We start from the raw sequence: 55,705 nt of genomic DNA, 5'->3' as shown, positions 1-55,705 counted from the left end.
GTCTTGCTGAGGATGGCGCTGATGTAGCCCTTGACGGTCGGGACGGTGAGGTGGAGGTCGGCGGCGATCTGGGCGTTCGACTTGCCATCGGCGACCGCGGAGGCGACCTGCATCTCGCGGGCGCTCAGCTGCTGCAGACGTTTCTGTGCCGCCTGTCGGTCGGTGCCGTGACCGGCGTCGGCCGCAAGCATGGTGATGACACTGCGAGCGACCTCGGGCGACAGCATGCTGCCTCCGTCACGGACCGACCGGACGGCCCGGACGATGTCTTCCGGTGGGGCGTGCTTGAGCAGATAGCCGACCGCGCCGGCCCGGACGGCCCTGGCGACCAGATCGTGGTCGTCGAACGTGGTGAGGACGACCACCGCGGGGCTGCTGCCGCGTTCCCGCAGGCGCTGTGTGGCGGTGATGCCGTCGATCGTCTTCATCCGCAGGTCCATCAGCACGACATGGGGACGATGCAGGTCGACCATGCCGGGCACATCGGAGCCGTCGGCCGCCTCGGCCACCACGCGGATGCCGTGGACGCCATCCAGCATGGCCCGCAGCCCCATCCGCACCAACGGGTCGTCGTCCACCAGCGCGACGCGGGTCGTCTCCGGCAGCTCTTCCATGCCTAGATCTCCCACGGGAGTCGCGCGTTGACGACGAACCGGTTGCCGGCTCGTCCTGACCTGAAGCTCCCGCCCAGGAGCGAGACCCGTTCGCGGAGCCCGATCAGCCCGGTCCCCGTGCCGGGGATGCTCGCCGCCGTTGGCCTGCCGCCGAGCGGAGTGCTGACGGTAACGACGATTTCCCCCGGCGCGCCCGCTTCGACCGTGATGTGGACCGGCGACGCGGGCGCGTGCTTGCGGGCGTTCGTCAGGCCCTCCTGGACGATCCGGTACGCGGTCGCGGCGGCGTTCGGGGAGGTTGCGAGGTCCGCCTGGTCGATACGCTGGTCGAGGTGGATCTCCGTACCGCTGAGCCGGGACTCCTGCACGAGCGTGGCCAGGTCGTCCAGCGTGACCTGGGGCTGCAGCGCGTTCGCCTCGCCGGCCTGCCCGTCGCGGAGGATCCCGATCACCTTGTGGAGGTCGCCGAGCGCGTCGTGGCTGGCCTGCCGGACGATGGTGGCCATGGAGCGCGTCTGCTCCGGTGACAGGTCGCACCGGAAGGCGAGCGCCCCGGCGTGAACGCTGAGCAGCGACAGACGGTGGGCGAGAGTGTCGTGCATCTCCCGCGCGATCCGGCGCCGCTCCTGGTCGCGGATGGTCGCCGCGAGCAGTGCCTGCCCGACCTCCAGATCGTGGGCGCGCTCCAGGACGGCGCGCAGATAGCCGCGTTGGGCGCGGATCATCAGGCCCCAGCCCACGACGGCCAGGTTCATCAGCCCGCCCATGATGATCTGGGTCTGGTAGCTGTAGCCGGCGGCTTGGGGATACAGCAGCGGAAAGCAGAACGTGGCGGCCAGTTGCGCCGCGGTCAGCGCCGCGACGACCTTCGGGCGTACGCGAATGGCTGCGGTGAGCAGCGCGACCATGGCGGCGCCGGCGGCGGATGCGGACACGGCCGACGCGGCGATGGTCAACCCCCCGACCGCCGCCGGGCACCGTCGCCGCCACGCCAGCGAACCGCAGGCGACGGCGCCGAGTACCAGGTCGGTGACCAGGCCGGCACGGGTGTGGGCGCCGATGGTCGGGATCAGGATGAAGCCACCGAACCCGATCGCGGCGAGGAGAAGGACGGCGTCGACCAGAAGCTGGCGGCGGATCAGACCGAGACGATCGCCTGAGCCGGCGACGGTGGAGTAGACGAGCATGTGCCACCGGCCGCGGGGCGGGGTCGGCGGCGCAGCCGGCGGACTTGTCACGTTGTCCGAGGTTAGCCAGCCTGCCGCGGCGCACCAACCTACTTCGGTAGGGTGCTGGACCCTTCGCTGGTCGTACCGATTCGCCCTGCTCGAGGCGGTGTGGGAACCGGGCCGGGGCTTCCAGACTCGAGCTGATCTTCGACCACGGACCGATCGGATGGCAAGCTTGATCAGCTCGAATCTCCCACGTGACGCCGCACAGGACCCGTTGCGGGTCGTCGGGCTCACGAAGTCCTACGGGCCCGCCGGCCAGGTGGTTGCCCTGGCCGGCGTCACGGCGTCCTTCGCGGCCGCGACGTTCACCGCGGTGATGGGGCCGTCCGGCTCCGGCAAGACCACGTTCCTGCAGTGCGCCTCCGGGCTCGACCGGCCCACGGCGGGGACCGTCTTCGTCGACGGCCGCGAGTTCCCGTACGGCAGCGAGGCGGCCGCCACCCGCTTCCGGCGCACCCGCATCGGGTTCGTCTTCCAGCAGTACAACCTGCTGCCGACGCTCACCGCCCTGCAGAACGTGGTGCTGCCGATGCGACTGGCCGGAAGACCGGTCCAGCGCAGGCAGTGCCTGGCCCTGCTCGACCAGGTCGGTCTGGGCGGCCACGCCGACCGCAGGCCGACCGAGCTGTCCGGCGGCCAACAGCAACGGGTGGCGATCGCCCGCGCGCTGGCGTCCAGGCCGTCGATCGTGTTCGCCGACGAGCCGACCGGCGCGCTCGACAGCGCCAGCGCGTCGGCGGTGCTCGCGCTGCTGCGCCGGGCGGTGGACGACTACGGCCAGACGGTCGTCATGGTGACGCACGATCCCATCGCGGCCGGGTTCGCCGACTCGGTGGTCTTCCTCGCCGACGGACGGATCGTCGGCACGCTGCAGGCGCCCACGGCGGCCGCGGTATCGGCGCAGATGGTCCGGCTCGACGCCGGCCGGCGCAGCGGCGGTCCGCGATGACGTTGCTCAGGCTCGCGTTCGGCTCGCTACGCTTCCGCCGAGGCGCCTTCATCGCGACATTCATCAACGTGTTCGCCGGCGCGACCGTACTCATGGCGTTCGCCTCGCTGCTCGACACCGCCCGGGGGGACGGTGTCTCCGCGGCCGACGCGTCATCGCTACGGACGATCGCCGGTGCGGTCGGTGGATGGGGCCTGGTCATCGTGGGGTTCGGCGTCGCCTCGACGACCAACCTGGCGGTTCGGCAACGGCAGGCCGAACTCGCACTGCTCAAAGCCGTCGGTGCCACACCGGGCCAGATCGGCCGCCTGATCATCGGCGAAGGGGTGGTCGTCGCGGTCGTGGCCGCCGCGCTCGGCGTCGTCCCCGCCTTTCTGATCGGCCGCGCGGTGCTGGTGGCGCTCAGCCGCACTGACCAGATCGCCCACGGCGTCGCCCATCAGATCGGACCCCTCGCCCTCGTGGCGGGGCTGTCGACGACGCTGCTCGCCTCGGTGGGCGCCACCGCGGTCATCGCCCGCTCGGCCGGGCGGGTCAGTGCCCGGGAGGCGTTGAGCCACGCCGCCGTCGAGAGCCGAGCGGTCGGTAGGGGTCGGGTGATCGCAGGTGGTGTCCTGCTCGCCGCAGGGGTGGGCTGCGCCCTGGCGATCGCGACCGCGCTCGAGGACGAAGGCTTCACGACGCTGAGCGTCGCCGGCCAGGCCTGTATCGCCTCGGCGATCGGGCTCGCGCTGCTCTCGCCGATCGTGCTGCGGGCGGTGGCCCTGCCGATCGAACTGGCGACGCGGCGGTCGGCCGCGGCGTCGGCGTACCTGGCGGTTGCGGCCGTGCGCGAGCGCACGAGACAGATCGCAGCCGTCACCATGCCGGTGATCGTCCTGACCGGCTTGGCCGTGGGAACCCTCTACATCCAGATGATCCAGAACGACGCGAACGCTGCCGAGGGCATCGCGGTCACCGTCGAGGACAGGGGAGTCCGGACACTGAACCTGATCATCATCGGCATGATCAGCCTGTTCGCGGCGGTCGTGCTCATCAACAACTGCGTCGCGAGCCTGCTGGCGCGACGGCAGGAGTTCGGCCTGGCCCGCAGGATCGGGGCCACGCCTGGACAACTCCTGCGGGCGGTCGCCTGGGAAACGACCATCGCCGCTACGTGCGGGCTGGTCCTCGGCACCCTCTCGGCCGCGATCGGCATCGCCGGGTTCGCGTACGGGCGTACCGGCGCGGTGAGTCCCGACCTCGACAGCACCCCGTACCTGGCCGTCGTCGCCCTCGTCATCGGGCTTACCTGCATCGCCAGCCTCCCGGCCGCCCGTCGGTCGCTGGCCGTACCCATGATCGACGCCGCCGGGCCGGCCCGCCGCTGACGGCGACCAGCACGGCACCCTCCGACATCCACACCTGCTGTTTAGGAGTCAAGGAATGACCAGGCACTCTCGGCGGGACATTCTGCGTTCGGCGGCGGCCATGACGGGCGGCGCCATCGCCGCCGGGGCCGGCGCCCTGCCGCTGATCGGCAGCACCGCCGCGGCGCAGACCGCCTCGCCGCACGCCACCCCACCCGTCCGCCGCTCGGGTCGGTACCCGTTCCTCGAGGGCGCGTTCGCACCGGTCCAGGAGGAGGTCACGGCCTTCGACCTGCCCGTCACTGGCCGGATTCCCCGTGAGCTGAACGGGCGCTACCTGCGCATCGGCCCCAACGTCCTCGGGCTGGAGGACCCCAGGGCGCACCACTGGATGCTCGGCGAGGGCATGGTCCACGGCGTGCGGCTGCGCGACGGCCGCGCCGAGTGGTACCGGAACCGGTGGGTCCGCTCCGCCGCCGTCGCCGCGAAGCTCGGCGAGCCGTACCCGTGGCCGGTGCCGGAACAGGACTACGCCTGCAACACGCACGTCATTGCGCACAACGGCCGGATCCTAACCCTGTTGGAGAGCGGTCCCCTGCCGTACGAGCTCGACGGGGAGCTGAACACCCTCGGCCCCTACGACTTCGGCGGGACCCTGAGCGGCGCGTTCACCGCGCACACCAAACTCGACGCACACGCGGGCGAACTGCACGCGATCACCTACAGCCCGATGTGGGACCACGTACGTCACCTCGTCGTGGACCCGGCCGGTCGCGTCGCCCGCAGCACCACGATCCCGGTGGCCGGCAGCCCCATGATGCACGACTTCGCGCTCACCCAACGGCACGTGGTCCTGTTCGACGTGCCCGTCACGTTCGATCCGGAGGCGGCCGCGGCGGGCCACCCCGTGCCCTACATCTGGAACGACCGGCATCCCGCCCGGGTCGGCGTGCTGCCTCGGGGCGGCGGCGACGTTCGCTGGTTCGACGCGCCGGCGGTGGTCGTGTACTCGCACACCCTCAACGCCTACGACCAGGGGACGTCGATCGTGGTGGACCTGACCACGTTCCCGGCGCCCTTCTACGCTGCCGGCCGGGGCTCCGGCGGCCCGGGGGCCACCGGCACGCCGTCGCTGGACCGATGGACGATCGACCTCGCCCGTGGCCGGGTCCGGATGAGCAGGATCGACGACCGGCCGCAGGAGTACCCACGGATCAACGATGCCCTGGTCTCCCGCCGCCACCGCTTCGGCTACTCGGCCGCGGCGGCCGAGATGTTCCAGGCGTACCTGGCCGTCGACGGCACGCCGCCGGACCGCGCGTTCCACAACGCGCTGATCAAGCACGACCTGCTGCGCGGCACCTCCGAGGTGCACCGCTTCCCCAAGGGGGCGGCAGCCAGCGAGCCGGTCTTCGTCCCGGCCCGCCACCCCGGCCCCGCAGCCGGGGAGCACCGGGCGGCCGAGGACGACGGGTACGCCCTGGCCTACGTGCACAACCCGGACCGCAACGCGTCGGACCTGGTGATCCTGGCGGCCCAGGACTTCACCGGCAAGCCGGTCGCCCGGGTCCAGCTTCCGGCCCGGGTGCCCCTCGGCTTCCACGGCAACTGGGTCCCCGACGCGTAACGGAACCACCCCTTCCCGACCGCCTCCGGCTCCACACCATCGGCCCCCGCCCGCGGACGATGGTGCGGAGCCGGCGCGGCCACCGCGGATCAGCCTCCGCGAACACCGGCGCCCGGTCGATGCCCGGTCGGGTCGGGCGGGCGGTGCAGATGTCTCTTCCTTCGTCACAATCCGGAGGTACCCGGTGAGTCTTGCCGGTCTCGGTGTCACCGCCGAGCAGGAACGTGTCTACCGATACTTCCTGCGCCGCCCACACGCGGACCTCGCGACGGCGGCCGCAGAGCTCGACATTCCTGGCCTGAGTGCGACAGTCGCCGAGCTGCGCACGCTCGGACTGATATCCGGCAGCCTGGTCGCGACCAAACCCGCGGTCGCGGTCGATCTGCTGGTACGCCGCCGCGTGGAACAGACGCAACGGCAACTGACCGAGCTGACCACCGCGTGGGACGTGCTCACCGAACTCGCTGAGGAGCACCGCAGCGGCAAGGCGGTCCACCTGGTTGAGCACATCCCCGACGGCCCCGGCGTCACCCAGCGCATGAACGCGGTGATGGCCGGCGCCCCGGAGGACTTCATGTACATGAAGCCGCTCGCGACGTACAGCAGCTCCCCCGGACCGCTGCACACCTTGCTCGCCGCCGGGTTACGCTGCCGCACGTTGTTTTCGGCGCAGGCCCTGCGCGATCCACGGCAGGCCCGTCACGCGAGGCTCTGGCATGCTCGCGGAGACCTCCACCGGGTCACCTCCGAGCCGGTGCGGCACCTGGCCATCGTCAACCGCAGCGTGGCGTTCGTCCAGGCCGATCCGGCCGGGCCGGAGGCCGGCGCGCTGCAGATTCGCCAACCCGGGCTCGTAGCCGTGCTCGTCGACGTGTACGAGGGCATGTGGAGCCGCGCCCGGGACGTCGACGACCGGCCCCTGTCCCCCGTCGAGCACCAGGTCCTGGATGCGCTGACCCGGTACGACACCGACGACGCCGCCGCACGGGCCCTGAACATCTCGGTTCGCAAGTTCCGGGCCCACGTCGCCGACCTGATGGCCCGCCTGGGCGCCAGGACCCGGTTCCAAGCCGCTCTGTACGCCAGAGACCGAGGCTGGCTGTAGCGGCGAGCCGGGTGGGCCACCGCGGCGACCGCGCCCTGCGCCGGGTCCTCGTGCCGGTCGGCGCCGGCGCTGTCGTGCCCCAGCTCGATCGAGGGCGGGTGACACGGGGAACGGTAGCGAGGTGGGACCGGTTCCGGTCCCGGCCCGACACCCGTCCGGCGCCCGGAGGCGAGACCGCGGCCCGGCCCGACGAGGAGATGCAGGATCCTGCAAATGATCTGCAGCCACTTCACCTGCCATGATCGCCTGTCGAGCTGCGACGCTCGACGCATGGATCGTCTAGATGTCATTGACACCTGCACCCGGCTGGTCTGGCACACCGACCGGCGAGAATGGGACCGCCTCACCGAAGTCCTCGCCGATCAGGTGACGCTGGACTACACCAGCCTGAACGGCGGGGAACCGGTCACGCTGACCCCGGCCGACATCGTGAACGCCTGGCGGAACACGCTCGGCGGTCTCGATGCCACCCAGCACCTGCTGGCCAACCATCTGGTCACGGTCGAGGGCGACGACGCCGTCTGCACGGCGGCATTTCAGGCCACCCACCGGAAGGCCAGCCCTCACGGGGCAGCACTGTGGACGCTGGGCGGCACCTACTCGTTCAACCTGACCCGCGACACGGACGGCTGGCGGATCACCGGGGTGGTCATGACGGCGCTGTGGGGCGACGGCAACCGGGGGTTGCTGCCATGAGAGCGCGCACGATTATCGCGGTGACAGCGGCCGTCGTCCTCGCGGGAGCCGCGATCGCAGTGATGAGCAGCGACCACATGCGGGCGGTCGCCGAAGACGCTGTCACGCCGCTGCCGGTCCCGACCGGATCGCAGGGACCTCTCGAGCCGGCCGCGCAACGCTACTTCGACGCGGTCTCCGCCAAGGACCCGGACGCCGTCGCGGCCGCGTTCGCGGCCGACGCGGTCGTCGTCGACGTCGGTCGCGAGATCCGTGGTCGCGACGCCATCCGCCGCTGGGCCGAGCGCGAGGTCGTCGGCGGCGTCTACACGCTGCTCGGCCACACCCCGCACCCGGACGGCGTCACCGTGCTGGTCCGCTTCCAGCCCGGCGGCGTCGGCGGCTTCCGCGCCAACTACCGCCTCACCGTGACCGACGGCCTGATCAGCCGGGCCGACCTTGAGTACGCCTGACGACCCCACGAGATCCAGGAGCAACACCATGAAGCACGAACGCGTAACCTTCGACAGCGACGGAGCCACTCTCGTCGGCAATCTCTACCTGCCCGACACGACCGCCGGGCCGGTGCCCGGCGTGGTGGTGGCCGGCACCTGGACCAGCGTCAAGGAGCTGATGGCCGACCGGTACGCCCAACGCCTGGCCGGCTACGGCTACGCGGCGCTGTCGTTCGACTTCACCGGCTTCGGCGAGTCCGAAGGCGAGCCCCGCGATGTGGAGAACCCCGCGCGGAAGGTCGCCGACATCCACCACGCGCTCACCTTCCTGGCCGCACATCCGGCCGTCGACCGCGACCGGCTCGCCGAACTCGGCATCTGCGCCGCGGCCATGTACATGGCCGACAACGCCGCCCACGACCCGCGGGTCAAGGCCCTCGCCCTGGTCGCCCCATGGCTCCATGACGCGACGATCTGCGAAGCCACCTACGGCGGAGCTGACGCCGTCGCCGCCAGGATCACGACGGGCCGTGAGGCCCGCGCCCGATACGACGAAACCGGCGAGGTCGACTACGTCCCGGTCGTCAGCACCACCGACCCGCGGGCGGCGATGCCCTACGACATCGACTTCTACCTCAATCCGGCCCGCGGTGGCGTCCCGGCCTGGCCCAACCGATTCGCCGTCATGGCCTGGCCGGACTGGCTCACCTACGACGCCATCAGCCTCGCGCCGCAGATCACCCAACCGACCGTTATCGTCCACAGCACGGATGCCGCCATCCCGGAGGGCGCCAGCCGGTTCCACGCCAGCCTCGCCGGCCCCAAGGACATCCTCTGGAGCCAGGGCACCCAGTTCGACTTCTACGACCAGGAGCCACAGGTGACCACCGCCACCGACACCGTCGCCGCTCACCTGCGCCGGCACCTGCACCACTAGACCCTCACGTGCGGCCCCGGGAACCACACCCGGGGCCCCCTACCGTCCAGGAGCAACCGCTGACCACCAGACGAGCACTGTCCATCGGGCCCCCGACATCCGCACCGCACGCCGAACGCGGCCGCCTGGACGTGCGGTCCGTCAGTCGGGGCCGTCGTGGAGCGTCCCGCGGCGCACAGGGTGCGCCTGCGACGCGCGCCGACGAGCCGCCCATCCCCCTCAGCTGCCACGTCAACGCGGCTGTCCGACCGCCCGGGACAGCGTGGGCCGCGCATCCGCGGGCAGCGGGTCGGCGCGCACGTCCACGAGTTCCACCGACCGACAAGACCGCGATGTTCCGACGAGCTGGCTGTCGACACGGCGCCGGGCACAGCTGGGGGGAAGAATGACCGACGAGGCCAATGGCGCGGCCAACGAGGCGGCGTTCATGTCCGCGCTGGTCACCGAGCACTTCGTGTTGCAGTCCGCGGCCAGCACCACGGTCAGCGAAGCCGCCGGCCGCGCCTCGCTGTTCACCGTCACCCTTTCCAGCTCCCTGGTCGCGCTGGGTTTCGTCGCCCAGTCCGGGACGCTGCTGGTGCCGTTCGTGGCCACGACCATTCCCGTCATCGTCATGCTCGGCGTCTTCACCGTCGTACGGTTGGTGGACACCGGCGTGCAGAACGTGCAACTGCTGGCGAAGATCGCGAACATCCGGGCGTACTACCGGACACTCAGCCCCCAGGCCCCGGCGTTCTTCGCGCCGTGGGGCGCCACCGGCGCGGACGGCGCCACCGAGGCCCTCGCCACGCTCGGGGTACGACGAAGCTGGCGGACGGGCTTGTTCACCATGGCCAGCATGGTTGCCGCTGTCAACAGCTTCGTTGCCGGCGTCGGCGTGGCCCTGGCCTGGGTGTGGATCACCGATAGGGCACAGACGTTGGTTGCGCTTCCGCTGGGGCTGCTGGCGGCGATCGCAGGCATGAGCGGGTTCCTGCTGTATCAGGACCGCCGCTACAAGGCGTTGGAAGCCGGGCTGTCATGAGCCATCGGACCGAGAGAGGAACCATGCGCGCCGTCGTGATCCAGCGGTTGGGTCCGCCCGAGTTGCTACAGGTACGTGACCTGCCGACTCCCACACCTGGCGAAGGTGAGGTCCTGGTCCGGGTGCACGCTGCCGGCATCAACGCCATCGACTGGCTCACTCGCGCCGGCCAGGGCGTCGCCGTGTCGCGGTTCCCGGCCGTACTGGGCTGGGACGTCTCCGGCGTGGTCACCGCCGCCGGAGCGGGGGTCACCGGACTGCCGGTGGGCAGCGAGGTCTTCGGTATGGGCGGCTTTCCCCGCCTGATCGGCGGGTACGCGCAGTACGCCGTCGTGGCCGCGGACGCACTGGCCCGCAAGCCGGAAGGCACCGACCACGCCACCGCGGCTGCCACCCCGATGCCGGCGCTGACCGCCTGGCAGAGCATCGTCACCCACGCCCGGGTCACCGCCGGCCAGCGCGTGCTGGTCCACGGCGCCGCCGGCGGGGTCGGCCACCTGGCCGTGCAACTCGCCGCGGCAGCAGGCGCCCACGTCATCGGCACCGCCTCCGCCCGCAACCATGACCTGGTCAGCGCACTGGGCGCCAGCGAGGTCGTCGACTACACCCGTCAACCGGTGGAGACGGTCGTTCGGGACGCCGATGTGGTGGTCGACCCGATCGGCGGCGACGTCGCGGTCGGGCTGCTGGCCACGCTGCGTCCCGGCGGTCTCCTGGTCACCCTCAAGGGCCGAAGTCCTCGGCTGGAATCCGCGGCCGCCCAGCGTGGCGTCCGGCTGGCCCACACCTACGTGACCCCCGACGGCGCCGCGATGGCCCAGGTGGCGCAACTGCTGGGCGACGGACGATTGCGGATCGAGGTGCAGCAGGTGTTCCCCCTCGAGCAGGCGGCCACCGCACACGCCGTCGGCGAGCGCGGCCATGTCCGCGGCCGGCTCGTCCTGGACACCCTGGACGCCTGACGACGCACCGATCTCGGCGACGGCCCGCGCCTGGTGGTCCAGTGCCGGTGCGTCGGTCTACCAGGGCACGGGTCGCTGATCCCGGTAGAAGCCGCCGGTCGGTCCGCTGTCGGGCAGGGTGGCGGCCCACACGATGCCGGCCGCCCCGTCGGTCACCGGGCGGCCGCCCGGGCCACCCATGTCGGTGGCGACCCAGCCGGGACAGACAGCGTTCACCAGGATGCCGTCGCCGCGCAGTTCGGCGGCGAGCATCCGGGTGAGCGCGTTCAGCCCCGCCTTGGACAGCTTGTACGCGGGGGTGCCACCCCCCATGCTCGCCAGGGAGCCGGCCTCGCTCGAAACGTTGACGACACGGCCGTGACCGCTGGCGCGCAGCATCGGAAGCAGCGCCTGGGTGAGCGACCAGGCGCCGAACAGGTTGGTCTCCAGGGCGACGCGGACCGCGTCGAGATCGGCACTACTCGCGTCGGCCCAGGTGTCGTACGAGATGGCAGCGTTGTTGACCAGCACGTCGAGCCGTCCGTACCGGTCCCCGATGACGGCGGCGAGGGCGGTCGCGGCGGCGGGATCGGTCACGTCCAGCCGGTACGGGACGACTGTGCCGCCCGTGGCGGCCAGTTCGTCGGCGGCCGCAGCGGCCTTGTTCGCGTCCCGGGCGGTGAGCAGGACGGTGTCGCCCCGGGCGGCGAGCTGGCGGGCCACCTCCTTGCCGATGCCCCGGTTGGCGCCGGTGACCACGGCAACCCGCTCGGACACGGCGTTCCTCCTCATCCTCCGGTTCCCCTCCGGCCATGATCGTCCGGATTCGCGATCCACTCAAGATCCGCCACCCGGATCACCCGCTCAGGGCTGCCTGACGAGACACTGGGCGCACCGGCTCGCTCGCCTACACGTACGCGATGAGCCGTCCACAGGCCACGACGGCGGTCCAGGCCGCGAGGGAGATCCCGGCGGCGGCGCGGGCCGCTGTCGGGCTGCCGCCGGTCTCCCAGCGCCGCACGCTCCGGTAGATCCCCAGGTTGAACACGAGGACGTTCACACCGGCCACCGCCAGCAGGACGATCTTCAGCTGGAAGGCCGGGTTGCCGGCGAACTCGTTCGCGCCCGTGACGAACATCAGCGCGCCCGACAGAGCAGCGACGCTGAAACCGATCCGGGCCAGCGGCAGCAGGCGCGCGGCCGCCTGCCGCACGGGAAGCGCACGGCCCGCGCCGAGCAGCCGCAGGTCGAACAGTACGGCTGGGCCAACCAGCAGGGCCAACCCCAGCAGGTGGACGATCTCCAGGGCCGGGTAGGCCCACATGCTGCTCCGGATCGCCTCGGTCAGCGCGGTACGCTCCAGCCAGCCCAGCACGGCGGATCTCCTCCTGGTCAGCGTGGGCGGGGCTGGTGCCCCGTGCCCCGCGGTCCGTCACCGGTTTCGCGCCGCGTGGCGCCGCCGCCCCAGCAGATGCACTCCGATGGCGGCCGGAATGATGCCGACGATCAACGCCAACAACGGCCATCCTGCGGGGACGTCGCCCGGGGCGCCGTTGCCGGCGGTGTCGGCACCGTCCGGGCTGCCGCCCGCGCCGTCGGCGTCGGAACCGCCGGCCGTGTCCGCGGCGGGCAGCGGTACAGACCGTTGCCGGATCGCCCGTCCGTCCTCCCGGATCAACAGCTCGGGCCGGAACTCCGCGCCACCGTCGCGGGCGAGGTATCCCACCGCCTGCAGATGCTCGCCGACGCGGGTACGGTCGGCCATGCCCCACGCCTCGAGGCGGGACGGCGGTGCGAGCACCAGGGTGACCCGCCGGCCGCCCTCCAGCGCACGGGTCCGGCGCAGGACATCGCGGCCGCCGAGCTCCTCCAGCTCGGAGGGAATGGCCCGGCCTGCCAGGTCGGCGGGGAGATCGATGGTGGCGGGAAGGTCCAGCCGGACCTCGGGGTGTGGGTTGCCCCACCGGACGTCCGTCACCGTTCCGTTCAGATAGAACGGCCGGCCGGTCTCGAACTCCTGCCAGCCGTGATGGGCGTGTGCGGGGCCGACCGGCCCGACCGCGAGGGCCAGACAGCCCAGTAGCGCGGCGAGGATCGCCCGAACCAGCACCGCTGCCCGGCTCCCGGGGCGTGTCCGACCGGTGGGTCCGGGGCGTCGACGGGTCGACATGCCTTTCCTTTCGTGGTGGGGAGGGGACCGTGGACGGGAGGGCTAGGCGGTTGAGCGGTGCATCGGAACTCCTCTCGCCAGGGCTGAATCGCCCTGCGGCACCGATGCTGCCCGGTGGCGGCAGGATCAAGACGTTCGATAGCGGCGACCGGAGCCATTGATATTCTCTGGATATCGGCGCGTCACAGCATCAGGTCGCGGCCGTTCGGAAGGTGGTGACAGGGGTGGAGCTGCGGCATCTGCGTTACTTCCTCGCAGTGGCGGAACACCTGCACTTCGGCAGGGCGGCCGAGGCCCTGGGCATCCGGCAGCCGCCGTTGAGCCAGCAGATCCGGGCCCTGGAGGAGGAGTTGGGCGTGCCGCTGTTCGAGCGCAGCAGCCGGCACGTGGCACTCACCGCGGCGGGCGAGGCGTTCCGGGACGACGCGCGGCTGTCGCTCGCCCACGCCGAGGCCGCGCGGCTGGCAGCCCGACGTGTCGGGCGCGGAGACACGGGCGAGGTCGCCCTCGGGTACGTCGGCTCGGCGACCCTGACCCTGCTGCCGCAGATCCTGCGCCGGTTTCGTGACCGGTATCCCGACGTCGCCCTCGCTCTGCGGGAGCTGACCACCACCGAACAGGCGCGGGCGCTGCGGGCCGGGAACCTGGACGTCGGGCTGCTCCGGCCGCCACTTGCCGACGCGGACGCCGAGGCGCTGCGTGTCGAACCAGTCGGCGCGGAACGCCTGATCGCGGCCCTGCCCGCCGGGCACCCGCTGGCCCACAGGCGCACCCTGAACGTCCGCGACCTCGCCGGCCAGCCCTTCGTGCTGTCACCCAGGGAACTGGGGCCGGGGCTGCACGACCAGATCCTCGACTACTGTCGGCGGGCCGGCTTCACCCCACGCGTGACCCAGGAGGCGGTACAGATGCAGAGCATCGTCGCGCTGGTCGGCGGCGGACTCGGCGTGTCCCTGGTGCCCGCCTCGGTGAGCCGCCTCCGTCGCGCCGATGTCGTCTACCGCCCGCTGCAACCCGCCACCCGGGTCGTACACCTCGCCGCGGCTCGCAGGCACAGCGATGGCAGACCCACCACAATCAACCTGATGGCGCTCACGCGCGACCTGGCGAACGCGCGACTCCCCGCCGCCTGATCCCGGCCAACCACCGCCGGAGCCGAACAACCAGAATCAGCATCGTCGAGCATCGGCCAGCACACCTGCGGCACCACCAGCGCAGATCATCTCAAACTCGCGCTCTGGGTCGAACAGTTCGGACCGAACCGGCAGTGGGCCGCCGATGACTGCCGGCGCCTGTCCCGCCGGATCGCAATCCGACCCACCCTCTCATTTATCCGCGAGGGATCGCCGCCTGATCAGCTGGCCGATCAAGCACTGCCTTCTCGCCGGCCCGGACGGCGAACGGCAGCACGTTCCCCGGGGGCGGCAGCGGGCAGATGAAGGCCTCGGAGAACGCGCACGGAGGCAGGGTGACGCGGTTGAAGTCCAGCGTCACCGGGCCCGCCGTCGCCGGCAGGGGCAGAAACAGAAAACGGGCCGCGCCGTAGCTCTCCTGTCCGCTGGTGGCGTCCCGGAACGTGATGTGCGCTTCGCCCTCATGTCCGGTGTACAGCGCGAGCAACTCGGCGTGTTGGCCGTCGACGGTGAAGGTGAACGTGCCGACGACCGGGTAGTCCACCAGCCGGTCGGAGCGGCTGTGCGCGGTGCGCACCGCCTGATCGGCGTCGGCCGGGGTGAATTCGGCGGTCACCACCCAGGCGGGGTCGGGGACGTAGGCGTCGATGCCGGCGAAACGACGCACCGCCGGCGCGTGCGGGTCGTACGTCCGTACCGCCAGGTCGCCGCCGCGTCGAACGATCTTCAGCTCGACGTCGCCCACCATGAGCCGCTGGTCGGGGCGCAGCACGCCCTCAGCGGTCGGCACACCACCGACGAGCAGTCCTTCGGCGCCGGACACCCGTACGTCGGTTCCCTCGGCACGCCAGGTGCCGGGTATCCCGTCGATCTGGGTGTCCCCCACCAGCCAGTGAGTGCCGGTCAGCGTGAGGTCCCCGCCCGGCGCCGCCACGGCCGCCTCACGTTCGGCGTGCCAGGTCCGCCACTGATCGACAAAGGTCACGGTTCCTCCAGCAGGTCGAGCGGCAGCTGCGGGATGGCCGCCAGCAGGGCACGGGTGTACTCGTCGGCGGGGTTGGTCAGCACGTCCGCGGTCAGGCCGCGCTCGACGACGCGGCCATGGCGCATGACGAGCACCTCCTGGCACAGCTGGCTGACGATCGCCAGGTCATGCGAGACCAGCACGAGCGTGAGCCCGAGCCGGTCAACGAGATCCTTGAGCAGGTCGATGATCTGCAGCCGGACCGAGACGTCGAGGGCGCTGACGGGCTCGTCGGCGAGCAGGATCCGCGGGGCCGGTGCGAGTGCCCGCGCGATGGCGATGCGCTGGCGCTGGCCGCCGGAGAACTCGTGCGGGTAGCGCCGTCCGTCCTCCGGGCGCAGCCCCACCGCGGTGAGCACCTCGGCGACGCGCTCGGCGCGGGCCGCCCGGTCCGTACCGATGCGCAGCGAGCGCAGCGGCTCCGCGACGATCGACGCGACCGACATGCGGGGGTTCAGCGACGACCGGGGGTCCTGGAAGACGATCTGGACCTGCCGACGGAACGCGCGGTGGCGAACCCGGTCGAGGGGCTGGCCAGCGAAGCGGATCTCGCCCGAGGTGGGGCGGTCCACGCCGAGCAACTGCCGCAGCAGGGTCGACTTCCCGGCGCCCGACTCGCCGACGATCCCGAGGCTGGTCCCCGGCCGCACGGTGACGTCCACCCCATCGAGCGCCGGGTGGGTTCGGCCCGGGAACCATCGGGTGAGCTGATGCCCGCTGAGAATCGGATCGCTCATCGGTCCTCCCTGCGCACGCTTGGGCCGGCCAGCCGGGTCACCCTGGCGGCGCTCGCGACGAGCTGCCGGGCGTAGCCGGAGCGGGGCCGGCGCAGCACGTCGTCGACCGGGCCGGATTCGACCAAGCGGCCCGTGCGCATGACCAGGAGATGGCGGGCCAGTCCGGCGACGACCGGCAGGTCGTGGCTGATGAACAGCAGCCCCACCCCGGTCTCCTCGATCAGCTCGTCGAGCAGGGTGAGGATCTGCGCCTGTACGGTCACGTCCAGCGCGGTCGTCGGCTCGTCGGCAATGAGCACCCGGGGCTGGCAGGCGAGGGCCATCGCCAGGGCCACCCGCTGTCGTTGGCCGCCGGAGAGTTCGTGCGGCAGGGCCCGTACCAGCCGGGCCGCGTCAGGCAGGTGCACCCGGCCGCACCACTCGATCGCGCGGCGCTCGGCGTCGCTGCGGTTGAGGCCCTGGTGCAGCCGCAGCGGACCGGCGATCTGGCGGCCGACCGACATCAGCGGGTCCAGGGCGGTCAGGGGCTCCTGGAACACGATGCTGACGGTGCGGCCGCGGACCCGGCGCCACTGCCGGTCCGGCGCGCCGAGGTGGTCCTCGCCGTCGATGAGGATGCGCCCGCTCGTGCGCATGCCCGGCGGTAGCAGTCCCAGCAGCGCCAGCGCGGTCAGCGATTTTCCTGAGCCGGATTCGCCGATGAGGCCGACCCGGTCGCGGGCGGCGAGGCCGAACGAGACGTCGCGAACGAGCGGCTGCCCGTCGAGCGTGATGGTCAGCCCGGTGGTCTCCAGGACGGTCATCGGTCCGCTGCCTGCCTTTCCTGCCGTAGCTGCGGGTCGAGGACCTCCCGCAGGCCGTCACCGAGCAGGTTGACCCCGACGACCGTGACGGCGACCGCGAGGCCGGGCAGCAGGACGTTCCACGGGGCCACGCTCACCGTCGACTGCGCCTCCTGGAGCATGCGGCCCCACGACGGCGCGGGCGGCGGGGTGCCGAGCCCCAGGTACGACAGCGAGGCCTCGGCGATGACCGCGACGCCGAAGGCGAGGGTGGCCTGCACCAGCAGGGTGTGCCAGATGTTGGGCAGGACGTGCCGGACCAGGACCATCAGTGGCCCGGTGCCACAGGTACGCGCCGCGAGGACGTAGTCCTGGGTGAGCACCCGGCTCGCCGAGATCCGGGTCAGCCGGGCCACCTCGGCGGAGACGCCGATCCCGATCGCGCTGATCGCGACTCCCGCCGACGCGCCGTACACGGTGACCAGCAGCATCGCCAACAGCAGGGTCGGGAAGGCGATCACGATGTCGATCACTCCGATGACGGCGTTCTCCACGAACCGGCCGGCGGACGCCGCGAGCAGGCCCAACGGGATGCCGATGACGAACGCCACCGCGACCGAGGCCAGCCCGATCCACACCGCGGTACGCGCGCCGAGCATCAGCTGGGTGAACTGGTCACGACCCAGGCGGTCGGTGCCCGCCCAGTGCTGTGCGGACGGGTCCGCCAGCCGGGCCGCCGGGTCGGTGTGGTCCGGCCCGTACGGGGACCAGGCCAGCGACACCAGCGCCAGGGCGAGAACCGCCAGCAGCAGCGCCGCGCCGACCACGAACGACGGCGAGCGCCGGCCTCGGCGTGGCCGGGCGGGGGTGTCGAGCGCATCGATCGTTTCGACCGCTTCGACCAGAGGTGTGCTCATGTCCGTGCTCTCAGTCTCGGATCGACCAGCCGCTGCACGACGTCGACGACGAGCCCCATCACCAGCACGGTCGCCGTCATGAGGAAGACCGTGCCCTGCACGATCGGCAGATCGCGGGCCTTCACGCTGGTCAACAGCAACGAGCCCAGGCCGGGCAGGGCGAAGACGCTCTCGATGACCACGGTGCCCAGCAGTGAGCTGGCCAGCAGGATGCCCAGGATCTGGACCACGGTCGCGGCGCCGTTGCGTGGTCCGTGCCGCCACAGTGCCCGCGGCAGGCTGTATCCGAGGGAGCGGGCGGTGCGCACGTACTCCTGGCTCAGCACGTCAAGCGTCGCGGAGCGTACGTAGCGCACCAACACCGACCCCTGCGCGATCGTCAGCGCCGCCACCGGCAGGACCAGTGACTGGACTGCGGCTTGCGGATCCTGCCAGCCGGCACGGGGAAACCCGCCCGGTGGCAGCGCCCGCCACTGCACCGCCACCAGCCAGACCACCAGGATCCCTACCCAGAAGATGGGCAGCGCGATCCCCAACTGCGCCAGCGTCGACACCACCACCCCGAGCAGGCCCCGCCGCCGTACCGCCGCGAACACCCCGATCGGTACGGCCACGATGATCGACAGGACGAACGCGCTCAGCGCCAGCGGTACGGTGACCGGGAGCCGGTCGGCGATCTGATCGAGCACCGGCATCTGGGTGAACAGGCTGTCCCCGAGGTTGCCGGTCAGCAGGCCGCCCAACCAGTGGCCGTACTGCGCCAGCACTGGCCGGTCGGTGCCGAGCTGGTGCCGGATCGCATCGATCTGGTCCGGGGAGGACCCGACCGCCAGCAGCGTGACGGCCGGGTCGCCCGGTAGGACTCGGAGCAGGAAGAACACCGCCGAACCCGCGACGAAGAGCGAACCGATCAGCCAGGCGACCCGACGGATGAGGTAGCTGAGCATCGCCTATCGCCTAGCGTTTGGTGATCGGCGCGACATAGAAGCTGTCCGTGGTGTTGTTCTTCTGGTAGCCGCTGACCGAGGTGCTGGCGACTTTGATGGCGGGGTCGAGGAACAGCCAGGCGCTCGCCGCGTCCTCGGAGATCTGCCGCGCCACCTTCTTCAGCAGGGCGGTCTGCTCGTCGGGCGTCGCGGCGGTCTCGGAGTCCTTGACCCACTGCTGCACCTGCGGGTTGTCGTACTGCCAGTAGAAGGTCGGGTCGCCGTACCAGACCAGGTCGCGCTGGTTGACGTGGGTCATGATGGTGGCCTGGAAGTTGTGGTTCTTGTAGACCTTGTCGGTCCAGGTCGCGTCGTCAACGGGGTTCAGCGTGATGGTGATACCGGCCTGGGCGAGCTGGCTCTTCAGCCCCTGCGCGATGATGTTGACCGCGTCCGACGGTACGTAGTCGACGGTGAAGGACAGACCGTTTGCGTACCCGGCCTTGGCCAGCAACTGCTTGGCGCCGGCCACGTTGTGGTCGTCGATGCTGGTCAGGTCCTCGTACCAGGGGTCCGTGGGCGGCACCATCGAGCCGATGACCTGGCCCCGGTCGGCCCACACCGCCGTCAGCAGAGCCCTGCGGTCGATGGCCTGCCGGATGGCGCGCCGTACGTCGGGGTTGTTGAACGGGGCGATGGCGTCGTTGAAGTTGAACAGCTCCTTCGTCGTCGACGTGCCTTCCACGATGGAGAACTGCGGCTGGTTCTCGAACTGGGGGAGCACATCCGGCGAGGACACCTGGGTCACCAGGTCGAGTTGGCCGGCGAGCAGCGCGTTGTTCTCGGCGGTGGCGTCCTTGAAGAAGCGGTACACCACCTGCTTGTTGCTGGCCTTCGTGCCCCAGTACTCGTCGTTGCGGGTCAGGGTGATGGAATCGCCCTGCTTCCACGAGGTCAGGGTGTACGGGCCGGTGCCGATCACCGTCGTCTCCGGGTTGCCGGTGCCGGGCTTGGTGACAGCCGCGCCGGTGCTGGTGAGGTAGAACAGGAACGATTGCGACCGCGTCGACAGGGTGACCTTGACGGTATCGTCGTCCGGCGCCTCGATCGTCTTCATGATCGAGAGGTTCTTCTTACGGGCGCTGGTCGACTCATCCGATGTCACCCGCTTGAGCGCGACCACCACGTCGCTGGCCTTCAGCGGGGTGCCGTCGGAGAACGTCACGCCGGGCTGTAGATGGAACGTGTATGCCGTGCCGTCCGGCGAGACGTCCCACGACTTGGCCAGCAGCGGCTCGACCTTGCCCTCGTCGGTGAGCACCGTGAGCCCCTCGACGACGTTGCGCAGCAGCACCTGGGCGTGACCGGTGTTGCCGCCCTTGATCGTGTTGAGCGTCGTCGGCTCGGTCAGCGAACCGACCGTGATCGTCGCGTCGGGATCGGCGGCGCCCGTCGACCCGGGGTTCGTCGACGAGCCGCAGGCGGTGAGCAGCACCGCGAGGGTGGCGGTGACCGCGAGCGCGCCGAGCGGGCGCAAGCGGTGTGTGAAGGGCAGGCCGAACGAGGGCCTACGGTCAGTGGTCATGTCCGTACTCCAGGCAAGCGGAAACCTACGTCACGCGAGCGCGGGACGCGGCGATTGAAATTCGCAAAATGAGAAAGGTCGGACGTCGATGACGGCGCGCGGGCAGCGTGGCGCGGCAGCCACGGGCGCGGGCCGGGGTGTCAGACCGTCAACAACAGCAGATACGGCGCGCGGCGACGACACGGACCGCAAGCGGGGTCCGGTCCAACGACGGCGCAGTGTTCACGCAGGTCACAGTACATGATCACTTGGTTGGGGCAGCAAGCCGACGATCGTGTCCTCTGCCACAGACCCGAGTCCCGTTCGCAGTCCCTCGATGTACGTGCTTGGAGAGGCCCGGAAGGCGGCTGCCAGTCCGGGCCTCACCGTTGCGGGATCAACTCATCGCGTCGGTGTCGTCCCGGCCGTACGCACCACAAGACGACGGTGAGGTTCCGGTTGACGTCATGACCGGCCGCGTTCGCCCGGGTGCCGGCGATCCGACCGTCCGGGTTGGATTGCTGCCACCCACTCCAGGTCGCCCACCGCCCGGCTGCCCCCCACGCTCTCGATCGGCTCGTCCTCGTTTGTCGTGGCGGTCGGCGACGGCGGGTCCGACATTCGACTGGGACCGGGGCGAAGGCCACCTCGCCCGCCTCGTCACGCGCCGCCAGCGTGCCGTCCGGTCGCTCGGACACCGTCAGGCCCCGCGCCGACCGCTCGGAGTCGATCTCCGCGACGCGGGGGTTGTCGGCCTCCGCGGGGTCCTGACCACGAGCGCCGGCGCGAAGCCCTTCGCGTGCGCGGTGAGCTGAAGGTCCACTCCGGGCAGCGCCTCGGAGTAGGTAGTGGCCTCCCCGGACAGCCGCGGCGGCGGTAGCGGGTCCGGCCACTTAATCTCGATCCGTTCGTCGCGTTCCTCACCTTCCACGTCGAGATCCGCAAGGTCATCTGCAGATCCTCCGCTGCGCCGGGGCGCGTGCGACTCGCGGTTCGCGGAGAACACCGCGGCGACGGGCGTAGGCGATGGTGACAGCGATGACGACGTCGACCAGCTCCGAGAGTGGAATTCGGGCGGTATCGCGGCCATCCTCGACGCCCGCGTCACCTCAGACGAGATTGCCAAGGTCGTCGCCCTGATCCGCGGCTGACCGCCAACCTGGACGGCGTCAACCCACCCGCCGGGCGGTTCGGCCCACATCCTTCGGCGGCAGATCCGACCCGAGCCATCGGGGGCTCACTTCTCGGACGGGCTTCGAGACTCGCCGTCCTGCGCCAGGCTGTTTGCCGGGGTCATGCCCCCAGATCCTCCGTCACGGGCAGGCACTCGGCGAGCAGGTCGACGACGTCGCGCCAGGCTCGCTGCGCGTGCAGTGGGTGGAAGCCGACGCCGGGGACCGCGGGGTGGTCGACCGGCGGGTGATGGAAGGCGTGCAAGGCGCCGCCGTAGACAGTGAGGCGCCAGTCGACGCCCGCGGCCTGCATCTCGGCGGCGAACGCGTCCCGTTGCGCGGGCGGCATGATCGGGTCTTCCGACCCGACCCCGGCCCAGACCGGGCAGCGAATGCGCGCTGCCTCGCCCGGTCGGCCCGTGGTGGTTGCGTTGACTGTTCCGATCGCGCGCAGGTTGACTCCGGCTCGCCCGAGTTCCAGCGCGATGGCGCCCCCGGTGCCGTAGCCGATGGCGGCGATCCGGTCGGGGTCGGTCCGCGGTTCGGTGCGCAACACGTCGAGCGCCGCATGGCCGATGCCCCGCATTCGGTCGGGATCAGCGAGCAGTGGTAAGCAACGGGCCAGCATCTCCTCGGGGTCGCTCAAGTAGCGTCCGCCGTGAAGGTCGAAGGCCAGCGCTACATATCCCAGCTCGGCGAGGGCATCGGCGCGGCGGTGCTCGACGTCGCTGGGCCCCATGCCCTCGGGTCCGAGCAGCACCGCGGGCCGGCGGTCGACGCCGGTCGGGAGCGCGAGGTGACCGATCATCGTCAAACCGTCCGCCCGGTACTCGACCGTGCGCGTCGTAATCGTCGTCATGAGACCGACTGTAGTGATCTTCGAGCCCGGTTCGGCCGTTGTTCTGCCGCTGGCAGAACAACCCGCGCGTCCCTCTGGAATGCGGGGGCCGAGGCTCAGGGTTTCAAGATCATCTTGCTGCCCCTTCGGCGAAGACTCGGTCACGATCCGTAGGGGACACGGGAGCCGAAAGGCCGTCAGGCTCAGGAACACCGGCTACTCGATCAGCGACTCCTACCAATCTCACGGGGCCGGCGACGGTGTCGCCGGAGGGAGTGGTCGGGGTCGTGTTGCAGCACGACCCCGACCGCGCAGGAGCACTCAGCGGATAAGGCGACTTATCCGCTCAGCGACGCACCGGGTCTTCTGTCCAGTCCCACCGGCGGCGAGATCGTGGCAGTGATCGCACGCAGCGGCGTCGTCCTCACAGACGCCCGCCATCTCGGGGACCTCGTTGCGGCGACCATCGCCGACCCCGCTGCCGCCCACCTCCGTGACGGGCGGGTGGCAGTTCGTCGACACCGGCGCGATCTGGGACGAGCCTCAGCAGACGGACCTGGTCGACGCGGCACTGGCCGAACAAGGGCCGAAGGCCGCGATCCCCGCGAGCTCTGACTCCGTCAGGAACTCCTCGATTCTGCTGTGAGCCCGGTCAGGCCACGACGGCCGGATAGGGACTCCTCATCTCGCCGAAGTAGGCCTCGGGCGCTCCTTCGATGTGCTCGGGTAGTTCGTCCATGAAGGCGCGCAGCAGTGGGGTCGCGTTGTGCCGGTCGAGGTCTTCCCGCGAACGCCAGACCTCATAGAGGAAGAATCGGCCGTCCTCCTGCTCGTGGAGGTGGTACTCAAGGCTGCCCTCGTGCCCTCGAGACGGCTCGACGAGATCCATCAGGAGGTTCCTGAGCTCGTCGGCGTGTCCTGGCTTGGGGGTCAGGAATCCGTAGAGCGACACGGGCGCTGGCGTAGTCGAAGTCGTCGTCATGTGCTCAACGGTAGAATGTGACATGGATGTCAGATTCAAGCTGCTGTCTCATGAGGTGGGTCACATGAAGATCGGGGAACTGTCTCGCGAAACAGGCGTGGCCGTACGTCTTCTCCGCTACTACGAGGCCCAAGGGCTGCTCACCTCCGACCGCAGCGAAGGCGGCCACCGCCATTACGCTCCCGAGGCATCCGCCACGGTCGCCCGCATCCGCGCCCTGCTCGCCGCCGGGCTCCCTACCAAGGTCATCCGCGAGCTCATGCCCTGCTTCGTCGGCGACGGCATCGAGATCCAGGCCTGCGTTCTCGACCACCTCAGGACCCAGTACGCCGAGTTGGACTCCCGCATAGCCGACCTGACCCGAGCCCGCACCGCTCTGGGCGAGATCCTCGAAGCCTCCACCCGAGCACTCATCCGCGTCTGAACCGGCCGTAACGCGTCGGGTAGCCGTGACCGAGCCTGCGCCGAACACCGTGGTCAACCTACAGAGCAGGTGATGGGTGTCCGTGAAGCGGCGGTAGACGGGGCTGCCCTACATGACCTCTGGAAATGATCGGCGCTCACGGCTCTGCCGGGAATTCGCGAAACGCGGAAACATCGGCTGGCGTACGGTCACCAGATGTGCAGTGCGATGTCTGTTCGACGAGGTGCCGTGGTGAATCGTGTGACTGCTGACCGGCTGATGCTCGTCAACGTGGTGAATCACCGGCTCTACCCGCAAGAGCCGCATCTGCCGCGATCCGGACGCGTACCTCCACTCTGCCGTAATTTAACGTCGTGAGTTCAGCCGGCGGTCCTGGCGGGGGGTGACAGCCCTCAGGGCGCGGACGTCGATACATCGGCGTTTATCTCATCATGTACCTGGCACTGCACTCCAAGCCGTACCCCGACAGGACCAGGCGCGCTCACCAGAGAGGCCCCCGCCTATTCGTCGTCGTGGTCGGCGTGATCGGAGTCGCGCAGCGGACGCAGGCACCGCCGAGGTCCGGCAGCCGGAACGGGTGGTTGCCGTGGACGTCGATGTGCTGACGCGGGTACGCCGGCAGACGGGCGACGTCGACGTCGAGCACCGGGCACTCTGCGCGCAGTTCGGTCAGCGTCCGGTCCAGAGACACGATGCTCCAGAGCACCCACGTGTTGAGCACGAACCCGAGCGCGCCGAGCTGTTCCTCCTACCCGTCACGGTATGCCCGATACAGTTCGCCCTTGCGGCCGTGGAAGATGTGGCGGCCGGGACCGGGTTCTGGCCAGGCTGCGCACCGAGGGCCAGGGCCGATCTGCACCAGCTGCGCCGGGTTCTCCTCATCGCATGCCTGCGTGGAGTGCGGGCAGGAGGGCAAGCTGCACGCCGGACGCCGCTGCCGGCGACGGTGCCGCCCAAGACGCCGCCCGCACCACCGATCTTCCGGCGTTCGCCACTCCGTTCGACAACTTCGTCAAACCTCATGATCGATACCGCGGCGAGGGGTGACGAGGCGGACGGCTCGCCCAAGGCGCAGCCGAGAGGTTGCTGACGGCCGGCGCTTGTCCCACACTTTGCTGCGGCTGTGTTCAAGACAGGGTTGCTGTCGGAACGTGACGACCGGGGCAGTGGCTCCTGGGCAAGACGCGGTGGTGATGTCTACCGCTTCGCCTGTGTGAAGGGTGCGTTCCTGCGGGGTGGTGTAGGTGATGACCGCTGCGGCGTCCCTCGGGCATACAGGTGGGTCGTCGCGTGAGTCTCGGGTGGTAGGGCCTGCCCTACCACGAAGCATGGCCCGCCGTGTGTTGCCGACGCTGGTGATCCAGAACGCTGATGACCATGCACAACACGCTGGTCGTCGAACTGCTCGACGTGACGAAGACGTATCCGGGCGCCGGGGCGCGCGCCCTCGACGGGGTGTCGGTGGCGTTCGGCGCCGGCACGTTCAACGCGGTGATGGGGCCGTCCGGATCCGGCAAGTCCACCCTGTTGCAGTGCGCCGCCGGCCTGGACCGGCCGGACAGCGGTCAGATCCGACTGGCCGGCCAGGAGATCGGCCGGCTGCGCGAGCCGAAGCTGACCGAAGTCCGCCGCCGGGCGGTCGGTTTCGTGTTCCAGTCGTACAACCTGCTGGACTCGCTGTCGTTGTGGCACAACGTGCTGCTGCCGCAGCAGTTGGCCGGGGTGCGGCCGGACCGGGCGTGGTCGCGTGAGGTCATGCGCCGGGTCGGGCTCGCCGGGCGGGAGAACGACCGGCCGGCGCAGCTGTCCGGTGGGCAGCGGCAGCGGGTCGCGCTGGCCCGGGCGCTCGCCGCTCGACCTGAGGTGATCTTCGCGGACGAACCGACCGGCGCGCTGGACCTGGCGACCGGCCGTGAGGTGCTCGGTCTGCTGCGAGAGGCGGTCGACGACCTCGGGACCACGATCGTCATGGTCACGCACGACCCGGCGGCCGCGGCGTGGGGCGACCGGGTGGTGTTCCTCGCGGACGGTCGCATCGTCACCGAGTTGGCCAGCCCGTCGGCCGAGAAGGTCGCGGCGCAGATGACGGCGGTGAGCGCCCGATGATGCGACTGGCGATCGGCAGCCTGCGCCGCCACCTCGGCGCCTACGTCGGTACGTTCGTCGCGGCGTTCCTCGCCGTGGCCCTGCTGGCCGGGGGCGGGCTGCTGCTGTTCTCGGTGCTCACCGCGAAGCCTCCGGCCGACCGGTTCGCCGCCACCACGCTCGTGGTCTCCGGCGAGCGCGAGATCAGCCTGGAGACCGCGACGGTCAAGAAGAAGAAGGAGGGCAAGTCCAAGACCAAGCGCAAGGTCAAGAGCGAGCGGCTGACCGGGGCCGGCACGGTGCCGGTCGACCTGACCGGCAAGATCGCGTCCGTGCCGGGAGTGGCCCGGGTGGTCGCGGATACCGCCTTCCCGGTGCAGGTCGCCGGTCGCGACGGCCGGCCGCTGCGGGGAACCGATGACGCGCCGGTGATCGGGCACGGTTGGGCGTCGGCGGTGCTCACCCCGTACGCGTTGAAGAGCGGCCGGGTACCCGGCCGGGGCGAGGTGGTCATCGATGCCGACCTGGCCGCAACCGATGGGTTGACGGTCGGCGGCGAGCTGCGGCTCACCACCCGGACCGGCGCCCGGACGGTACGGGTCAGCGGCATCGCCGCACCGGAAGGCCGCGACGGCCTGCCCGCTCAGGGTGCGCTGTTCCTGCACGACTCCGACGTCGCCGCCGTCTCCGGGCTGGCCGGGCCGACCGCCATCGGGGTTTTCGCGGCGCCGGGCACGGACCTGGCCGCGCTGCGACGACAGGTGCGGGCCGCCGCCGGTGACGCCGACGTGTACACGGGCGCCGATCGTGTTCGCGCGGACCTGCCCGGAGCGTTGCCGGACTACATCGGCCCGATCTCCATCTTCGGATTCGTCATCGGCATCACCGCCTTCGCCGCGGTGTTCGTGCTCACCGGCACGGTCACCCTCAGCGTCCGTCAGCGTCTGCGTGAGCTGGCGTTGCTGCGCACGGTCGGTGCGACGCCGAAACAGCTGCGCCGGATGCTGGGCCTGGAGAGCGTCGTTCTCGCCGCGGTCGCGGCGGTGCCGGGCGCACCGCTGGGTGTGCTGTTCGCCCAGGCCGTCGCCGCCCGGTTCCAGACGCTCGGCGCGGTGCCCGCACAGTTCACCGTACGGATCAACGTGCCGGTGCTGTTACTGGCGGCCCTGGCCGGTGTGCTGGTCACGTTCGTCGGTGCCCGCACCGCCGCGCGTCGGGCGGTGCGCATCGCCCCGACCCAGGCCCTCACAGAGACCGCCACCGCACCGACCGGGGGCGTCGTGATCCGTACGCTCGCCGCGCTGATCGCGGCCGCCGGCGCCGTCGCGGTGCTCACCTTCGTGCCGCTGGACGGCCCGCTCGGCATGGGCATGAGCTTCGTGTCGTCGGCCTTGTTGCTGTGCGCGGTCGCCGCGCTCGGTCCGATCCTGGTGCGCCTGGTCACGATGGTCGTGTCCCGCCTGTTCGGGTTGGCCGGGCTGATCGCCCGGGTCGAGCACCGGCGGGTGGCCGCGGTCGCCGTGCCGCTCGTGCTCATGTTCGCGATCAACGCCACGATGCTGCTCAACAGCGACCTGCTGGGCCGGCTGACCGCGCAGGAGCAGGTGGCCCGCAACGCGCCGGCGACGGCGCAGCTCACCGTGGCCGGTGGCCTGCCACTGGCGACGGCGCAGCGGCTGGCGACGGTGCCGGGCGTGACCGGTGCGGCGGCGGTGCTGCCGACACGGGTCATCGTCGAGCAGGGCGGCAAACCGGAGGACTATGCGGCGCAGGGTCTGCTGGTCACCGGCAGCGACCCGGCTCTGGACCTGGACGTACGCGCCGGTGCGCCGGCTGCCGACGGGCTCGCCGCCAGCGAACTGCTGGCCCGGCAGTACGGCTGGCGGGTCGGGGACATCGTCCCCCTGTGGTTGCCGGACGGTCACCGGACCGAGCTGCGCCTGTCCATGGTGTACGCGAGGGCGCGCGGCTTCGGCGACCTGGTGCTTCCGGCCGGCCTGGTGGCGGCCCACGATCCGCGGGGCCTGGTGAGCTCGATCGGCATGCGCTATTCCGCCGGCACCGATGAGCGGCTCCGCGCCGAGGTGTCGGGCCTGCGGATCACCCCGACCGCCGAGGCGACGGCGCCCGGTGATGCCGCCGACCAGCAGGGCGCCTGGGAACTCATGGTGCTCATCTCGCTCGGTTTCACCGCGATCGCCGTGATCAACACGTTCGCGATCGCCGCCACCGCACGCCGCCGCGAGTACGCCGACCTGCGTCTGGTCGGCGCGACGGCGCGGCAGCTGCACCGCCTCGCCACCGCGGAGGCAGCGTTGACCGTGCTCGTGGGGCTGCTCCTCGGCGCCGCGGTGACCGGCATCGTCGTCGGCGCGTTCAGCACCGCCCAGGACGGCGTGCTGCGGTTGATCGTCGACCCGGGGACGTACGCGGCGATGGCCGGCGGTGTCGCGCTGCTCGGCCTACTCGCCGGTGCCCTGCCGACCCGGCTGATGGTGCGCCGCCGTGGCCTGGCGCTGGACATCTGAAATGCCGGCGTGCGGATACGATCAGCGGCGATGCGAAAGTCGATCATGAGTACCGGAACAGCGCTGGGCTATCTCGTCACTGGGCCGTTCGCCGGCGTACTGGGCTTCGCGTGGACCCTCGCCGCCGCGATCGTCGTCACGCTGGTGTCGATCACGCACCTCGGCGGCCCCGCTTTCCTCGGGGCCGCCCGGGTGACCCGGATCCTCGCCGGGTTCGAGCGGCGGCGCGCCGGCTGGGTGCTCGGCGCACCGGTCACGACGCCGTACGTCCCGGCCGCCGGGGACACCGTGGGCCGAAAGGTCGGCGCGGTCGCCGCGCAGCCGGCCAGCTGGTGCGATCTGGCCTGGCTGACCCTGCTGCTGCCGATCGGCCTCGCCACCGGGATCGCCGGGCTGGTCGTGGCGGTCGTCGATCTTGCCGCGGTCGTCGCGCCGGCATGGGCCTGGGCGGTGCCGAACCCGCGCGCCCCGTTCCCGATGAAGTGGCTCATGACGACCACCCCGGGCCGGTTCACGCTCACCGTGGCCGGGCTGGCGCTGATGCCCGTCGCCGTCTGGCTGATCCGCGTCCTCGCGGCCGGCCCGGCCCGGCTGGCCGGCATGCTGCTCGCCCCGGGCGAATACCGCCGCCTGGTCGAGCAGACGCAGCACCTGGCCCAGACGCGGCAGCGCGTCGTCGACGCCCAAGCTGCCGAGCTGCGCCGCATCGAGCGGGACCTGCACGACGGCGCTCAGGCCCGCATGGTGGCGGCCGGCATTACCCTGGCCCTGGCCGCCCGGAAGCTGCGCACCAACGGCGATGCCGGAGCGGACGTCGATCTCGCCCGCCGACAGCTCGACGACGCGCTGACCGAGCTGCGCCGCCTGGTCCGCGGCATCCATCCCCCCATCCTCACCGACCGCGGCCTGCACGCGGCGCTCGCCGCGCTCGCCGGGGACAGCCCGTTCGTCGTGGAACTGCACGGCGACCCAGACCAGCGGTATCCGGCGGCGGTCGAGTCGGCCGCGTACTTCGTCGTCGCCGAGGGGCTGACCAACGCCGCCAAACACGCCGAGGCCACCGCCGGCGTCATCGACATCGTCCGCCGCGGCCACACCGTCCACGTCACCGTGACCGACAACGGCCGCGGCGGCGCCGACCCGGCCGGTGCCGGGATCGACGGCCTGCGCCGCCGGGTCGAGGCACTCGACGGCACCCTCACCCTGGGCAGCCCGCCCGGCGGGCCGACCGTACTGCACGCGGAGCTGCCATGCGCATCGTGATCGCCGAAGACCTGCTGCTGTTGCGCGAAGGCATGATCCGGCTGTTGACCGACACCGGCCACACCGTCGTAGCCGCGGTCGACACCGCCGACGCCCTCCTGCACGCGGTGGAGGAGCACCGGCCGGACCTCTCCATCGTCGACGTGCGGCTGCCGCCCGGGTTCCGCGACGAGGGCATCAAGGCCGCCCTGCGACTGCGCGCCGCCGACCCGCAGGCCAGAATCCTCATCGTCTCGCAGTACGTGGAACGCGCCTACGCCGCAGACCTGCTCGCCGACGGCCGCGGCGGCGTCGGATACCTGCTCAAGGACCGCGTCACCGCGCTCGACGACTTCCTCGGCGCAGTCGAGCGCGTCGCCGCCGGCGGCACTGCCATGGACCCCGAGGTCGTCCGGCAGCTGTTCACCCGCAGCAACCGCCACCACGGCCTCGACGCGCTCACCGCACGCGAGCGGGAGGTCCTCGGCCTCATGGCGCAGGGCCTGTCCAACTCCGCCATCTGCGCGACGCTCGTGCTGGCGGCGGTGTCGGTCGAGAAGCACATCACCAACATCCTCGCCAAACTCGACCTGCCGCCGGCCGACGACGCCCACCGCCGCGTCCGAGCGGTCCTGGCGTACCTCAACAGCTGAGCCTGCGTACGCTGATCCAGCCCACACCCCTGTCACGCCCAGCAGGTCGTCGAGGAGAAGACGGATGCGGTCGGACGCCCTTAGCGGCCCTTGGCTGAGCCTTCCGGCAAGACGTACCGTCGGGCACGGCTCGCTTGCCGTGCTGCTCGCATGCCGGCCCGATGTCGCCGACTGTGCTCGCCTCTTTCCTTCCTGCCCTGTCAGTCCCGTCAACGGGTCCGACAGGTTTCCGTGCCTCCCGGACGCCCCGGCGGGCCCGCACGGAGGCCCGGGCAAACGACTACGCGACCGGTGGGAACCGTCACCCCAGGGGTGCCCGCAACACGCCTGTGCCGGGCTCCCCCCAGCGGTCCCCGCCCGAGAAAGGACTCATATGCCGCACTCCGAAGGTCCCGCCGCGCGTCAGCAGCGGGCGGACGCCCTGATGGACGAACACCTCGTGCCGGACCCCGACAGCTTGACGGTGAGCAGTACGACCGCGAGGAGCGGGCCGCGCTGCGCCGGGTCGCCGGACTGTCCACCGAACTCGCCGACGTCACCGAGGTCGAATACCGCAAACTGCGCCTGGAGCGTGTCGTACTCGTCGGAGTCTGGACGTCCGGCAGCGTCGACGACGCCGAGGCCTCACTCGCCGAACTGGCCGCGCTGGCGGAGACGGCGGGCGCTCTGGTGTGCGACGGGGTCATCCAGAGACGGCAGAAGCCCGACCCGGCGGCCTACATCGGATCGGGCAAGGCCAAGGAGCTGCGGGAGATCGTCGAGGATGCCGGCGCCGACACGGTCGTCTGCGACGGCGAACTGAGCCCGAGCCAGCTGGTCCACCTGGAGGACGTCGTACGCGTCAAGGTCGTGGACCGCACCGCGCTGATCCTGGACATCTTCGCGCAGCACGCGAAATCCCGCGAGGGCAAAGCCCAGGTGGCGCTCGCCCAGATGCAGTACATGCTGCCCAGGCTGCGCGGCTGGGGCCAGTCGATGTCCCGGCAGATGGGCGGCGGCGGTGGGGGCGGCATGGCGACCCGCGGACCCGGCGAGACGAAGATCGAGACCGACCGGCGGCAGATCCACGAACGGATGGCCAAACTCCGCCGCGAGATCGCCCAGTTGAAGATTGGACGGGATGTCAAGCGCGAGGAACGGCGGCGCAACAGGGTGCTGTCGGTCGCGCTCGCGGGATACACCAACGCCGGCAAGCCCTCCCTGTTGAACCGGCTCACCGGCGCCGGAGTGCTGGTGCAGAACGCGCTGTTCGCCACCCTGGACACGACCGTGCGCCGCGCGGAGACCCCGAGCGGCCGTCCCGACACCATCGCCGACACCGTCGGCTTCGTACGGCACCTCCCGCACCACCTCGTCGAGGCGTTCCGCTCGACCATCGACGAGGTGGCGGACGCGCACCTGGTGCTGCATGTGGTGGACGGCTCGCACCCGGAACCAGAGGCGCAACTCGCCTCCGTCCGGGAGGTCCTGGCGGAGATCGGCGCGGGCGAGATCAGGGAGGTCGTGGTCGTCAACAAGGCGGACGCCGCCGACCCGGACGTGCTGTCCCAGCTGCTGGCCGCGGAACCTGGCTCGATCGCGGTCTCCGCGCGCACCGGAGACGGTATCGAGGCACTGCGGGACCTCATTGACGTCCTGCTGCCGCGTCCCGAGGTGGAGATCGAGGCCATGGTGCCCTACACCCAGGGTGGCCTGGTTTCCCGGGCCCACAGAGAGGGCGAAGTGCTGTCCGCCGAGCACACCGAGCAGGGCATTCTGCTCAAGGCGAGGGTGGGGCCGGAGCTGGCGGCCGCTCTGCGGGCCTACCCCCGGCCGTGAACGAGGCGGGAGGGCCGCAAGACGGATCGGCCCTCCCGCCCGGCTCCCGCCGGACCGGTTGCCGGTGCAGCTTCCTACTATCTACGATGGTCATATGGGTTCCCTGTGATCGGTACGTGTGGTCCTCGAGGGTGTGGGACGTCGAGCGTGGCTCCGTCACCGCACCCGACCGCGCACGCCTGAGAACCGGACGCGCTGCGATTTCTTCGTCATGCGCTAATTCCGCCGGACGGAACCGCTCCTGACGGTGCGGGTTCTCGATCTGAGTCTCCAACGGTCTGCTGTGTGCGCGGCGACATCGGTCAACCCAGATCAGGAGGACTCCTGCGTGTCGACAGCGCAACTCGCTCTGCATGACATCACCAAGCGTTACCAGGACCACGTCGTACTCGACCGGATCGGCTTCACCATCAAGCCGGGTGAAAAGGTCGGTGTCATCGGGGACAACGGATCCGGCAAGTCCACGCTGATCAAGCTCATCGCCGGACAGGAACAGCCGGACAACGGTGCGCTGACGGTGGTCGCGCCCGGTGGGGTCGGCTACTTGGCCCAGACACTGGAGCTGCCACTGGACGCCACGGTCCAGGACGCCGTCGATCTGGCCCTGGCCGACCTGCGGGAGCTGGAGGAGGGCATGCGCCGGACCGAGGCCGATCTGGCCGAACGGCCCTACCAGACGGGCAGGGACGCCGAACTCACCGGCCTCCTGGAGAGTTACGCCGCGTTGGTGGACCGGTACCAGGCCCGCGGCGGCTACGAGGCCGACTCCCGCGTGGAGATCGCGCTGCACGGGCTCGGGCTGCCCGGGCTGGAACGCGGCCGACCGCTGGGCACCCTGTCCGGCGGCGAGCGGTCGCGCCTCGCTCTGGCCGCCACGCTGGCCGCGGAACCCGAGCTGCTGCTGCTGGACGAGCCGACCAACGACCTGGACGACCGGGCGGTGGACTGGCTGGAGGAGCACCTGCGCAAGCACCGCGGCACGGTGGTGGCGGTAACCCACGACCGACTCTTCCTCGACCGGATCACCACCACGATCCTGGAGATCGACTCCGGCAAGGTGATGCGCTACGGCAACGGCTACGAGGGCTACCTGGCGGCCAAGGCGGCGGAACGGCAGCGCAGGCTGCTGGAGTACGAGCAGTGGCGCGCCGAACTAGACCGCAGCCGCGAACTGATCGCGTCCAACGCGGCGCGCCTGGACGCCATCCCGCGCAAGCTGCCCTTCGCCGTCTTCGGCGCCGGACAGTTCCGGATGCGCGGGCGGGGCCACGGGGCGATGGTGCGGATCCGCAACGCCAAGGAACGGGTCGCGCGGCTGACCGAGAACCCGGTCGCGCCGCCGCCCGAGCCGCTCACCTTCGCAGCGGAGATCACCACCGAGGCCGCGCAGCCACAGGAGACGGTGGCCGAACTCACCGACGTCCGGGTCGGCGACCGGCTCAGCATCGACTCCCTGCGCCTCGGGCCCGGTGAACGGCTGCTGATCACCGGCCCCAACGGGGCGGGCAAGACGACGCTGCTGCGGGTGCTCTCCGGGGAGCTGGCACCCGACAGCGGATCGGTGCGGGTGTCGGGCCGGGTGGGACACCTGCGGCAGGAACAGACACCGTGGCAGAAGGGAATGACGGTGCTTCAGGCGTTCAGCAGCGGACGGGTCGGCGACATCGGCGAGCACACCGAGGCGCTGCTCTCCCTCGGGCTGTTCAGCCCGGACGACCTTCGGCAGCGTGTGCAGGACCTCTCGTACGGGCAGCGGCGCCGCATCGAACTCGCCCGGCTGGTGACCGAGCCGGTCGACCTGCTGCTGCTGGACGAACCCACCAACCATCTCTCGCCCGCGCTCGTCGAGGAACTGGAGGAGGCGCTGACCGGCTATCAGGGCACGGTCGTCGTCGTCACCCACGACCGGCGCATGCGGTCCCGCTTCAACGGCGCCCATCTGACGCTGCGGGACGGGCACGTCGCCGAGTTCACCACCGCCTGAAGCGGTTTGAGGAGGGACGGCACACACAGGGCCGTCCCTCCGGCCGGTCAGAGGCGTACTGGCAGGCTCTTCAGAGGTGCCCGGAAGGGCTGCCGTTCCAAGGCTGGCCGTGGGTACCAGGGAGGGCTCGGCCGGACTGCGGTTCAACGCTTCGGCCAGCTTGAAGTGGATGTCCTCCTTGCCCGACACCCTCCTGACCGCGTTGACCAGCTGCTCGGTGACCATTCTTCTCCGCCCGCGCCCCGATCCGGTGCACCGTAGAGATCAGCGACTCGACCAGCGTGTCCGTGACCTCCCGCTCCCGCTCGTGCAGCAGCGTCACCCGCAACGGCGGCATCCCCAGGCTCATATTGCCCGGAGCCTCCTTGATCTTCCCCAGGGTGGGCGGTGGCACTCGTCGACTGTCCGGGCGGCGGGTGACCTGGCTGACCGAAGGCGCCGTCAGGGGGCAGGGACGGTCGGGCGGTAGACGGCCGCCGCAGCGCCGAAGCCCACCACCGCGGTGAGCCCCACTGCCGCCAGAAGGGTCCGACCGTCCGGTTGCAGAAGTGCCTGGCCCCGCAGTGCCTGCCAGACCAACAGCGCGACCAGCCCGCCGTAGCCGATCGCGCCCACGGTGATCATCCGGATCCGCGCCGCCGATGGGACGAGTCGCGGGTACCGGCGAGCGAGCATCATGAGCAGCCAGGCCAGCAGCGGCAGAGCCTGGAGCGCGTGGATACCGACGAAGTGGGCGACGCGCAGGTCGCCGCCGGTTGCCGCCCAGCCGGTCAGCGGCATCGACGGGCCGTCGTCCGGCACGCCGACGGCATGGGCGCCGCTGACCGTGAGCACGCCACCGGTATCGGCGATGTGCTGCTGCTCAGCGGTGGGCTGCGCCATCATGACGCCCACGAGCATGCCGGCCAGGGACACGAACAGGCCGAACCGCATCGCCCAAATCGCGGCTCGGTCGACGTGCGACTGGACGGACACCACCACGGCGACCACGAACGTCGACAGCCAGATCACCAGGGCCAGCTGACCCATCAGGTCGTACGCCGCCGTGTCGTACGATGTCGCGACGTTGAAGTGGCTGGCCCGCCCGCGCGCGGCCTGCGACACGATGACGCCCACCTCCGCGGCCGTGGCGACGGCGGCAACGGCCGCGCTCCACCACGCAACCCAGCGTCCCCGCCGGACGAAGCGGAGCATCCAGGCGAGCGTCGCGCCGTACATCGCGAACGACACCGCGAACTTGAGCGGCTTCAACCAGGTCGGACTGCCATTCACGCTACGGCCGTCGACGACGAGCCCGACGAGGGAGACCAGCGCGAGGACCGTCATGATCCCGGTGAGCAATATCAGCGGACGGTGCCACCGCACCGAGGTCGTGGGACGCGCGAGCAGCGCCTGGTTCGTCATGGTTCCAAGGTCGCAGTGCGGGGCGCCGGAAACGATACGGTCAACCATGCATTCGCGGGTAGGGCTGTCCCTACCCGGGCAGCCAGGTGCCGTATCAACCACCGCCGCTGCCTCGATCGGTGCTGCTGCCCCTCACCGCATACCGCGCTTCACCCGCCCGTGACAGCCAGCCGGGGGCGCGTCGGAGTCCGCTGGGGTGAGCGCCGGAAACGAGCCCTGCGGAATCGCGACCGCCCGGGACGCCTCCGACTTGGACCCGGCCACCTCCACCGGAACACCCAACCGCTGCGCTGCAGCCAATGCCTCCGCCTCCGCAGTTGACCCGGATGACGCATCCAACGGCTCCGCGTAAGCGGAACGCGCCCCTGGTCCACCGCCACGCCTGAGGCCAGCAGCACCAGCGGTAACAAAAGTGTTCCCAGGCTCCGTCTCCGGGCAGCCATCACCGAACGACGTCGCGCGTCGCCCTCCCCCGCATCAAGGTCATCCGAGGAGCGCGCCCCCGGGCAACATCGACAACCCGCCCAGGCATCATCCAAAGTAATCAACCTGTTGCGCCTGGGCAGGCAAGATCGAACACCCTCGCCAGGAATCCGTCAGTGACGAGTTCATCCGCCCAGGTTGATAGGCCGCGAGCACCGCTACACCTGAACGCAGCCCACCGGGCCCCAGCGCGTCGATCATCTGGTGTACGGTGCTGCCGGCCGCGACGGAGACGGGGGGCGAGGTATGGCCAGAACAAGACCGAACGGCGCCCTCAGGCGGCTGACTGGGGTCGTGATCGTGCTCCTGGCGGGGCTGCTCGCCGCGACCGGATGCACACGGCCCGGCGATACCCGCCAGTCAGAGGCGCAGACGGCCCCTTCCCCCACCACCACTGCCATGCGATTGGACAAGCCGAAACGGCTGCTGGACCGCTGGCCCGAATCGGTCGACCGATCACTGCGCGAGACCGCCCAGCACAACCTGGGGGACCTCAAGAAGCTGCTCAGCGGTGAACCGACAAGTGCCATCGGCACCGCCTACGTCACCTGGGAAGGCGAGTACTCGCCGGAACGCGGCTGGCACCGGCCAGCCGGAGGCAGCACCGTCGTCATCAGTGGAGTATCCGGCACTATCAGCGAGCCCACGGCAGCACTCGACGCCACCTTCGCCACCCTGACCCACCTCACCACAGTCGCCCCCACCGCGCCTGGCCCACTCGGCGGCGAGGCCCGCTGCGGCACCGGTCAAAACAAGGGCACTCACGTCGAAGTCTGCGGCTGGACCGACAATCACACCGTTGCGCTGGTGACCTTCACCGGATTCCCCGCAGCGCAGACCCGAGCCGACGACTTCCGTCAGATCCGAGCACAACTGGAAAACCCGGTCCGCTAATACTCCAACGCCACGCCTCTGCTGGCGGCGCCATAAGAGGCCGGCAGGATCGAGGTGGATACGTGGCGCTAGACGCCGAACGCCAGCCCCTACGGAGGCATAACTCGCTGGCGCCAGGGCCTGCCTCCGGGGCGGAATCTATGCCAATTTGGTCGGTTGAGGACGCGACGGCCGGCGAGCCAAACGGTCCTCGGCGACACGGACGCGCGGTATCGATACCTCCCCACCGATCGGGGGACCCTGTTGCGTGCGAGGGGTGCTACCCGGCCTCTCGGTAGTAATCAGCGAAAACCAACGGCAACGCTGGCCAAAGCTGGTCCCGCAGGATGGCGGGGTCACTCGTTTGACGGCCAGTTGACCAGCGTTACCGTTGATTCCGGGTTGAAAGGCTACGCCTGGCCCTAGTTAGCTCAGGGCCGAAGGGCCAGCTTGCCGACGGTGGCTCCTGCCTCCAGTTCGGCGAGCACCTTCGGCCCATCCGCCAGGTCGTACACGGCGGGTCGGCCGGGAAGGAACACTCCGGCGGCCATGAGCGCGGTCAGTTCGCTCATCAGCTCGTCGAAGATCTGCGGCGCGGTCTGGATCAGCAGGCCGATGTGCAGGCCGATCAGGTGAATCGGGTGCGTAAAGTTCAGCTCCCAGTTGGTGATCGCGGCTTCGCCGCCGGCCACTCCGTACACGACGACCCGGCCGGTGACCCGCTTGGCCGCCGCCAGGCTGGCGGCGAAGGTGGCGCCGCCGACCGACTCCAGCACTAGGTCGGCGCCCTTGCCGTCGGTCAGCCGCAACACTTCGGCGGCCACGTCAACGCTGCGGTAGTCGATGACAAGGTCGGCGCCCAGTGCCCGCACCGCCTCGTGTTTGCCCGATGAGGCGGAAGCGATCACGGTGGCGCCGTAGTGCTTGGCCATCTTCACCGCGGCCTGCCCGACCCCGCCCGCCGCGGCGTGGATCAGCACAGTCTCGCCGGCGGCGATCCGGCCCAGCGGCTTGAGCGCGGCCAGTGCGGTGGCCCAGTTGAGGACAAGACCGAGCGCCTGCTCGTCGGCCCAGCCGGTTGGCACCGGCACCACCGCGACCGCGGGCAGCACCATGTACTCGGCGAAGGCGCCGTAGCCGGTGCCGATGACGTGGGCGCCGAGCGTCAGGCCGGTCACCCCCTCGCCTAGCACGAGGATTTCACCGGCAGCCTCGAAGCCCGGGAGGTACGGCGGCTGCGGGCCGCCGTGGTACGTGCCGCGGGTCTGCATGACGTCGGCGAAGTTGACACCCGCGGCGGTGACCCGTATCAGGACCTCGCCCGGGCCCGGGGTCGGCACCGGCACGTCGGTAATCAGGCGCATGTCCTGCGGGCCGCCGAGGGACGTCTGCTGCAGGGCCCGCATCATGGTGGGGATGTTCATGGCAGGTAGCCTCAAACCCTCACACTAATGTCACGGTCAACTCGGCGAGGATGTGGAGTGGAGCACATGCGCATCGGGGAGTTGTCCGAACGGACCCGCACGTCCCGCCGACTGCTCCGCTACTACGAGGAGCAGGGCTTGATCACGTCGCAGCGCTGCGCAAACGGCTACCGCGACTACGAGGAAAAGCTCGTGGATCGGGTTCTTCAGATCAGAGGACTACTCGACACTGGCCTGCCGACCCGGATCATCAAGCAGATCCTCCCCTGCCTCGACAAGCCCCGGGCCGTCGTCTTTTCCGATGCGACACCGGAGACGATCGCCACGCTGGAGCGGGAACTCGAGCGCATGACCCAACGCATCGAGTGCTTGACCCGCAACCGGGACGCGGTCGCCGAATACCTTGACGCCGTGCGTGCCAACGCCCGGCGAACGCTGGCTGAGGCACCGCGATAAGCATGAGGCGGTACGGCCGGTGACCCCGCGGGGGTCACCGGCCCGCCCTTCGTGGCGCCGCACGGTGCAGCCACCTCGCCGGCGCCGGTAGACACCGTGCGGGCCGGCATGCCGCGTGAGCCGCTCAACGCGTTTGCGGCCGCACCGTACCCCGGCGCCAGCCTCAGCTCGGCGTGGCCCCGTGGCGATCCGTAGGTGCGCCCCGCGACATCTGATGGATCCAAAAGCCGGCCTACCTGTGCCGCCTGGACGCGCACACCTTGGACTTGTCGGTGCTGCCGGCCGAGCGCAGTCGGTTTCTGGCCGAGGTCGGGCGCCGGTTGACGGGGCAGGCGTTGCAGCGGCGCGAGCCGGAGCCGGTACCCGATCCTGCTCACGCTGCTGGCCCAGTCGGCCGTCGACGTGCTCGACGAGACGCTGCTGCTGTTTGACCAGGCGATCAGCGGCCGGGAAGCAGCGGCGAAGTAGAAGGTCGCCGAGGCCCTCGCGGAGCGGACCAGGCGGGGAACCGGCAAGCGCTGCAGACAGGTACCAGTTCATCCCGACTCCTCGACCGGTCCGTCAGCCCACGACAACCGATCGATCAGCGTGAAAGGCCCACCCAGAACCAGATCAAACCCGGCTTCCCGTATCACCCGCCGCCACCCGGCATGCACCGCCCGCATGGGGCCGGGGTCAGAGCACGGCGAGCCGGTCCACCAGCAGCTCCACTCTCGCCTCGGCGAATTCGGGCAGCAGTCGGCCCGCGCGGGTCAGCGTCGCGAGGCCGTGCAGCGACGACCAGAACACCTCGGTAAAAAGTCCCTTGTCGACGCCGTCCCCGGCAACCTCGCCCAGGCTTTCCATCAGCGCGGCGAAGGCATCCTTGAGCGGCGCCGGGGTGTCCTCCTGCGCGTACGCCAGCCCGCCGTCGAGTTGGAAAAGCGCGTCGTAGACCGCCGGGTTGCCGGCGGCGAAGTCGAGGTAGGCGCGCGCCAGGGCGGCGACCCGGGCTCGCGGGCTGTCCGCCTCAGCGGTCGCCGCCCGTATCACCGCAGCCATCTCGGTGGCGCCTTCCAGTGCGACCGCACCGATGATCTCCCGTTTGCCGCGGAAGTGACTGTAAAGGACGGGCTGGCTGTACTCGATGCGCTCGGCGAGCCGGCGGGTGGTAACCGCGTCCCAACCCTGCTGCTCGGCGAGCTCCCGGGCGGTGGCCACGATGAGGCGCTCGCGCACGGCCCGTTCCCGCTGCTTGCGTTCCGTTACCGACATGACCCGATCCTAGCACCGCTAGACATTCGAGCGACAGCAATGCTAGCTTTGCCTCGCCAGCTAGCAATGCTATATCGATGGAGAGGTCGTCATGCTCAACGCACTGGAAGTCGTCACCACCGTGGTTGTCGGCCTGATGGTCGGGGTGGAGTTCTCCGTCGCCTTCATCATGAACCGGATCCTGGACGCTCTCCCCGAGGACAGCGGCCAGCTCGGCCACGCACACGGCGGCCGGATGCTCGGCGCCCTGATGCCGTTCTGGTACATCGGCTCGGTCGTGCTCATCGGGATCTGGGCGGTGGCCGGCCGGCAGCACGACGGCGCCGCGCTCGTCGTCACCGCCGCCGGGCTGCTGATCGTGAGCGTGCTCATGTCGGTGCTGCTACTGGTCCCGATCAACAACCGCAACCGGACCTGGACGCCGGAGACCCGGCCCGCCGACTGGAAGCAGCAGCTGAACCGGTGGCTGCGCTACCACTACGGCCGCCTCGCCGTCATCCTCGCCGCCTTCACCCTGCTGGTCACCGCCCTCGCCTGAGGCGACCGCCCTGCCACCCGGCTCGACCCAACTCGACGAAGACCCACAAGGAGAACCAGCATGCCGCTCAAGAAGATCAACACCGTCCTGGCCGCCGCATTCATCCTGTTCATCCTCTGGTTCGGAACGGAGTACATCGTGAGCCCGGAGACCACCGCGCCTGGCTTCGGCCTGCCGGGCTGGCCGGCCGGCGACGGCGGCGGCTTCCTGATCGTCAAGGGCACGCGTGACGTCGTCATGGCCCTGGTCCTGGGCGTCCTGCTGGTCACCGGCCACCGCCGGGCGCTGGGCTGGGCGCTGCTGGTGGAGTCCCTCGCCGCCTACGGCGACATGGCTAACGTGCTGGCCCACCACGGCTCGATGGCCGCCGCGTTCGGCATCCACTGCCTGACCGCGACCCTGATGATGGTCAACGGCCTGTTGCTGCTCCGCGAGACCCGCCCGGCCCGAACCGTCGCTAGAACGCCCGCACCGCAGCTCGTCTAGCGCCGGGATCAAGAACGCCCAAGGTGTTGGGGTCAGGCCGCTCGGTGGCGGGTTGGCCCCGGCGTCGTTGGCGTTCGCTGCGGATGCGGGCGCGTTCGCGGCGTTGGGCTGCGAGGACGTCGGGCGTTAGCGTTGCGCCGGCGCAGGTAGTTGTGCAGGTGGCGGGTCAATGCGGGATGGTTCAGGTGGTCCGAGCCGGCGATCACGAAGGTGCGTAGCGGCCCGACCTGGGCCTCGATCGGGTTCGCCTATGAGGCGTAGGCCGGCGTGAAACACAGCTCTACCTTGTTTCGCGCCGCCCACGCCCGGGCTCCCTTGCCCTTGTGCGCCGACAGGTTGTCCAGGATGACGTAGATCGGCGCTCCGTCCGGGCGTGCTCGCCGGATCGATTTGAGCGCGGCGAGGGTGTTCGCGGCGCCCTTGCGCCGCCGGACGACGCCCCAGAGCTGATCGTCGCCGACCGAGTAGCAGCCGTGGAACTGCCGGACGCCGTGCAGCTTGTGATAGTTCGCGGGGAGCCGCCGCGGATGACCTTTGCGTGCCCCGCCGGCATCGGCCTGCCGACGGACAACGAGGGGCCCGAACTCGTCGAACACGAACATCCGCTGCGGGAGATGGCTGCTCACGTACTCGATCCGGTCGAGTTTGCCTCGCGGTGCGGGTCGGTCGATTCCTTCCACGTCTTGGTCCGCTGGAACGTGATCCCATGTTCGATCAGCAGCAGTCGCAGCCGTTCACGCCCGATCATGATCGGGCGGGTGGCCAGGGTGCTGAGATGGTCGGCGAGGTTGCGCACGCTCCACCGGGTGAACGGCCGTCCCAAGGATTCGGGGCGGGTGTTCACGTAGCGCGACCGGGCATTGCAGTGGCGGTGTGTTGCCGGTTTACGGTCAGCAGGGCCACGGTCCAGGCAACCGGCAGGATTCCGGCGAATTCACTGTCCAGGAGCCAGAAGACCTGTACCACCAGTAGCTCCACCATCAGAGCAACCTCGAACAGGTTGGTTGCCGAACGGCCACGGGTCGAGCGCCACAGCCCGAGGACCGCGAGCACGAACGCGGTGGATGCGAACGTCACATAGATGGCGTTGGGAAGGTTGGGATCCCGGGACAACAGCACGAGCGGGCGGCCCACGATGGACCGCACCGGTGTGCGTCGAGTGGTCGCCGTCAGTGCCCAACCGGTGCTGCGAGGCGGCGCGGGCGAACCGCTGTGGTTCCGTGCGACGGTCAGACCGCTTATCCGGGCGGTTTACCGCAACGTCTACGCCGACCTGGAGCGGATGGAACGGGTACTGGCCGCGAGCGGGGCGGACTGGACCGTGTTGCGGCCTCCGTACCTGACGGACCGACCGGCGAGCGGCCGATATCGCAGCGCCATCGAGGCCAACGTGCCCACCGGCAGTATGGCGCGATCCTGTTGCGTGTCATCACCCATTTGCGGTCCGCTTCGGAGATCACGCGAGTGCGGTCGGCGTGGGAGACCAACAAATTGTCGTATTCGGGTAGGAAGCGAACCGGCGCCCGGACGTCGGCGTCTGGGCGCGGCCCGTCCAGCACGTCGAACAGTTCCGTCCCGCACTGGTTGCGGAAGACCGCCAGCCGGGGCCGCAGCTTTTCGAGGATGGGACGCAGTCGGGTTCGGCCGGCCCAGGTTTGTACGTCGCTGACTGAGGCAGGGCCGAACGCGGCGAGGTAGCGCAGCACGATTTGTTCCGGATCGGCGGCGGGGGCGGGCTCGGCTCCGGTCCAGCTGGCCGCCGTCGCGTACCGGCTCGTGCCCCCGGTGCCCCAGACGGCGCGTGGCGGCACCTGCACCAGCGGCACCAGGTTACGCACGAGGGTGGTCAGCGCACGGGGCTCGCGATCAGGCCATCGCTCGTGCAGCGATGCCCCGAGCTCGGCTGGGGTGAGATGCCGTGCGCTGAGCAGGGCTTGGCCGGCCTCGGCCACGGTCTGGCGGTTTATCCCTGCCAACGTTTCCTTGAATGCGGTGGCAAGTTCCCGGTCGAGCGCTGGCTGCGACCAGGGCCGCAGCGAGCGGTAGTCCGCGGTGGCGACCAGGTGGATGGTGCTGCGCATCAGAGCGACGCGTACCAGGCGGCGCTCGGTCAACGCGCTCGCCAGAGCGGTGGTGTCATTCCTACGCAGTCTGCTTTAGAGCCCGAAGTAGGGCCCGTAAGGGGTCTGTGCCTGCATCCCGACCAAATGGATAACCGCTTCCTCGATGGTCGTGTCGGCTCGATCTAGCAACATTTGACGAGCCAGCAGAGCTCGGCCCAACTCTCGTTGTCCCAATACCGGTACCACTGGGCTTTCCCTCTCATCCTTGTGGTGGGGGCGGCGTTCGCCGCCCCCACCAGATCGGTCAGCCGGCGAAGTCGGCCCGGTGGTCCGCGGTCCACTCGGCGTAGGTCCGCGCGGGGTGCCCGGTGATCTGCTCGATGACGTTGTTGATTGGTGCGGGCTTGCCGACCGCCTCTGCCATGAGGTCGAACAGTGCCGTCAGGAACTCGCGGTCCATGAACTGGCTCATCTGCTCGAGCACAGGTTGCGGGTCGAGGTCCTCGACGGTGAGTGAACGTCCGAGCGTCTCGCCGAGGATATGGACCTGCTGCGCCTGGGTCAGCGACTCTTGGCCGGTCAGGTCGTAGGCCTTGCCTTCGTGCCCGCCGCCGATCAGGATTCGGGCAGCCACCTCGGCGACGTCGCGTTCGTGCACGGCGCTGAATGCCGCCTGGGTGTAGGGCGCACGGATCACGTCGCCGCCTTGGAGCTGCATCCCGAACGTCAGCGAGTTGATGGCGGGAAAAAGCAGTCGCAGGAACGTCCAGTCCATGCCAGAGGCCTCGATGGCCCGCTCGACGTCGCGGTGGTACTGCGCGATCACATTTGGTTGCCGCTCGGCCTCAGGGACGACGGCCCCGGAAGACAGGAACACCAGCGAACGAACGCCGGCCGCCTTCGCGGCTGCCAGCAGCGGGGCGACGTCCATTCCGTATTGCAGAACCAGGAAGGCGGCCTCGACGCCGGCCAGCGCCGCCGGCAGCGTCTCCGGCTTGCTCAGGTCGCCGTAGACGACCTCGACGCCGTCCGGAAGCGCGGCCTGCTCGGGGGTACGGGTCAGCGCCCGCACCGGCGCGGCGGCGGCGACCAACTCCTCCACGGTCTGGCGGCCGAAGTGGGCAGTAGCGCCGATGACGAGATACATGAGGGATTTCCTTTCGTCGACGTGTGGTGTCATGGACGGGCGAGGGCTCAGCGGACCTTGCGGAAGAACTGCCGGATGTCGTCGACGAGCAGCTCAGGGGCATCGTGCGCGGCGAAGTGGCTGCCGCGGTCGTAGACGTTCCAGGAGACGATGTTCTGGTGGTCGCGCTCGGCGAACGTCCGGATCGACTGGAAGTCCCAGGCGAAGTTGGCCAGGCCGAGGGGCACGGTGGTCGGCTCCGGCACGGTGGTCCCCCGGCCGTTCGACTTCTGCTGGACCGGCGCCGCCGCCGCGTCCTCGTAGTAGAAGCGGGCCGCTGAGGCCGCGGTGTTGGTCAGCCAGTAGAGCATCACGTTGGTCAACACGAAGTCCGGGTCCAGCTGCTCGCCGAGCAGTTGGGCGTGCCAGCCCAACAGCCCGGCCGGTGAGTCGGCCAGAGCGTGGGCCAGGTTCTGCGGCTCGGTGGACTGGAGCTTGTCGTAGGCGCCCCGGTGCTGGATGAACCACTCAGCGAACGCGAGCTTGCCGCGCTCGTCCTCGGAGAGGCCGGCCAGCTCGGCGGGGTTGCCGGACGGGAACGAGAAGACCTGCGTCACGTGTACGCCGCAGACGTGTTCCGGGTCGGCTCGGCCCACCTCGGGCGAGATCAGCGAGCCGCCGTCGTTGCCGGCAGCGCCGTAGTGGTCGTATCCGAGCCGGCGCATCAGCTCGGCCCAGGCGCGGGCCACCCGGTACCGGTCCCAGCCCGGCTCCCGGGTCGGCCCCGAGAGACCGAAGCCCGGCACCGAAGGAATGACCAGGTGGAACGCGTCCGCCGGATCGCCGCCGTAGGCCCGTGGGTCGCTCAGCGGGCCGATCACGTCCAGCCATTCGGCCACCGTGGTCGGCCAGCCGTGGGTCAGGATCAGCGGCGTCGCGTCCGGCTCCGGTGACTGGACGTGCAGGAAGTGGATGTTCTGGCCGTCGATCTCGGTCATGAACTGCGGGTACGCGTTCAGCTTCGCTTCCCAGGCCCGCCAGTCGTAATCGGTGCGCCACCGCTCGACCAGCCGCTGGACGTAGCCCACCGGGACGCCGTACTCCCAGCCCGGCGGCACCGGCCCCGCCGGCGACGCCGGCCCGTCCGCGGGCAGTTCCTCCGCCCATCGGGTCCGGGCCAGCCGCTGCTGAAGGTCGTCGAGCTCGGCCTGCGGAATGTCGATCCGGAACGGGGTGATCGTGCTGTCGTTCGTCATGGCATCACCGTAGAAGCCCATTAGGCAAGGGCTGTTCCTATTTGAGTGGCAGACTCCGAGGAATGTTGGAAACTTCGGCGCGGCTGCTGCGCCTGCTCTCGCTCCTTCAGACACCCCGCGAATGGACCGGCACCGAACTGGCCGACCGGCTGTCTGTCAGCACCCGGACCGTCCGCAACGACGTTGACCGCCTCCGCAGCCTCGGCTACCCCGTACACGGCACCCGCGGCGCGGTGGGCGGCTACCGGCTCGGCGCCGGGGCCGCGCTGCCGCCGCTGCTGCTCGACGACGAAGAGGCGGTCGCGGTGACGATCGGACTCCGTACCGCCGCCGGCGGCACCATCACCGGCGTCGAGGAGACGGCGCTACGCGCGCTGGCCAAGCTGGAGCAGGTACTGCCCACCCGGCTCCGGCGACGGGTCAACGCCCTGCAGCGGTACGCCGTCGCGATCCCTCGAGACGATCCGGGCCCACGAGTGGACGCGGTTACGCTCAGCGCCATCGCCGCCGCCTGCCGCGACCACGAACGCCTGCGCTTCGACTACCGAAGCCACGACGGCTCGCAGAGCCGACGCGAAGTCGAGCCATACCAGCTGGTCAACTGGGGCCGACGGTGGTACCTGGTGGCATACGACGTTGACCGAGCCGACTGGCGCACATTCCGGGTGGACCGGCTTAGCCCACGTACCCCGACCGGCCCCCGCTTCACCCCCCGAGATCTCCCAGAGGAGGCCATCGACCAGGTCCGCCGCGGCGTGTCGTCGACCGCCTGGCGGTACCGGGCGCGGGTCGTCGTACACGCACCGGCGGAACAACTCGTCGAGCGGATCAACGCCGCCATCGGCACGGTCACGCCGGTCGACCACACCCAATGCCTGCTCGACACCGGAGCTGACAGCGTCGAAGCCCTCGCCGTCCACCTCGGCCTGCTCGGCATCGACTTCACCGTGACAGAGCCCGCGGAACTCGTCGAACTCGTGCGCGAACTCGCCGGCCGCTACCGCCGCGCCATCGAGACGCGGCCGCAGCAGCAGAGCGAGGGCGGCGAGCACCAGTGGGTATAGGCGGGTGGCTCCGCCGCGGATCACGTATGCCCACCCGGTGGACGCCATGGCGAACTTTATGGCCGGTGCGCTTGCGTCAGCAGGCGGCGCAGCGTGGTCGGTGTATGGCCGACATGGGCGCGCACGGTGCGGCATAGGTGCGCCTGATCGGCGAAGCCGAGGTCCGCAGCGAGTACGCCGAGCTGAGTCTCACCTGTCTCTAGCCGGTCGAGGGCCCGGGCGACGCGGACCCGGTTGCGGTAGCGGGTTAGTGACACCCCGAGTTGTCGAGTGAAGGCCCGGCTCAACCGATACGGCGAGGCGTTGAGCAACGTCGCCAGCGGCAGTAGGCCGCGGGCGGCGGGATGGTCATTACCAATCGCATCACGGGCTGCCGCGACGAGTGCGGTGTCCGCACTGTATGCGTTCCTGCCCCCTCCGTTAGGACCGGCAACCGCTTGGGTGACCGCCGCATTGATCAGATGCAGGAGTTGTTCGGTGAGCGCGTAGTCGACGTCGCCCGCGCGAGCGGCCCCGAGAATCCGCCGGTGGGCCAGGTCGAACTGCGCATCCACGTAGATGGTCGGCGTTTTCGCCCGTCTCGCGTCCCCGGCCAGGGTTCGCCACAGTGCCGGGGCGAGGGTGACCGAGGTACAGACGTCGCCGCCGGCAGGATGAGCGAAGCGCTCCTCCTCATCCGGTACGGCGAGATAGGCGACGGTGGGGTCGAGGTTCGTGCAGACACCGCCGGCTCTTCTGCTGAAACTGCCCCGGCGCACGATGACGACCCGGAAGCTGTCGTGCGACTCCGCCGCGGACCAGTTCCTGTGGTCGTCTCGGCACGTCACTGCGGTCACGGTGAACTCGGGTCGAGCAGCAAGATCCACGAACGAGAGCACCGATCGAACCTACGCCCAGGGCCTGACAGAGGCGCTCGCAAGGATCTTCAAGACTCTGCGCACCGACCGGACGAGGCTGTGGGTGAACCTGCGGCTCGAAGGAGTTATTGACATGCCCGCACTTGCACAGCTCGCCACGGTCGTCATCGACTGCCGCGCACCCGGACCGCTCGCCGAGTTCTACCGGACGGCGACCGGCTGGGAGATCACATACAGCGATGCCGACACTGTCTACCTCGGCGGTCCTGTCCAGCTCGGATTCCAGCGCGTCGAGGGCTACCAGCCGCCGAGTTGGCCCGACCCCGCGAAGCACGCCCACCTCGACTTCAAGGTTGCCGACGTCGAACACGCCGTCAAGGAACTGCTCGCCCTCGGGGCGACCAAGCCCGAGTTTCAGCCCGGCGGCGACGAATGGGTTGTGCTCGCCGACCTCGAGGGGCACCTGTTCTGCCTGGCTGCCGGCGACTGAACGGCGGTTGGCTGCCGCACCGCGTCCGTAGGAGTAGGAGAGATGGCATCAATCAGCAAGGAAATCGTGATCGGGGCTAACGCTGACGAGGTTTGGAAGGTGATCGGCGACTTCGAAGAGGGCCCCCTCCGCATGGCACCCGGCTACGTCGTTGACACCCGCCTCGAGGGAGGTTACCGGATCGTTACTTTCGCCGATGGCGCCGTGGCCCGCGAACGGCTCGTCTCCGTGGACCACCACGCCCGCCGGATCGTCTACGCGGTTGTCGGAGGAACTCTGAGTCCGGCTCACGACAACGCCTCCATGCAGGTCGTCGCCGACGACGAGCACAGATGTCGACTGATCTGGACTCACGATGTCCTGCCCGACGATCTCGCCGAGCCCATCGAAACGGCCATGATCCGCGGCATGGAGGCCGTCAGGCAGACGTTGGCACCTGCGGCTACGTGACGGACGCCCACCGGGTTATCTGTCAGGTCGGTCGGCACGTGGATGGGTGTTTCTGCTCAACCCTCATCACAGCCGGCCTTCTGGGTGCGTAGGCATTTGTTTGGCTCGACTTGCTCAGTAAGCCAGGCTGGAAAGCGAAAGGTGCGGACCCATCGAGCACCACGCCGCCTGGCCTACTGATCTTCAGCAAGCGAGCACAGCAACCGCCACCTGCGATCGGCGAGTCTCCGCACGCCTCCGGTTGATCTTGGTGGGCGGGGTGGAGCGGCCGGCGGGACCGGGGTCGCGTCGGCGGGGAAGCTGCGGCGCTGGCGATGCTCGGACTGGCCAGCGCTCCCTGGCCGCGACGGCGGCCTCGGCGTGCATCTTCGGCGCGAGGTACATGACGGGGTCGACGGTACTCGCGGTCTGGACCGCCGAGCTGGTGCTCAACCTCGGATGTGGACGGCTTCGCGGCAGACTCTGGCGTCGGGGACGGGCAGGGACGCGGTTTCTGCGCGTGTCGTCGTCACCCTCCGATGTAGGCGACGCCCAGCAAGGGCGTGGGCAAACTGAACGCTGGCTCAAGATCGCCCTTCGGGATGGACCCGGAAGCGCGCCCGCAGATCGTTGACCAGTTCTCGAAACTGTTCGGCTTCGGTAGCGATTGCCTGCCGGGGCGGGACCCGGGATGACGGGTGCCATGCCTGCGCCATCCGTGGGGTCCGCTGGGACAGCTGGGAGAGTAGGCGGCCGAGCGGATGCGAATCAGCGAGCATGCGACGCGCCTTATCGTCTCCCGCCCACTGAGCCACATCGGCGAGCAGCTTTCGCGCATCTGCCACGTCGTAGATATCTACGTTACAGGGGCCCTGGGTCAGCCGGTCGGCGACGAAGTCCGGGCTGTAGCTGTTGTTAATCGGGCCGAAGCTGGGATCGTCACCGACATCCACGACGATCTCTAGGTCTCCCGCCCGGGCCCGGTCGACGATTCGTGGCCACGTCGATGCTCGAGCTAGGTCATGGCCTGTCGCACCCTCCATCGCGAGCCAGCGCGCGAGCGCCCTTTCCGTGCGGATGACATCAATTCGCCCGAGGGAGCCAAGGAATGTGGGAGACCCGGAGAAGTAACAGCGGAGGGTGAGAAACCCGCCCGCGCTTGTCTCGATGCGGATCGGGTCAATCCCAACCTTGCGCCAGAATGCCAAACCGTCCGACACGGTCACGAGTATGCCGGACGCGTTCTTGGTCCGCCACCGGGCGACCCGCTGATAGTCCACGCAACTTCCACAAATAGGCAGCGGGTTGCGGAAGTGTGTCGACTTTAGTGTTTGGGCCCGCGGTGTTATCGAGGTTCCTAGATGGCGATCCGATCGTCGTAGGCGAGGATCGACGCGTTGAGTGCCCTGGCCCAGCCGTCGACCCGGCCGGCGATGCTCCCGCGCCCTTACGTTTTGCTGGACGACGAGGTAAAGGCCTTCATCGCGGCGGGAAGTCCCGCGCCGACAGGCACCTGCCGGAACCGGGCGTTGAGGCTCCTTTCGGACCTCGTGGTCGCAGTCCAGGAACGGCACGAACTACGGTCAAGAGGTCCGCCAGAGCCAGGTGACGGCCGGGTACTGGTTCACCGAACTCGGCGGCGAATGCCTCGAAGCGGGCCTCCGCAGCCGCGACGGTGGGGGCGGTGTAGATCTCCGATAGTGCGGCAGTGATCTTCTGCCAGTCCTTGCGGTTGGTGTATCTCAGCGACGCCCGCACGAGGTGCACGACGCACTGCTGATGCACCGCCTGCGGCCAGACCTGCTCGATGGCGTCGGTCATGCCCTTGAGGCCGTCGGAGCAGACCATGAACACGTCCTCGACACCGCGGTTACGCAGTTCGGTGAGGTAGCCGGCCCACTGCTTGGCGCCTTCCCCGCCGGTGCCGGCCCACATGCCCAGCACGTCACATTTTCCGTCGAGGCTGATACCGACCACGACGTAGACGGGCCGGTTCGCGACCTGCCCCTGGCGGATCTTCATCACAAGGGCGTCGATAAACACCAGCGGAGAGACCCGGCGGTTCCAGCCAACGTCGCAAGTCATCTCATCGAATGACGTTGCCAGCGTCGCATCATCTGGTTGGGGCTGTCTGAGCTTCCCCCTGAGAAGTGGACACCCTGAGACTGGACGCTGGTCCAGAGGAAGGGGTGTCCCCGTTGGGGCGTCCATCGAAGTACACGGAAGAGTTCCGGCGTGATGCGGTTGACTTGGTCCGTTCGTCGGGGCGGCCGATCAACCAGGTCGCGCGTGAGCTGGGGATGAGCCACGAGACGCTGCGGAACTGGGTCCGCGCCGCCGAACGCCAGACCGCGACGGCCTCGGGTGGGGACGGGTTGTCGCTGGCGGACAAGGACGCCGAGATTGCCCGGCTTCGGCGTGAGGTGGCTGAGCTGCGGCAGGAGAAGGAGATCCTGCGCAAGGCAGCCGCCTATTTCGCGAAGGAGATGGATCGGTGACCAACCGCTTGCGGTTCATCTCCGCCCACCGTGCCGCCTTCGGCGTCAAGCGGCTGTGCCGGGTCCTGGCGGTGTCTCGCTCCGGGTTCTACCGGTGGACCGCCGGTGAGCCGGCCCGGCAGGCTCGCGCCGCCGACGAGGATGCCCTCGCCGAGCAGATCAGGGCCATCCACACCGACTCCGGCGGCGCCTACGGATCCCCGCGGGTGACCGTCGAGCTGCGCTGTCAGGGTGTGCGGGTCAACCGCAAGCGTGTCGAGCGGATCATGCAGCAGCGGGACGTGGTGGGCCGGCACCTGCGCCGCCGCAAACGCACCACGATCCCGGATCCCGCCGCCCCGCCGGTGCCGGACCTGATCGGCCGGGACTTCACCGCCACCGCACCGAATCGGTGGTGGTGCGGCGACATCACCTACCTGCGCGTCGGGACCGGCTGGCTGTATCTGGCCACGGTCATCGACATCGCCACCCGACGGCTGATCGGCTGGTCGATCAACATCCACATGCGCACCAGCCTGGTCATCGACGCCCTCAACGCCGCCGTCGCCGCCCGCGGCGACCGATCGGCGTCGAGTCACGCTGCGTAACGCGCGGCTCGTGGCATGAGCGGATGTCGAAGTTACGCCTCGCGGATGCGAGAGATCAGGTCTGACGGGTCTGACTGATCAGCGCTTGCCTGAGCGCATCGAGGATCCGTCGACTGAAAGGGCTTTCGGCGTCCGGCGTCACCACCGTCACGAGTGACAGGCCAGCGCTGATCAACGTCGCCGAGTGCGGCTCGAATCCGAATCCGGACCGGCCATATGGGTCCTCGTTGACCGAGATCTGAACCGTGGTCCGACCGCCTGGTTGGTAGAGCAACGCGAAAGGTCCCTCGTCGCGCTCCATGAGCGAGTAACCGACCTCGTCCCAACGCTGCTCCATCTGGGCGTCACGGGCGACGAGCACCTCGCCGCTGCCAGCGGGTACGTCGTTACGCGAGGTCTGCCAGGGCCGGAACACGCCGCCGGCAACTTCGCTCACCGCAACCAGCATGTTGGGCCACCGGCGATGGAGGACGTCCAGCATCGCCCGGATGCCGGCATCGACAGGTGCGCCGGTCACGAAGACAGTGTCGTGCCCTGTAATCATCACGCTCCGCCCGCCGTGGATCATCGTGTACTTCGTGCTGCACGAACGGTGTCAGGTCACCTGCACCTTCGTCCGCAGGCCATGATCTCACCGGGCCTGCGAACAGACATCCGCAGTTCGGCAAGACAAAGCGTTGAGTACCCTGCGTTCTGCGTCACGTACAGTGACGCCCGGTCGGCGGCAGATCCGGACGCCGGTGGCGCGTCAACCTCGACTGCGGTCCCGTACTGCTTCCTCGTTCTGGGACGAGGTGGACGAGAGTGTGCTCATTACTGGTCACGGTCGACGTCGAACCACATCTCGGGTCGCTCCCAGGTGACCCGTGGTGGGGCGGCTGGCACGGTGGCGCCCCGGCGGGCACCCAGGCGACGGTAGAACCGTTCGGCAGGTGGATGTGCCACGACTCGCACGGTGGACAAGCCTGCGGCGCGGGCCTGAGTGAGCATGTGGCCGACCAGGGCGCGGCCCACGCCGGCGCCCTGGGCGTTGTCGGCGACGAACAGCAGGTCCAGTTCCGGCGCATCGCTGAGCAGCGCATAGAAGCCGACCACGTCGCGGTGGGCGTTCACGGCGGCGAAGACCAGGTGCCGGTCGATGTAGTCGGGGCTCACTCGGTAGCCGGCGAGAATCGACGCGTATCGGCCCTGGTAAGCCGCTGATCGGAGCATGAGCGTCGTAAGCCGCTCGGCGTCGTTACGGCTGGCTCGGATGATCTCTGGTGTCACGTGGCCCCCCAGACCGTTGTTGCAACTATCTTGCAACAACGGCCTGGGGGAAGGATCAACTTGTGCGGCACGCCACAACGGCGACGGCAGCCCGCTCTCGTCGTGACCGCGATTGATCACGCGCTCATCGGCTACTTGTTTCATTGACCTACGACCGTTGCCCGGCCAGGCTTCGGTTGAGGCGCCCGGGCTGTCGCTCTCTCATCGGCTGCCCACGCTGGTCGTGTGGCTCTCATTTGGCCTGCGCAGTCCCGGGCGTCGCCCCAGGGCGGGGAGAGGCTCAAGAGGAGTTTGTTCTGCTCGAAGTAGCGTTGCCCTCCCGGCTCGACAACCCAGGTGGATCGAGCATCGGAGGACGCGTTGAGTGGCACGTCGGATCGTGTGGTCATCGGGATGGACCCGCACAAACGCTCCGCCACCATCGAGGTCATGGCCGGCGACGAGACCGTCGCCGGCAGGGGCCGCTTCGACACCGGCCGCGACGGCTACGCGGCGATGAGAAAGTACGCCAAGCAGTGGCCACACCGAGTCTGGGCGATCGAGGGCTGCCAGGGCATCGGCCGGCACATCGCCAACCGGCTGCTGGCCGACGGCGAACAGGTCGTCGACGTGCCACCGAAGCTGTCCGCCAGGGCGCGGGTGTTCGCCACCGGGCAGGGCCGCAAGACCGACGCCACCGACGCCCACTCGGTCGCGCTGGTCGGCACCCGGATGGCCGGGCTGCGCCCGGTCGTCAACGACGAGCAGTTGGCTTTGCTGCGGATCCTGCTCGACCGGCGCCGCTCCCTCGGCGAGGACCACACCCGGATGGTGTCCCAGCTGCATCAACTGCTGCTGGAACTGATTCCGGGTGGGGCGAAGAAGAGTCTGTCCGCCGCCCAGGCCAAGGCACTGCTGGCCACGGTCAGACCCCGTGACACGGTCGGCAAAGCCCGACGCCGGGTCGCCGCGGAGCTGATCAGCGACCTCGAACGGGTCTACCGGCGCTCCAAGGAAGCAGACAAGGAACTCGAGGAACTGGTCGCCTCCACCGGCACCACCCTGATGGACCTGCACGGCATCGGACCCTCCGGTACCGCCCGGCTACTGGTCGAGGTCGGCGACATCACCCGCTTCCCCAACCGGGCCCACTTCGCCTCCTGGAACGGCACCGCCCCCATCGACGCATCATCCGGCGAGCAGGTACGACACCGACTCTCCCGCGCCGGCAACCGGCAGATCAACCGCGTGCTGCACATCATGGCCACCGTCCAGCTACGCAACCCCACCGAAGGACGCGCCTACTACGACCGGAAGAAGGGCACCGGCAAGACATCAATGGAAGCCATGCGCGCGCTGAAACGACGCCTGTCCGACATCATCTACCGACGCATGACCAACGACGCCGTAGCCGCGGCGGCGGGCCCGGGAGGACAACGGGGAACGACTACAGACTCCAGCGTGACCAGCTTGCATCCCCAAGCCAGCTCTTCGGAGAAGTCACTCCCCGGACCCGCCGAGACCCAGTTTAGAATCCCGCTCCCTGCGGTGTCTTGACACAGAGGGGAGCCATGTCCGCATGCCGTGAAGCCGGTATGGCCTTCGCGCCGCATAGCGATCGGATCGCGGCCTGGCGAGCGGAGGCTTCACAGCCGGCGCGCGACTCGTACATTCCGCCTGATCAACTGCCCGCCGCCGGCCGCGGCGGGCTGCCGCCCGTAGACCACGAGCACCCGTGCTCCTCGTCACCTATCGGACCGCGAAGAGCTTCGCTTGGATTCTGTCGCCACCCGACTCGATAGGCTCTACAGACTCCAGCAGATCCAGCGTGATCTCGCCGGTCCAATGGGCATAGTCATCGTAGTGGGTCGAGTATCTGTTCCCGGTGGTGCTCCCGCCGATTGGGTCGGCGTAGACGAGGACGATGTACTTGGACAATCCGTGAATCGACTGTCGGACGTGAAGTTGATCAACGCACCGCCGGAACTCTTCCAGGTTCATGCGGCCGGGGCCGCCTTTGAAGCCCGACCGGCGGCCTGTGTACGGGTCGAACTTTGGCGCGTGCAGGTAGAACTTGAACTCGATGAACGCCTTCTCCTCGGCGCGGTGCAACACAAGGTCGATGCGGTCGCACTCCACGAACTGCGTCACGTCGGGGGCGGTTTCGGAGAGGCTCCGACTAAGAGGGCGTCTGATCTCGCTTGGTGAGGTTGGTCCGATTAGGTGGTTTCGTTTCGCCAGGTTGGAGTGGATTCTCCGGTGAGATAGCGGCTCATTGAGCCTTTTCCAAGCTGATCTTGCAGCTCGGGACGGTGCGGCAGGCCCGGTGATCGATGGGTGCGAGGCTCCAGGTAGGACAGCTGTCGACCAAGACTCGAAGCCCCGACCGGGAGCCTCGCCATGCTGTCCTACCCCGCCACGATTCCGTTGTCCAGCCGCACCCTGAACCACCTCGCCGAACGCATCCGCGGCCACCGTAAACAGCGCCGATCCCGGTGGCGGCGCCTCGAACCAGGCCGGCAGGCGCTGCTCGCTCTTGCCCATCTGCGTAACGGCGACACCTACACCCGACTCGCGACCGGCTTCGAGATCGGCGTCGCCACCGCCTGGCGGTACGTGCAGGAAGCGATAGCCCTGCTCGCGGCGGCCGCCGGTGACCTGGCCACCGCCATGGAACGGATCCGCCGACTGGCGTACGCGATCCTGGACGGCACCCTGATTCCGATCGACCGGGTCGCCGACCAACGGCCGTACTACTCCGGGAAACAGAAGCACCACGGCGTGAACGTGCAGGTCATCGCCGATGCCGCTGACCGGCTCGTCTGGGCTTCACCGGCGCTGCCCGGATCCGTCCATGACCTGACCGCAGCCAGGGTCCACGGCATCATCGAGGCGCTGACCAGGGCAGACGTGATGACCTTCGCCGACAAGGGCTACCAAGGAGCCCACCGCAGCGTGCGCACTCCGTTCAAGCGGCGCCGCTTCCGACCGAAGCTGTCACGCCGGCAGAAGGCCGTCAACCGCGCCCACGCAAAGACCCGCGCCCGCGGCGAACGCGCGATCGCCACCCTCAAGACCTGGAAGATCCTGAACAAGCTGCGCTGCTGCCCACGTCGAGCGACCCCGATCGTGCAGGCCATCCTCGTTCTGCACCACGTCGAAGCCAACCGCTACTCAGCATGAAAAGGGCTGTGAAGGTGGGTGTTGGCTGGCCTGGGGCTGGCTGGCAGGGTCAGCGTCATGATCGCGGCTGGGTGTGGCTCATGAAAATGGTGGCCCCAC

At 69.6% G+C, this 55,705-nt stretch carries 57 protein-coding genes and 3 pseudogenes (1 of these 60 cut by a window edge); 31 read left to right on the top strand and 29 right to left on the bottom strand.

The window, feature by feature from the left end; genetic code table 11:
- Nucleotides 1–614 carry the 5' portion of a response regulator gene (locus ACGF7U_RS28660; protein WP_393111903.1) on the bottom strand. 85 nt of this gene lie to the left of the window's left edge, so 614 of the gene's 699 nt are visible here — the first part of the coding sequence; its start codon is at nt 612–614; its stop codon lies off the left edge, out of view.
- Nucleotides 615–616: 2 nt separating this feature from the next.
- Complete coding sequence (locus ACGF7U_RS28655) at nt 617–1,852, bottom strand: sensor histidine kinase (RefSeq protein ID WP_393111901.1); 1,236 nt, start codon at nt 1,850–1,852, stop codon at nt 617–619.
- 157 nt (nt 1,853–2,009) lie between these two features.
- On the opposite strand from ACGF7U_RS28655, the gene ACGF7U_RS28650 reads away from it, so the two are divergent.
- The 9 genes from ACGF7U_RS28650 (at nt 2,010) to ACGF7U_RS28610 (ending at nt 10,929) form a co-directional block, all read left to right on the top strand.
- Nucleotides 2,010–2,795: an ABC transporter ATP-binding protein gene (locus ACGF7U_RS28650; protein WP_393111899.1), complete on the top strand. Its 786-nt coding sequence runs from the start codon at nt 2,010–2,012 to the stop codon at nt 2,793–2,795.
- On the top strand, nt 2,792–4,165 hold the full coding sequence (locus tag ACGF7U_RS28645) for an FtsX-like permease family protein (RefSeq protein ID WP_393111897.1): 1,374 nt from the start codon (nt 2,792–2,794) through the stop codon (nt 4,163–4,165). The genes ACGF7U_RS28650 and ACGF7U_RS28645 overlap by 4 nt, the downstream gene beginning before the upstream one ends.
- A 55-nt stretch (nt 4,166–4,220) precedes the next feature.
- A complete protein-coding gene (locus tag ACGF7U_RS28640; RefSeq protein ID WP_393111895.1) occupies nt 4,221–5,771 on the top strand; it encodes a carotenoid oxygenase family protein in 1,551 nt (516 codons plus the stop codon).
- A gap of 184 nt (nt 5,772–5,955) precedes the next feature.
- Entirely contained in the window at nt 5,956–6,876 is a 921-nt protein-coding gene (locus ACGF7U_RS28635; protein ID WP_393111893.1) for a hypothetical protein, read from the top strand.
- Nucleotides 6,877–7,146: 270 nt separating this feature from the next.
- Entirely contained in the window at nt 7,147–7,572 is a 426-nt protein-coding gene (locus ACGF7U_RS28630; protein WP_393111891.1) for a nuclear transport factor 2 family protein, read from the top strand.
- A 20-nt stretch (nt 7,573–7,592) separates the two neighbouring features.
- On the top strand, nt 7,593–8,024 hold the full coding sequence (locus ACGF7U_RS28625; protein ID WP_393111889.1) for a nuclear transport factor 2 family protein: 432 nt from the start codon (nt 7,593–7,595) through the stop codon (nt 8,022–8,024).
- 28 nt (nt 8,025–8,052) lie between these two features.
- The gene (locus ACGF7U_RS28620; RefSeq protein WP_393111887.1) at nt 8,053–8,943 is read left to right on the top strand and encodes an alpha/beta hydrolase; all 891 of its coding nucleotides are present in this window, start codon (nt 8,053–8,055) and stop codon (nt 8,941–8,943) included.
- A gap of 385 nt (nt 8,944–9,328) precedes the next feature.
- Nucleotides 9,329–9,967 carry a hypothetical protein gene (locus ACGF7U_RS28615; RefSeq protein WP_393111885.1) on the top strand — a complete coding sequence of 213 codons (639 nt, stop codon included), beginning with the start codon at nt 9,329–9,331 and terminating at the stop codon, nt 9,965–9,967.
- Nucleotides 9,968–9,990: 23 nt separating this feature from the next.
- Nucleotides 9,991–10,929, top strand: a complete 939-nt coding sequence (locus ACGF7U_RS28610; RefSeq protein WP_393111883.1) for an NADP-dependent oxidoreductase — start codon at nt 9,991–9,993, stop codon at nt 10,927–10,929.
- Between the two features lie 57 nt (nt 10,930–10,986).
- Here the strand turns inward: ACGF7U_RS28610 and ACGF7U_RS28605 are convergent, their stop codons facing one another.
- From ACGF7U_RS28605 to ACGF7U_RS28595, 3 genes are all read right to left on the bottom strand, one after another.
- Nucleotides 10,987–11,685, bottom strand: a complete 699-nt coding sequence (locus ACGF7U_RS28605; RefSeq protein WP_393111881.1) for an SDR family NAD(P)-dependent oxidoreductase — start codon at nt 11,683–11,685, stop codon at nt 10,987–10,989.
- Between the two features lie 130 nt (nt 11,686–11,815).
- Nucleotides 11,816–12,283 (bottom strand): hypothetical protein, encoded by a 468-nt coding sequence (locus tag ACGF7U_RS28600; RefSeq protein ID WP_393111879.1) that lies wholly within the window; start codon nt 12,281–12,283, stop codon nt 11,816–11,818.
- Between the two features lie 57 nt (nt 12,284–12,340).
- Nucleotides 12,341–13,018 (bottom strand): DUF6152 family protein, encoded by a 678-nt coding sequence (locus ACGF7U_RS28595; protein ID WP_393111877.1) that lies wholly within the window; start codon nt 13,016–13,018, stop codon nt 12,341–12,343.
- Nucleotides 13,019–13,302: 284 nt separating this feature from the next.
- Here ACGF7U_RS28595 and ACGF7U_RS28590 point away from each other — a divergent pair, with 284 nt between their 5' ends.
- Complete coding sequence (locus ACGF7U_RS28590; protein ID WP_393111875.1) at nt 13,303–14,211, top strand: LysR family transcriptional regulator; 909 nt, start codon at nt 13,303–13,305, stop codon at nt 14,209–14,211.
- A 196-nt stretch (nt 14,212–14,407) separates the two neighbouring features.
- Here the strand turns inward: ACGF7U_RS28590 and ACGF7U_RS28585 are convergent, their stop codons facing one another.
- The 7 genes from ACGF7U_RS28585 to ACGF7U_RS28555 form a co-directional block, all read right to left on the bottom strand.
- On the bottom strand, nt 14,408–15,196 hold the full coding sequence (locus tag ACGF7U_RS28585; protein WP_393111873.1) for a DUF1684 domain-containing protein: 789 nt from the start codon (nt 15,194–15,196) through the stop codon (nt 14,408–14,410).
- A complete protein-coding gene (locus tag ACGF7U_RS28580) occupies nt 15,193–15,972 on the bottom strand; it encodes an ATP-binding cassette domain-containing protein (protein ID WP_393111871.1) in 780 nt (259 codons plus the stop codon). The genes ACGF7U_RS28585 and ACGF7U_RS28580 overlap by 4 nt, the downstream gene beginning before the upstream one ends.
- Nucleotides 15,969–16,775: an ATP-binding cassette domain-containing protein gene (locus tag ACGF7U_RS28575; RefSeq protein ID WP_393111869.1), complete on the bottom strand. Its 807-nt coding sequence runs from the start codon at nt 16,773–16,775 to the stop codon at nt 15,969–15,971. The genes ACGF7U_RS28580 and ACGF7U_RS28575 overlap by 4 nt, the downstream gene beginning before the upstream one ends.
- Nucleotides 16,772–17,671: an ABC transporter permease gene (locus ACGF7U_RS28570; RefSeq protein ID WP_393111867.1), complete on the bottom strand. Its 900-nt coding sequence runs from the start codon at nt 17,669–17,671 to the stop codon at nt 16,772–16,774. Before ACGF7U_RS28570 ends, ACGF7U_RS28575 begins: the two co-directional genes overlap by 4 nt.
- A complete protein-coding gene (locus tag ACGF7U_RS28565) occupies nt 17,668–18,618 on the bottom strand; it encodes an ABC transporter permease (protein WP_393111865.1) in 951 nt (316 codons plus the stop codon). Before ACGF7U_RS28565 ends, ACGF7U_RS28570 begins: the two co-directional genes overlap by 4 nt.
- A 10-nt stretch (nt 18,619–18,628) precedes the next feature.
- Nucleotides 18,629–20,182: an ABC transporter substrate-binding protein gene (locus ACGF7U_RS28560; protein WP_393111863.1), complete on the bottom strand. Its 1,554-nt coding sequence runs from the start codon at nt 20,180–20,182 to the stop codon at nt 18,629–18,631.
- A 1,272-nt stretch (nt 20,183–21,454) separates the two neighbouring features.
- Entirely contained in the window at nt 21,455–22,192 is a 738-nt protein-coding gene (locus tag ACGF7U_RS28555) for a dienelactone hydrolase family protein (RefSeq protein WP_393111861.1), read from the bottom strand.
- 433 nt (nt 22,193–22,625) lie between these two features.
- Between ACGF7U_RS28555 and ACGF7U_RS28550 the strand changes: the two genes are divergently transcribed.
- Nucleotides 22,626–22,817, top strand: coding sequence for a hypothetical protein (locus ACGF7U_RS28550; protein WP_393111859.1), 192 nt, complete (start codon nt 22,626–22,628; stop codon nt 22,815–22,817).
- A gap of 6 nt (nt 22,818–22,823) precedes the next feature.
- Here the strand turns inward: ACGF7U_RS28550 and ACGF7U_RS28545 are convergent, their stop codons facing one another.
- Nucleotides 22,824–23,153: a putative quinol monooxygenase gene (locus ACGF7U_RS28545; RefSeq protein ID WP_393111857.1), complete on the bottom strand. Its 330-nt coding sequence runs from the start codon at nt 23,151–23,153 to the stop codon at nt 22,824–22,826.
- 22 nt (nt 23,154–23,175) lie between these two features.
- On the opposite strand from ACGF7U_RS28545, the gene ACGF7U_RS28540 reads away from it, so the two are divergent.
- Nucleotides 23,176–23,577, top strand: coding sequence for a MerR family transcriptional regulator (locus ACGF7U_RS28540; RefSeq protein WP_393111855.1), 402 nt, complete (start codon nt 23,176–23,178; stop codon nt 23,575–23,577).
- 481 nt (nt 23,578–24,058) lie between these two features.
- On the opposite strand, the gene ACGF7U_RS28535 is transcribed toward ACGF7U_RS28540, so the two are convergent.
- Complete coding sequence (locus tag ACGF7U_RS28535) at nt 24,059–24,298, bottom strand: hypothetical protein (protein ID WP_393111853.1); 240 nt, start codon at nt 24,296–24,298, stop codon at nt 24,059–24,061.
- 656 nt (nt 24,299–24,954) lie between these two features.
- Here ACGF7U_RS28535 and ACGF7U_RS28530 point away from each other — a divergent pair.
- The 6 genes from ACGF7U_RS28530 (at nt 24,955) to car(A) (ending at nt 33,887) form a co-directional block, all read left to right on the top strand.
- Nucleotides 24,955–25,683 carry an ABC transporter ATP-binding protein gene (locus tag ACGF7U_RS28530; protein WP_393111997.1) on the top strand — a complete coding sequence of 243 codons (729 nt, stop codon included), beginning with the start codon at nt 24,955–24,957 and terminating at the stop codon, nt 25,681–25,683.
- Nucleotides 25,680–28,190, top strand: a complete 2,511-nt coding sequence (locus ACGF7U_RS28525; protein ID WP_393111851.1) for an FtsX-like permease family protein — start codon at nt 25,680–25,682, stop codon at nt 28,188–28,190. The genes ACGF7U_RS28530 and ACGF7U_RS28525 overlap by 4 nt, the downstream gene beginning before the upstream one ends.
- A gap of 30 nt (nt 28,191–28,220) precedes the next feature.
- Entirely contained in the window at nt 28,221–29,453 is a 1,233-nt protein-coding gene (locus ACGF7U_RS28520; RefSeq protein WP_393111849.1) for a sensor histidine kinase, read from the top strand.
- Nucleotides 29,441–30,085: a response regulator gene (locus ACGF7U_RS28515; RefSeq protein WP_393111847.1), complete on the top strand. Its 645-nt coding sequence runs from the start codon at nt 29,441–29,443 to the stop codon at nt 30,083–30,085. The genes ACGF7U_RS28520 and ACGF7U_RS28515 overlap by 13 nt, the downstream gene beginning before the upstream one ends.
- A gap of 495 nt (nt 30,086–30,580) precedes the next feature.
- Complete coding sequence (hflX, locus tag ACGF7U_RS28510; RefSeq protein ID WP_393111995.1) at nt 30,581–31,903, top strand: GTPase HflX; 1,323 nt, start codon at nt 30,581–30,583, stop codon at nt 31,901–31,903.
- A gap of 328 nt (nt 31,904–32,231) precedes the next feature.
- The gene (gene car(A), locus ACGF7U_RS28505; protein ID WP_393111845.1) at nt 32,232–33,887 is read left to right on the top strand and encodes an ABC-F type ribosomal protection protein Car(A); all 1,656 of its coding nucleotides are present in this window, start codon (nt 32,232–32,234) and stop codon (nt 33,885–33,887) included.
- A gap of 441 nt (nt 33,888–34,328) precedes the next feature.
- Here car(A) and ACGF7U_RS28500 read toward each other — a convergent pair whose 3' ends face one another.
- The gene (locus ACGF7U_RS28500; protein ID WP_393111843.1) at nt 34,329–35,339 is read right to left on the bottom strand and encodes a hypothetical protein; all 1,011 of its coding nucleotides are present in this window, start codon (nt 35,337–35,339) and stop codon (nt 34,329–34,331) included.
- Between the two features lie 483 nt (nt 35,340–35,822).
- On the bottom strand, nt 35,823–35,975 hold the full coding sequence (locus ACGF7U_RS28495; RefSeq protein WP_393111841.1) for a hypothetical protein: 153 nt from the start codon (nt 35,973–35,975) through the stop codon (nt 35,823–35,825).
- 93 nt (nt 35,976–36,068) lie between these two features.
- Here ACGF7U_RS28495 and ACGF7U_RS28490 point away from each other — a divergent pair, with 93 nt between their 5' ends.
- Nucleotides 36,069–36,668, top strand: a complete 600-nt coding sequence (locus ACGF7U_RS28490; protein ID WP_393111840.1) for a hypothetical protein — start codon at nt 36,069–36,071, stop codon at nt 36,666–36,668.
- A 410-nt stretch (nt 36,669–37,078) separates the two neighbouring features.
- Here the strand turns inward: ACGF7U_RS28490 and ACGF7U_RS28485 are convergent, their stop codons facing one another.
- The gene (locus ACGF7U_RS28485) at nt 37,079–38,071 is read right to left on the bottom strand and encodes a zinc-binding dehydrogenase (protein WP_393111838.1); all 993 of its coding nucleotides are present in this window, start codon (nt 38,069–38,071) and stop codon (nt 37,079–37,081) included.
- Nucleotides 38,072–38,137: 66 nt separating this feature from the next.
- On the opposite strand from ACGF7U_RS28485, the gene ACGF7U_RS28480 reads away from it, so the two are divergent.
- Nucleotides 38,138–38,527 (top strand): MerR family transcriptional regulator, encoded by a 390-nt coding sequence (locus tag ACGF7U_RS28480; protein WP_393111993.1) that lies wholly within the window; start codon nt 38,138–38,140, stop codon nt 38,525–38,527.
- 218 nt (nt 38,528–38,745) lie between these two features.
- Nucleotides 38,746–38,992: pseudogene (locus tag ACGF7U_RS28475) on the top strand (hypothetical protein); the annotation flags it as partial.
- Between the two features lie 210 nt (nt 38,993–39,202).
- Here ACGF7U_RS28475 and ACGF7U_RS28470 read toward each other — a convergent pair.
- A complete protein-coding gene (locus ACGF7U_RS28470) occupies nt 39,203–39,781 on the bottom strand; it encodes a TetR/AcrR family transcriptional regulator (RefSeq protein ID WP_393111836.1) in 579 nt (192 codons plus the stop codon).
- A 91-nt stretch (nt 39,782–39,872) separates the two neighbouring features.
- Here ACGF7U_RS28470 and ACGF7U_RS28465 point away from each other — a divergent pair, with 91 nt between their 5' ends.
- A complete protein-coding gene (locus ACGF7U_RS28465) occupies nt 39,873–40,319 on the top strand; it encodes an anthrone oxygenase family protein (protein ID WP_393111834.1) in 447 nt (148 codons plus the stop codon).
- Nucleotides 40,320–40,379: 60 nt separating this feature from the next.
- Nucleotides 40,380–40,805, top strand: coding sequence for a DUF4267 domain-containing protein (locus tag ACGF7U_RS28460; RefSeq protein ID WP_393111833.1), 426 nt, complete (start codon nt 40,380–40,382; stop codon nt 40,803–40,805).
- 43 nt (nt 40,806–40,848) lie between these two features.
- On the opposite strand, the pseudogene ACGF7U_RS28455 reads toward ACGF7U_RS28460, so the two are convergent.
- Nucleotides 40,849–41,640 (bottom strand): annotated as a pseudogene (locus tag ACGF7U_RS28455) (IS630 family transposase); the annotation flags it as partial.
- A gap of 5 nt (nt 41,641–41,645) precedes the next feature.
- Nucleotides 41,646–41,951 carry a hypothetical protein gene (locus ACGF7U_RS28450; RefSeq protein WP_393112005.1) on the bottom strand — a complete coding sequence of 102 codons (306 nt, stop codon included), beginning with the start codon at nt 41,949–41,951 and terminating at the stop codon, nt 41,646–41,648.
- Here ACGF7U_RS28450 and ACGF7U_RS28445 point away from each other — a divergent pair.
- Nucleotides 41,887–42,156 (top strand): annotated as a pseudogene (locus tag ACGF7U_RS28445) (NAD(P)H-binding protein); the annotation flags it as partial. The gene ACGF7U_RS28450 and the pseudogene ACGF7U_RS28445 overlap by 65 nt on opposite strands.
- Here ACGF7U_RS28445 and ACGF7U_RS28440 read toward each other — a convergent pair.
- From ACGF7U_RS28440 to ACGF7U_RS28430, 3 genes are all read right to left on the bottom strand, one after another.
- On the bottom strand, nt 42,044–42,955 hold the full coding sequence (locus ACGF7U_RS28440; RefSeq protein WP_393111991.1) for a winged helix DNA-binding domain-containing protein: 912 nt from the start codon (nt 42,953–42,955) through the stop codon (nt 42,044–42,046). The pseudogene ACGF7U_RS28445 and the gene ACGF7U_RS28440 sit on opposite strands and share 113 nt — an antisense overlap.
- A gap of 217 nt (nt 42,956–43,172) precedes the next feature.
- Entirely contained in the window at nt 43,173–44,015 is an 843-nt protein-coding gene (locus tag ACGF7U_RS28435) for an NAD(P)H-binding protein (protein ID WP_393111831.1), read from the bottom strand.
- Between the two features lie 47 nt (nt 44,016–44,062).
- Nucleotides 44,063–45,250, bottom strand: a complete 1,188-nt coding sequence (locus tag ACGF7U_RS28430; protein WP_393111829.1) for an epoxide hydrolase family protein — start codon at nt 45,248–45,250, stop codon at nt 44,063–44,065.
- Nucleotides 45,251–45,312: 62 nt separating this feature from the next.
- On the opposite strand from ACGF7U_RS28430, the gene ACGF7U_RS28425 reads away from it, so the two are divergent.
- Nucleotides 45,313–46,314, top strand: a complete 1,002-nt coding sequence (locus tag ACGF7U_RS28425) for a helix-turn-helix transcriptional regulator (RefSeq protein WP_393111827.1) — start codon at nt 45,313–45,315, stop codon at nt 46,312–46,314.
- Nucleotides 46,315–46,370: 56 nt separating this feature from the next.
- Here ACGF7U_RS28425 and ACGF7U_RS28420 read toward each other — a convergent pair whose 3' ends face one another.
- Nucleotides 46,371–47,192 carry a helix-turn-helix domain-containing protein gene (locus ACGF7U_RS28420; RefSeq protein ID WP_393111825.1) on the bottom strand — a complete coding sequence of 274 codons (822 nt, stop codon included), beginning with the start codon at nt 47,190–47,192 and terminating at the stop codon, nt 46,371–46,373.
- A gap of 112 nt (nt 47,193–47,304) precedes the next feature.
- On the opposite strand from ACGF7U_RS28420, the gene ACGF7U_RS28415 reads away from it, so the two are divergent.
- On the top strand, nt 47,305–47,661 hold the full coding sequence (locus ACGF7U_RS28415; RefSeq protein ID WP_393111823.1) for a VOC family protein: 357 nt from the start codon (nt 47,305–47,307) through the stop codon (nt 47,659–47,661).
- A gap of 42 nt (nt 47,662–47,703) precedes the next feature.
- Nucleotides 47,704–48,111 carry an SRPBCC family protein gene (locus ACGF7U_RS28410; protein WP_393111821.1) on the top strand — a complete coding sequence of 136 codons (408 nt, stop codon included), beginning with the start codon at nt 47,704–47,706 and terminating at the stop codon, nt 48,109–48,111.
- A 563-nt stretch (nt 48,112–48,674) separates the two neighbouring features.
- On the opposite strand, the gene ACGF7U_RS28405 is transcribed toward ACGF7U_RS28410, so the two are convergent.
- Both ACGF7U_RS28405 and ACGF7U_RS28400 read right to left on the bottom strand, forming a co-directional pair.
- A complete protein-coding gene (locus ACGF7U_RS28405) occupies nt 48,675–49,370 on the bottom strand; it encodes a hypothetical protein (RefSeq protein ID WP_393111819.1) in 696 nt (231 codons plus the stop codon).
- A 199-nt stretch (nt 49,371–49,569) separates the two neighbouring features.
- On the bottom strand, nt 49,570–50,133 hold the full coding sequence (locus ACGF7U_RS28400; protein WP_393111817.1) for a transposase: 564 nt from the start codon (nt 50,131–50,133) through the stop codon (nt 49,570–49,572).
- A gap of 107 nt (nt 50,134–50,240) precedes the next feature.
- Here ACGF7U_RS28400 and ACGF7U_RS28395 point away from each other — a divergent pair, with 107 nt between their 5' ends.
- A complete protein-coding gene (locus ACGF7U_RS28395) occupies nt 50,241–50,588 on the top strand; it encodes a transposase (protein ID WP_393111815.1) in 348 nt (115 codons plus the stop codon).
- A complete protein-coding gene (locus ACGF7U_RS28390) occupies nt 50,585–51,175 on the top strand; it encodes an IS3 family transposase (protein ID WP_393111813.1) in 591 nt (196 codons plus the stop codon). Before ACGF7U_RS28395 ends, ACGF7U_RS28390 begins: the two co-directional genes overlap by 4 nt.
- Nucleotides 51,176–51,230: 55 nt before the next feature.
- Here the strand turns inward: ACGF7U_RS28390 and ACGF7U_RS28385 are convergent, their stop codons facing one another.
- Both ACGF7U_RS28385 and ACGF7U_RS28380 read right to left on the bottom strand, forming a co-directional pair.
- Entirely contained in the window at nt 51,231–51,692 is a 462-nt protein-coding gene (locus ACGF7U_RS28385; protein ID WP_393111811.1) for a hypothetical protein, read from the bottom strand.
- A gap of 296 nt (nt 51,693–51,988) precedes the next feature.
- Nucleotides 51,989–52,588, bottom strand: a complete 600-nt coding sequence (locus ACGF7U_RS28380) for a GNAT family N-acetyltransferase (protein ID WP_393111809.1) — start codon at nt 52,586–52,588, stop codon at nt 51,989–51,991.
- Between the two features lie 285 nt (nt 52,589–52,873).
- Here ACGF7U_RS28380 and ACGF7U_RS28375 point away from each other — a divergent pair, with 285 nt between their 5' ends.
- Complete coding sequence (locus ACGF7U_RS28375) at nt 52,874–53,980, top strand: IS110 family transposase (RefSeq protein WP_393111807.1); 1,107 nt, start codon at nt 52,874–52,876, stop codon at nt 53,978–53,980.
- A gap of 192 nt (nt 53,981–54,172) precedes the next feature.
- Here ACGF7U_RS28375 and ACGF7U_RS28370 read toward each other — a convergent pair whose 3' ends face one another.
- Nucleotides 54,173–54,574, bottom strand: a complete 402-nt coding sequence (locus tag ACGF7U_RS28370; protein WP_393111805.1) for a hypothetical protein — start codon at nt 54,572–54,574, stop codon at nt 54,173–54,175.
- A 249-nt stretch (nt 54,575–54,823) separates the two neighbouring features.
- On the opposite strand from ACGF7U_RS28370, the gene ACGF7U_RS28365 reads away from it, so the two are divergent.
- Nucleotides 54,824–55,606, top strand: coding sequence for a transposase family protein (locus tag ACGF7U_RS28365; RefSeq protein ID WP_393111803.1), 783 nt, complete (start codon nt 54,824–54,826; stop codon nt 55,604–55,606).
- Nucleotides 55,607–55,705: the final 99 nt, after the last annotated feature.

It is taken from the genome of Micromonospora sp. NPDC047670, assembly GCF_043204915.1.
Lineage (GTDB): Bacteria > Actinomycetota > Actinomycetes > Mycobacteriales > Micromonosporaceae > Micromonospora.
The sequence above is the reverse complement of the archived record's forward strand: the minus strand, read 5'-3'. Positions and strand labels throughout refer to the sequence as shown.

Bases quoted from the DNA above. Each gene is read 5' to 3' on its own strand.
- ACGF7U_RS28650 (WP_393111899.1), top strand. From the start codon at position 2,010: ATGGCAAGCTTGATCAGCTCGAATCTCCCACGTGACGCCGCACAGGAC.
- ACGF7U_RS28645 (WP_393111897.1), top strand. From the start codon at position 2,792: ATGACGTTGCTCAGGCTCGCGTTCGGCTCGCTACGCTTCCGCCGAGGC.
- ACGF7U_RS28640 (WP_393111895.1), top strand. From the start codon at position 4,221: ATGACCAGGCACTCTCGGCGGGACATTCTGCGTTCGGCGGCGGCCATG.
- ACGF7U_RS28630 (WP_393111891.1), top strand. From the start codon at position 7,147: ATGGATCGTCTAGATGTCATTGACACCTGCACCCGGCTGGTCTGGCAC.
- ACGF7U_RS28620 (WP_393111887.1), top strand. From the start codon at position 8,053: ATGAAGCACGAACGCGTAACCTTCGACAGCGACGGAGCCACTCTCGTC.
- ACGF7U_RS28615 (WP_393111885.1), top strand. From the start codon at position 9,329: ATGACCGACGAGGCCAATGGCGCGGCCAACGAGGCGGCGTTCATGTCC.
- ACGF7U_RS28610 (WP_393111883.1), top strand. From the start codon at position 9,991: ATGCGCGCCGTCGTGATCCAGCGGTTGGGTCCGCCCGAGTTGCTACAG.
- ACGF7U_RS28580 (WP_393111871.1), bottom strand. From the start codon at position 15,972: ATGAGCGATCCGATTCTCAGCGGGCATCAGCTCACCCGATGGTTCCCG.
- ACGF7U_RS28575 (WP_393111869.1), bottom strand. From the start codon at position 16,775: ATGACCGTCCTGGAGACCACCGGGCTGACCATCACGCTCGACGGGCAG.
- ACGF7U_RS28570 (WP_393111867.1), bottom strand. From the start codon at position 17,671: ATGAGCACACCTCTGGTCGAAGCGGTCGAAACGATCGATGCGCTCGAC.
- ACGF7U_RS28565 (WP_393111865.1), bottom strand. From the start codon at position 18,618: ATGCTCAGCTACCTCATCCGTCGGGTCGCCTGGCTGATCGGTTCGCTC.
- ACGF7U_RS28560 (WP_393111863.1), bottom strand. From the start codon at position 20,182: ATGACCACTGACCGTAGGCCCTCGTTCGGCCTGCCCTTCACACACCGC.
- ACGF7U_RS28555 (WP_393111861.1), bottom strand. From the start codon at position 22,192: ATGACGACGATTACGACGCGCACGGTCGAGTACCGGGCGGACGGTTTG.
- ACGF7U_RS28545 (WP_393111857.1), bottom strand. From the start codon at position 23,153: ATGACGACGACTTCGACTACGCCAGCGCCCGTGTCGCTCTACGGATTC.
- ACGF7U_RS28540 (WP_393111855.1), top strand. From the start codon at position 23,176: ATGGATGTCAGATTCAAGCTGCTGTCTCATGAGGTGGGTCACATGAAG.
- ACGF7U_RS28530 (WP_393111997.1), top strand. From the start codon at position 24,955: ATGCACAACACGCTGGTCGTCGAACTGCTCGACGTGACGAAGACGTAT.
- ACGF7U_RS28525 (WP_393111851.1), top strand. From the start codon at position 25,680: ATGATGCGACTGGCGATCGGCAGCCTGCGCCGCCACCTCGGCGCCTAC.
- ACGF7U_RS28520 (WP_393111849.1), top strand. From the start codon at position 28,221: ATGCGAAAGTCGATCATGAGTACCGGAACAGCGCTGGGCTATCTCGTC.
- ACGF7U_RS28515 (WP_393111847.1), top strand. From the start codon at position 29,441: ATGCGCATCGTGATCGCCGAAGACCTGCTGCTGTTGCGCGAAGGCATG.
- ACGF7U_RS28500 (WP_393111843.1), bottom strand. From the start codon at position 35,339: ATGGTTGACCGTATCGTTTCCGGCGCCCCGCACTGCGACCTTGGAACC.
- ACGF7U_RS28495 (WP_393111841.1), bottom strand. From the start codon at position 35,975: ATGATCGACGCGCTGGGGCCCGGTGGGCTGCGTTCAGGTGTAGCGGTG.
- ACGF7U_RS28485 (WP_393111838.1), bottom strand. From the start codon at position 38,071: ATGAACATCCCCACCATGATGCGGGCCCTGCAGCAGACGTCCCTCGGC.
- ACGF7U_RS28480 (WP_393111993.1), top strand. From the start codon at position 38,138: ATGCGCATCGGGGAGTTGTCCGAACGGACCCGCACGTCCCGCCGACTG.
- ACGF7U_RS28470 (WP_393111836.1), bottom strand. From the start codon at position 39,781: ATGTCGGTAACGGAACGCAAGCAGCGGGAACGGGCCGTGCGCGAGCGC.
- ACGF7U_RS28465 (WP_393111834.1), top strand. From the start codon at position 39,873: ATGCTCAACGCACTGGAAGTCGTCACCACCGTGGTTGTCGGCCTGATG.
- ACGF7U_RS28460 (WP_393111833.1), top strand. From the start codon at position 40,380: ATGCCGCTCAAGAAGATCAACACCGTCCTGGCCGCCGCATTCATCCTG.
- ACGF7U_RS28435 (WP_393111831.1), bottom strand. From the start codon at position 44,015: ATGTATCTCGTCATCGGCGCTACTGCCCACTTCGGCCGCCAGACCGTG.
- ACGF7U_RS28430 (WP_393111829.1), bottom strand. From the start codon at position 45,250: ATGACGAACGACAGCACGATCACCCCGTTCCGGATCGACATTCCGCAG.
- ACGF7U_RS28425 (WP_393111827.1), top strand. From the start codon at position 45,313: ATGTTGGAAACTTCGGCGCGGCTGCTGCGCCTGCTCTCGCTCCTTCAG.
- ACGF7U_RS28415 (WP_393111823.1), top strand. From the start codon at position 47,305: ATGCCCGCACTTGCACAGCTCGCCACGGTCGTCATCGACTGCCGCGCA.
- ACGF7U_RS28410 (WP_393111821.1), top strand. From the start codon at position 47,704: ATGGCATCAATCAGCAAGGAAATCGTGATCGGGGCTAACGCTGACGAG.
- ACGF7U_RS28380 (WP_393111809.1), bottom strand. From the start codon at position 52,588: ATGAAACAAGTAGCCGATGAGCGCGTGATCAATCGCGGTCACGACGAG.
- ACGF7U_RS28375 (WP_393111807.1), top strand. From the start codon at position 52,874: ATGGCCGGCGACGAGACCGTCGCCGGCAGGGGCCGCTTCGACACCGGC.
- ACGF7U_RS28365 (WP_393111803.1), top strand. From the start codon at position 54,824: ATGCTGTCCTACCCCGCCACGATTCCGTTGTCCAGCCGCACCCTGAAC.